Annotated in this window: 52 protein-coding genes; 46 read left to right on the forward strand and 6 right to left on the reverse strand. The window is 46.2% G+C overall.

The annotated features are described in order from the left end of the window. The first annotated feature begins 87 nt into the window (after positions 1-87). The 23 genes from GPL15_RS16435 (at position 88) to GPL15_RS16545 (ending at position 24703) form a co-directional block, all read left to right on the forward strand. Complete coding sequence (locus tag GPL15_RS16435) at positions 88-714, forward strand: DUF624 domain-containing protein (RefSeq protein WP_215699776.1); 627 nt, start codon at positions 88-90, stop codon at positions 712-714. 324 nt (positions 715-1038) lie between these two features. Beyond that, positions 1039-2436: an ABC transporter substrate-binding protein gene (locus tag GPL15_RS16440; RefSeq protein WP_215699777.1), complete on the forward strand. Its 1398-nt coding sequence runs from the start codon at positions 1039-1041 to the stop codon at positions 2434-2436. A gap of 17 nt (positions 2437-2453) precedes the next feature. Beyond that, entirely contained in the window at positions 2454-3362 is a 909-nt protein-coding gene (locus tag GPL15_RS27535; protein ID WP_215699778.1) for a sugar ABC transporter permease, read from the forward strand. Between the two features lie 10 nt (positions 3363-3372). Continuing rightward, positions 3373-4254, forward strand: coding sequence for a carbohydrate ABC transporter permease (locus GPL15_RS16450; protein WP_215699779.1), 882 nt, complete (start codon positions 3373-3375; stop codon positions 4252-4254). A 15-nt stretch (positions 4255-4269) separates the two neighbouring features. Continuing rightward, positions 4270-5403, forward strand: coding sequence for an MBL fold metallo-hydrolase (locus GPL15_RS16455; protein ID WP_215699780.1), 1134 nt, complete (start codon positions 4270-4272; stop codon positions 5401-5403). A gap of 22 nt (positions 5404-5425) precedes the next feature. Continuing rightward, positions 5426-6253 (forward strand): HAD-IIA family hydrolase, encoded by an 828-nt coding sequence (locus GPL15_RS16460; RefSeq protein ID WP_215699781.1) that lies wholly within the window; start codon positions 5426-5428, stop codon positions 6251-6253. Further along, positions 6250-6987: a glycerophosphodiester phosphodiesterase gene (locus GPL15_RS16465; RefSeq protein WP_215699782.1), complete on the forward strand. Its 738-nt coding sequence runs from the start codon at positions 6250-6252 to the stop codon at positions 6985-6987. Before GPL15_RS16460 ends, GPL15_RS16465 begins: the two co-directional genes overlap by 4 nt. Before the next feature lie 50 nt (positions 6988-7037). After that, positions 7038-7613, forward strand: a complete 576-nt coding sequence (locus GPL15_RS16470; RefSeq protein ID WP_252198471.1) for a glycerol-3-phosphate responsive antiterminator — start codon at positions 7038-7040, stop codon at positions 7611-7613. Between the two features lie 335 nt (positions 7614-7948). After that, positions 7949-8647 (forward strand): MgtC/SapB family protein, encoded by a 699-nt coding sequence (locus GPL15_RS16475; RefSeq protein WP_252198472.1) that lies wholly within the window; start codon positions 7949-7951, stop codon positions 8645-8647. Positions 8648-8676: 29 nt separating this feature from the next. Then, positions 8677-10107, forward strand: coding sequence for an NAD(P)/FAD-dependent oxidoreductase (locus tag GPL15_RS16480; protein WP_215699783.1), 1431 nt, complete (start codon positions 8677-8679; stop codon positions 10105-10107). A gap of 35 nt (positions 10108-10142) precedes the next feature. Beyond that, the gene (locus GPL15_RS16485) at positions 10143-11405 is read left to right on the forward strand and encodes an FAD-dependent oxidoreductase (RefSeq protein ID WP_215699884.1); all 1263 of its coding nucleotides are present in this window, start codon (positions 10143-10145) and stop codon (positions 11403-11405) included. A 26-nt stretch (positions 11406-11431) separates the two neighbouring features. After that, on the forward strand, positions 11432-11794 hold the full coding sequence (locus GPL15_RS16490; protein ID WP_215699784.1) for a DUF1667 domain-containing protein: 363 nt from the start codon (positions 11432-11434) through the stop codon (positions 11792-11794). Between the two features lie 670 nt (positions 11795-12464). Then, positions 12465-14093 (forward strand): ABC transporter substrate-binding protein, encoded by a 1629-nt coding sequence (locus GPL15_RS16495; RefSeq protein WP_215699785.1) that lies wholly within the window; start codon positions 12465-12467, stop codon positions 14091-14093. A gap of 25 nt (positions 14094-14118) precedes the next feature. Then, positions 14119-15114: an ABC transporter ATP-binding protein gene (locus GPL15_RS16500; RefSeq protein WP_215699786.1), complete on the forward strand. Its 996-nt coding sequence runs from the start codon at positions 14119-14121 to the stop codon at positions 15112-15114. Beyond that, positions 15101-16090 carry an oligopeptide/dipeptide ABC transporter ATP-binding protein gene (locus tag GPL15_RS16505; protein ID WP_215699787.1) on the forward strand — a complete coding sequence of 330 codons (990 nt, stop codon included), beginning with the start codon at positions 15101-15103 and terminating at the stop codon, positions 16088-16090. Before GPL15_RS16500 ends, GPL15_RS16505 begins: the two co-directional genes overlap by 14 nt. After that, on the forward strand, positions 16087-17019 hold the full coding sequence (locus GPL15_RS16510; RefSeq protein ID WP_215699788.1) for an ABC transporter permease: 933 nt from the start codon (positions 16087-16089) through the stop codon (positions 17017-17019). Before GPL15_RS16505 ends, GPL15_RS16510 begins: the two co-directional genes overlap by 4 nt. 14 nt (positions 17020-17033) lie before the next feature. Continuing rightward, entirely contained in the window at positions 17034-17906 is an 873-nt protein-coding gene (locus GPL15_RS16515; protein WP_215699789.1) for an ABC transporter permease, read from the forward strand. Positions 17907-17931: 25 nt separating this feature from the next. Beyond that, positions 17932-18687, forward strand: coding sequence for a glycerophosphodiester phosphodiesterase family protein (locus GPL15_RS16520; RefSeq protein ID WP_252198478.1), 756 nt, complete (start codon positions 17932-17934; stop codon positions 18685-18687). 2 nt (positions 18688-18689) lie between these two features. Further along, positions 18690-19583 carry a sugar phosphate isomerase/epimerase family protein gene (locus tag GPL15_RS16525; protein ID WP_215699791.1) on the forward strand — a complete coding sequence of 298 codons (894 nt, stop codon included), beginning with the start codon at positions 18690-18692 and terminating at the stop codon, positions 19581-19583. Positions 19584-19603: 20 nt separating this feature from the next. Next, positions 19604-20257, forward strand: a complete 654-nt coding sequence (locus tag GPL15_RS16530) for an HAD family hydrolase (RefSeq protein WP_215699792.1) — start codon at positions 19604-19606, stop codon at positions 20255-20257. A 19-nt stretch (positions 20258-20276) separates the two neighbouring features. Continuing rightward, the gene (locus tag GPL15_RS16535; RefSeq protein WP_215699793.1) at positions 20277-22238 is read left to right on the forward strand and encodes an alkaline phosphatase family protein; all 1962 of its coding nucleotides are present in this window, start codon (positions 20277-20279) and stop codon (positions 22236-22238) included. 48 nt (positions 22239-22286) lie between these two features. Continuing rightward, entirely contained in the window at positions 22287-23654 is a 1368-nt protein-coding gene (locus GPL15_RS16540; RefSeq protein ID WP_215699794.1) for a sn-glycerol-1-phosphate dehydrogenase, read from the forward strand. A 155-nt stretch (positions 23655-23809) separates the two neighbouring features. Continuing rightward, entirely contained in the window at positions 23810-24703 is an 894-nt protein-coding gene (locus GPL15_RS16545; protein WP_215699795.1) for a fumarylacetoacetate hydrolase family protein, read from the forward strand. A 287-nt stretch (positions 24704-24990) separates the two neighbouring features. On the opposite strand, the gene GPL15_RS16550 is transcribed toward GPL15_RS16545, so the two are convergent. Beyond that, the gene (locus tag GPL15_RS16550; protein WP_215699796.1) at positions 24991-25395 is read right to left on the reverse strand and encodes a pyridoxamine 5'-phosphate oxidase family protein; all 405 of its coding nucleotides are present in this window, start codon (positions 25393-25395) and stop codon (positions 24991-24993) included. A 143-nt stretch (positions 25396-25538) separates the two neighbouring features. On the opposite strand from GPL15_RS16550, the gene GPL15_RS16555 reads away from it, so the two are divergent. Continuing rightward, positions 25539-25865, forward strand: coding sequence for a helix-turn-helix domain-containing protein (locus tag GPL15_RS16555; RefSeq protein WP_215699797.1), 327 nt, complete (start codon positions 25539-25541; stop codon positions 25863-25865). Positions 25866-26019: 154 nt separating this feature from the next. Here GPL15_RS16555 and rbr read toward each other — a convergent pair whose 3' ends face one another. The 4 genes from rbr to GPL15_RS16575 all read right to left on the reverse strand — a co-directional run bounded on the left by rbr (position 26020) and on the right by GPL15_RS16575 (position 29682). Further along, positions 26020-26556 (reverse strand): rubrerythrin, encoded by a 537-nt coding sequence (rbr, locus tag GPL15_RS16560; protein ID WP_215699798.1) that lies wholly within the window; start codon positions 26554-26556, stop codon positions 26020-26022. 55 nt (positions 26557-26611) lie between these two features. Further along, a complete protein-coding gene (locus GPL15_RS16565) occupies positions 26612-27154 on the reverse strand; it encodes an NADH peroxidase (RefSeq protein WP_215699799.1) in 543 nt (180 codons plus the stop codon). Between the two features lie 113 nt (positions 27155-27267). Continuing rightward, positions 27268-27663, reverse strand: a complete 396-nt coding sequence (locus GPL15_RS16570; protein WP_215699800.1) for a transcriptional repressor — start codon at positions 27661-27663, stop codon at positions 27268-27270. Positions 27664-28743: 1080 nt separating this feature from the next. Then, positions 28744-29682, reverse strand: a complete 939-nt coding sequence (locus GPL15_RS16575; RefSeq protein WP_215699801.1) for a LysR family transcriptional regulator — start codon at positions 29680-29682, stop codon at positions 28744-28746. 134 nt (positions 29683-29816) lie between these two features. Here GPL15_RS16575 and GPL15_RS16580 point away from each other — a divergent pair, with 134 nt between their 5' ends. The 15 genes from GPL15_RS16580 to GPL15_RS16650 all read left to right on the forward strand — a co-directional run bounded on the left by GPL15_RS16580 (position 29817) and on the right by GPL15_RS16650 (position 49190). After that, complete coding sequence (locus GPL15_RS16580; RefSeq protein ID WP_215699802.1) at positions 29817-30548, forward strand: S1 RNA-binding domain-containing protein; 732 nt, start codon at positions 29817-29819, stop codon at positions 30546-30548. Then, the gene (locus GPL15_RS16585) at positions 30548-31216 is read left to right on the forward strand and encodes a GTP pyrophosphokinase family protein (RefSeq protein ID WP_346344994.1); all 669 of its coding nucleotides are present in this window, start codon (positions 30548-30550) and stop codon (positions 31214-31216) included. The genes GPL15_RS16580 and GPL15_RS16585 overlap by 1 nt, the downstream gene beginning before the upstream one ends. Positions 31217-31369: 153 nt before the next feature. Continuing rightward, positions 31370-33172, forward strand: a complete 1803-nt coding sequence (locus GPL15_RS16590) for a glycerophosphodiester phosphodiesterase (protein ID WP_215699804.1) — start codon at positions 31370-31372, stop codon at positions 33170-33172. A 111-nt stretch (positions 33173-33283) separates the two neighbouring features. After that, positions 33284-33739 carry a D-aminoacyl-tRNA deacylase gene (dtd, locus tag GPL15_RS16595; RefSeq protein WP_215699805.1) on the forward strand — a complete coding sequence of 152 codons (456 nt, stop codon included), beginning with the start codon at positions 33284-33286 and terminating at the stop codon, positions 33737-33739. 56 nt (positions 33740-33795) lie between these two features. Next, a complete protein-coding gene (locus GPL15_RS16600) occupies positions 33796-35193 on the forward strand; it encodes an aminopeptidase (RefSeq protein ID WP_215699885.1) in 1398 nt (465 codons plus the stop codon). Between the two features lie 127 nt (positions 35194-35320). Next, a complete protein-coding gene (gene tig, locus GPL15_RS16605) occupies positions 35321-36550 on the forward strand; it encodes a trigger factor (RefSeq protein WP_215699806.1) in 1230 nt (409 codons plus the stop codon). A gap of 23 nt (positions 36551-36573) precedes the next feature. Further along, complete coding sequence (locus tag GPL15_RS16610) at positions 36574-37164, forward strand: xanthine phosphoribosyltransferase (protein WP_215699807.1); 591 nt, start codon at positions 36574-36576, stop codon at positions 37162-37164. After that, positions 37151-37942: an HAD family hydrolase gene (locus GPL15_RS16615; protein ID WP_215699886.1), complete on the forward strand. Its 792-nt coding sequence runs from the start codon at positions 37151-37153 to the stop codon at positions 37940-37942. Before GPL15_RS16610 ends, GPL15_RS16615 begins: the two co-directional genes overlap by 14 nt. A gap of 350 nt (positions 37943-38292) precedes the next feature. Continuing rightward, entirely contained in the window at positions 38293-41121 is a 2829-nt protein-coding gene (locus GPL15_RS16620; RefSeq protein ID WP_215699808.1) for an EAL domain-containing protein, read from the forward strand. Then, positions 41084-41791, forward strand: a complete 708-nt coding sequence (locus GPL15_RS16625; protein WP_215699809.1) for an L-2-amino-thiazoline-4-carboxylic acid hydrolase — start codon at positions 41084-41086, stop codon at positions 41789-41791. Before GPL15_RS16620 ends, GPL15_RS16625 begins: the two co-directional genes overlap by 38 nt. A 21-nt stretch (positions 41792-41812) precedes the next feature. After that, positions 41813-42562, forward strand: a complete 750-nt coding sequence (locus GPL15_RS16630; RefSeq protein ID WP_215699810.1) for a redox-sensing transcriptional repressor Rex — start codon at positions 41813-41815, stop codon at positions 42560-42562. Continuing rightward, a complete protein-coding gene (locus tag GPL15_RS16635; RefSeq protein ID WP_252198474.1) occupies positions 42543-43529 on the forward strand; it encodes a LysR family transcriptional regulator in 987 nt (328 codons plus the stop codon). Before GPL15_RS16630 ends, GPL15_RS16635 begins: the two co-directional genes overlap by 20 nt. A 458-nt stretch (positions 43530-43987) precedes the next feature. Then, positions 43988-44395 carry a hypothetical protein gene (locus GPL15_RS16640; protein ID WP_215699811.1) on the forward strand — a complete coding sequence of 136 codons (408 nt, stop codon included), beginning with the start codon at positions 43988-43990 and terminating at the stop codon, positions 44393-44395. Between the two features lie 35 nt (positions 44396-44430). Beyond that, positions 44431-47328 carry a DEAD/DEAH box helicase gene (locus GPL15_RS16645; RefSeq protein ID WP_215699812.1) on the forward strand — a complete coding sequence of 966 codons (2898 nt, stop codon included), beginning with the start codon at positions 44431-44433 and terminating at the stop codon, positions 47326-47328. A 1085-nt stretch (positions 47329-48413) separates the two neighbouring features. Beyond that, a complete protein-coding gene (locus GPL15_RS16650) occupies positions 48414-49190 on the forward strand; it encodes a hypothetical protein (RefSeq protein WP_215699813.1) in 777 nt (258 codons plus the stop codon). A gap of 380 nt (positions 49191-49570) precedes the next feature. On the opposite strand, the gene GPL15_RS16660 is transcribed toward GPL15_RS16650, so the two are convergent. Next, positions 49571-49831, reverse strand: a complete 261-nt coding sequence (locus GPL15_RS16660; protein WP_215699814.1) for an AbrB/MazE/SpoVT family DNA-binding domain-containing protein — start codon at positions 49829-49831, stop codon at positions 49571-49573. A 587-nt stretch (positions 49832-50418) separates the two neighbouring features. Here GPL15_RS16660 and GPL15_RS16665 point away from each other — a divergent pair. The 7 genes from GPL15_RS16665 to cmr6 are packed head-to-tail and all read left to right on the forward strand — an operon-like array spanning position 50419 to position 57528. Continuing rightward, complete coding sequence (locus tag GPL15_RS16665) at positions 50419-51402, forward strand: DUF6602 domain-containing protein (RefSeq protein ID WP_215699815.1); 984 nt, start codon at positions 50419-50421, stop codon at positions 51400-51402. An 8-nt stretch (positions 51403-51410) separates the two neighbouring features. Continuing rightward, on the forward strand, positions 51411-52388 hold the full coding sequence (locus GPL15_RS16670) for an RAMP superfamily CRISPR-associated protein (protein ID WP_215699816.1): 978 nt from the start codon (positions 51411-51413) through the stop codon (positions 52386-52388). Next, positions 52385-54076: a type III-B CRISPR-associated protein Cas10/Cmr2 gene (cas10, locus tag GPL15_RS16675; protein WP_215699817.1), complete on the forward strand. Its 1692-nt coding sequence runs from the start codon at positions 52385-52387 to the stop codon at positions 54074-54076. Before GPL15_RS16670 ends, cas10 begins: the two co-directional genes overlap by 4 nt. Further along, a complete protein-coding gene (gene cmr3 / locus GPL15_RS16680; protein WP_215699818.1) occupies positions 54076-55212 on the forward strand; it encodes a type III-B CRISPR module-associated protein Cmr3 in 1137 nt (378 codons plus the stop codon). The genes cas10 and cmr3 overlap by 1 nt, the downstream gene beginning before the upstream one ends. Then, on the forward strand, positions 55205-56122 hold the full coding sequence (cmr4, locus tag GPL15_RS16685) for a type III-B CRISPR module RAMP protein Cmr4 (protein ID WP_215699819.1): 918 nt from the start codon (positions 55205-55207) through the stop codon (positions 56120-56122). The genes cmr3 and cmr4 overlap by 8 nt, the downstream gene beginning before the upstream one ends. After that, the gene (cmr5, locus tag GPL15_RS16690; protein ID WP_215699820.1) at positions 56123-56527 is read left to right on the forward strand and encodes a type III-B CRISPR module-associated protein Cmr5; all 405 of its coding nucleotides are present in this window, start codon (positions 56123-56125) and stop codon (positions 56525-56527) included. 14 nt (positions 56528-56541) lie between these two features. Beyond that, on the forward strand, positions 56542-57528 hold the full coding sequence (gene cmr6, locus GPL15_RS16695; RefSeq protein ID WP_215699821.1) for a type III-B CRISPR module RAMP protein Cmr6: 987 nt from the start codon (positions 56542-56544) through the stop codon (positions 57526-57528). Positions 57529-57671: the final 143 nt, after the last annotated feature.

Genomic DNA, 57671 nt, shown 5'->3' on the forward strand with positions numbered 1-57671 from the left:
TATACAGCTTAAACAATGAGAGGATTAAGTCCCAACTGGCTGTTGGGTACTGAAACCCTACACTTATATATTAGGAGGAGCGCCCCCATGGACAGGCTGTTTAACCCGGAAAATCCGTTTTGGAGTTTTATGAATAAGGTGATGGATGTATTTATGATCAGCATCCTGTGGTTTATTTTCAGCATTCCGATCATCACCATAGGCGCTTCCACGACAGCGCTGTTTCAATTCACACTGAAGCAGACGGCTGATGAAGAAGGGTATGTGTGCAGAAGTTTTATCCGGGCATTTTTTAAAAATTTTGTTCAGGCAACTGCTGTCTGGGCGGCTGTGCTGGTATGCGGCGCATTTTTGGCCTTTGACCTGTATCTTTCCAGAAGGCTGCCGCTGATGCCGGTCATGCAGAATGGGCTGTTTTTTGCTATAATCAGCATCATGATTGTCTTTTTATTAACGGTTTTATATGTATTTCCCCTCTTGTCCTTTTTCCATGTTAAGCTGAAACAATTGATTGTGCATGCGTTTATCATGGCGGTGGGCAATCTGCATGTCAGCATCATCATCATTGCGATTTATGCGGCGGCAGGGGCGGCTGTGCTGTATATGCCCATGGCTTTTCCGGTGCTGTTCGGCATCGCGTGTTTTCTTTCGTCTTATTTTTACCGCATGGTATTCAGGAAATACGCAGAAGATCTCAACGACCGGGAGGAGTGACAAGGGTAAAAAAACAAAAAACAGTATAAAAGTATTGATAAAAAATAAACAAAATATACAATAAAAAATAACTGCCAATAGAGGGCTTTTGGACAATAATTATATGAAAATTAAAAAAATAGTTAAAAAATCATTGAAATTGTACAAAAGTTATAGTATACTAAGAACATGATAATGAATCCCAGCGCAGAGTGAAAGAGAAGGGAATAGACAAGTCAGCTTTGACTGGTCTATGCCCTTTTTTAATTTGCTTTCCTAAAGGGGAACTAAAGTTCAGGCAAAGCCATTCAGGCGGCCTGCAAATTATATTAAAGGAGGAACACTATGAAAAAAACATTAGCAATTGTTCTAACAGCAGCGATGGCGGCAGCCTCACTGGCAGGATGCAGCGGCGGAGGATCAACTGGTTCAGCCCAGGCGACAACCGCGGCGCAGGCAACAACCGCAGCCCCGGCAAAAGATACGGGGGGGGGTATTTCAGAGACAACAGCAGCGCCTCAGGTAGATAAATCTATCTACGAGATTACGGAGCCCATTACCATTAAGTGGTGGCATTCCCTGGAATCCCAGTATGCGGATGTAGTGGATAAAGTAGTTGCAGATTACAATGCGTCTCAGGATCTTGTAACTGTGGAAGCGGAATATATCGGAAGCTATACCCAGATCAACGAGGCTCTGGTAGCGGCTCATGCGGCGGGAACCGACCTTCCGGCCATTACAGTAGCCAATACCCCATATGTGGCTGAGTACGGAGCAGGCGGCCTTACAGAAGACCTGACCCCGTATATTGCGGCAACAGAATATGATGTGGAGGATTTTGGTGATGGTATGCTGTTAGCAGCTCAGTATGAGGGCAAACAGGTAGCTCTTCCATTCTTAATTTCCACTCAGGTTATGTATTATAATAAAGATATGGCTGACGCCAAAGGAATCACCATTCCTGAGAAATTTGATGATATGGACGCGTTCCTGGAATCCGTTTCCGAGGTGAATGCAGATGGAACCACCAATGTTTACGGAACCATTATACCAGGATGGGATCAGTGGTATTTTGAAACCTTCTATCTGAACAAAGGCGTTAAAATTATCAATGACGACGGCGTGACCACCGATCTGGATTCCGAGCAGGCAGTGGCAATTGCCAATAAATTTAAAGAATGGTGTTCAAAAGGATACGCTTATTGGGCAGCAGGAACAGATGCGTCCTCAATTATGCGTCAGAACTACATCGACGGAAAAGCATTTTCAGTTCTTCATACAAGTTCCCTGTATAACAGCTATGTAGATAAGTGCAGCTTTGAAGTTGGCATGGCATGGCTTCCGGGAGCAGAGACTAAGAACCAGGAAATCGGCGGCTGTGTACTTTTAATTCCGTCTAAGAATGATCAGGCAACCAAGAACGCGGCATGGGATTTCCTTCAGTATCTGTGCAGCAAGGATGTTAATATGACATGGGCAACCGGAACCGGTTATATGCCGACCAGAAAGTCCGTTCTGGAAACAGAAGAAGGTATTGAATTCTTAAAAGAAAAACCTGCATTCCAGTGTATCTTTGACAACCTTGACCTGATTCAGCCGAGAATCCAGCACAAAGCATGGAACCAGCTGACAACCGTATGGAAGAACAGCATGTCAGAAGCGCTTCTGGAATCCGATGTGGATATGGATGCTATCATCGAGCAGATGGTTGAAGAGATCAATGATGTATTAGGCGACGCATAATAAAAGGGGGGATAGCCGTGGATAAGAGAAAGGGAATTACCCCAAGGACGGTTTCTGCGTTCAAGGATTTTGCCTGTGTGCTGCCGGCTCTGCTGTTTCTCGTGGTTTTTACATATTATCCGATTGTGGAACTGATCAGGATCAGTTTTACCGACTGGAATCTTCTGAACGCAGAGTATAAATACGTGGGCTTTAAAAACTGGAACTGGCTGTTTTTTGGTACCGGCTTGAAATATTTGTTGAACTCCTTGAAGGTTACTATTTTATACTCCTTGGGAGAGCTGGGTATAACGCTGATCGGAGGAATGATTTTTGCTTTGATATTTAACCGTATGACTAAGTCTTTCTCCATCATGAGGGCAATTGTATTTATGCCTAAGTATATCGCCATGTCATCAGCGGCCGTTGTATTTTTGTGGATTTATAATAAAGACAACGGTATATTGAACTTCGTGCTTCAGGGCATGGGGCTTGCCAAGGTGGATTGGCTGGGTAATAGGAATACCGCGTTAATTTCCGTTCTGATTCTGACGGGCTGGAGGGCGATCGGCTACGGCATGATGATTTATCTGGCGGCTATGATGGGCATTTCGAGAGATTACTATGAGGCGGCGTCTCTGGATGGGGCTAGCGCCTTCCAGAGATTCTGGAAGATCACGCTTCCCATGCTTTCGCCTACCACATTGTTTTTATTCGTTACCACCTTCCTGTCCTCTATGAAGGTATTCCAGTCTGTGGATATCCTTACATCAGGAGGCCCTTACCGTTCAACAGAGGTATTTGTTTATAACATTTACCGGTACGCGATGGAAGATTTCAGGATGGACCGGGCATCGGTTATGGCTTTGTTTTTCTTTGTGATACTGCTCATAGTTACCGTATCTACCATGAAGGTATCTAACGGCAAAGTTACGTATGATTCATAAGGAGGCAGATATGGCAGACGAAGTAAAAACAATGGCAAAAGATAAAAATGAGGCCGCCAAACATAAGAAGAGGGTGGCGGCGGTATTTCAGTATGCATTGGCTATTTTTGTAGTGCTGGTGGTAGTATTCCCGATTTACTGGATGCTCATCTCATCTGTGAAATCCCAGGATGAGATCCTGCTTACCGTACCGACGCTGTGGCCCAAAGAATTTCATTTTGAAAACTACAGCAATGTATTCAACCGGGCGAATTTCAGCAAATACTACTTTAATACGGCAGTCATGACCGCAGGAATATTGGTTTCCCAGATTGTGACGGGCGTATTCGCCGCCTATGGATTTTCCAAAGGTAAATTTAAAGGCAAAAACGCGGCGTTCATATTCGTGCTGGGCGCGCTCATGGTGCCCCACCAGATAACCTTTATACCGATTTATATCATGTGCGCTAACTGGGGATTTTCAGATACCTTTATGGGTCTGATCCTTCCGGAAGCCGTGTCTCCTTATTACATCTTCATGCTGCGCCAGACATTTATGTCCATTGACGACAGCTACGTGGATGCCGCAAAGGTAGACGGACTTGGCAGAATCGGGGTTATCACTAAGATTTTAGCTCCTATGTGTAAATCAACCTTATTCACAGTTACCCTGGTAACATTTACAAATGGATGGAACTCCTATTTCTGGCCTAAGATCATCGCAAAAGGCGAGCATAGACGGGTTCTTACCGTAGGTCTGGCACAGCTTAAAAATACCTTTGCGGGCCAGGCGACAATGAACAACCATGAGATCATGGCCGGAGCCGTTATGGCCGTTGTGCCGGTTATCATCCTGTTTTTCATTTTCCAGAAGTATATGCTGACAGGTTACTCAAAAGCTGCTATGAAATAAAGTGAGGGTGAACATATGAAGGGCGCAAAAAGAATAAAAGCTGTTCTGATCTGTTTGCTTTCGGCGATGCTGCTTTTCGGATGCGGGGGAGGAAAAACAACCTCTCCCGCCCCGGAGACGGCGGCAGTTACGGCCCAGGCGGTAACAGAAGCACAGACGGCGGAAAAAGAGAAGACAGCAGCGGAGAAGGCTGCATCAGAAGAACAGAAAACAATTTCAGAGACGGAAAATCTGACTGAGACAAAGAGTGTGGAGGAAGTTCCCGAAGTCGACCGGTATGAAGAGATTATGGATCGTTCAGGTGACGAATCCAAATTATCTTTTTACTGCTGGGATATACGCGTAGGTGAGGATGCGGATGACAAGGCGGGAGACTCCACTTTATTTATTTCTCCGGACGGCAAGACCATGCTGCTGGACGCGGGCCATCCTGACTGCGCGGATCAGGTGATTGGTTATCTGAAGGATTTGGGCATTACCAGGATCGATTATTTTGTGGCTTCCCATCCTCATATTGACCATATCGGCTCATTTCCCAAGATCGCAGAAACCTTTGAGATCGGGAAAGCTTACCGGTCTGAGGTGGAGTATACGACCCAGACCTATCAAAATTATGTGGACGCGTTAAAAGCGCATGAGATACCAGTGGAATATCTGAAGGCCGGGGATACATTCTCTTTTGGGGACCAGATTACGGTCAAGATATACAATCCGGGGGAAGAGATCGTTTATCCCAAGGATTTTCCTAAAAACAGCACCGCTTTCATGAATAACCAGTCTCTGGCCATGAAGTTCCTGTACGGGGAATCCACAGTCCTTTTCTGCGGGGATCTTTATTCTGCAGCGGAACGGGATCTGGTGGAGCAGTATGGTGAAGAACTTCAGGCGGATGTGGTGAAAGCGAACCATCACGGAAGGGATACTTCCAACACGAAGAAATGGATTGAAACAGTGAAGCCGAAGATTGCGGTTGCGATGCTGGACCAGGCGGTCAATATGCCGGTGAGAAGCAAATACAATAAGGCGGATTCAGAGTTTTATATGACCTTTTATGATGGTATAATTAAAGTGGTTATGGATGACAAGAAAAATTATGAGGTTGTCAGCCAGCATGACAGCTGGCTTCATGAAGAGGAGCAATCAAAGTAGAGAGGGGGAGTTGTGCGGTCTTATGGAACTGAAAAAAAGAAAGCTGCTGGAGGAAACGGATCTGTTTGTACTGGATATGGACGGGACGTTTTATCTGGGCGATAAACTTCTGGATGGGGCGTTGGAATATCTGGAGGCGGTCCGGGCAGCCGGTAAGGAGTTTATATTTTTTACAAACAACTCTTCAAAATCCCCGAGGCTGTATCTGGATAAATTAAAACGGATGAACTGCCATATAACAAGGCGCCAGATTATGACCTCAGGAGATGTTACGATTCAATTTTTAAAAACCTATTATCCGGAAAAAAAGGTTTATTTGGTAGGGACGGATGCGCTGGAAGAATCGTTTGCGGAATCCGGAATCCATTTGACGCAGAGAAGCCCGGATATTGTGGTGGTTGGCTTCGATATAACCCTGACCTATGAAAAACTGGAAAAGGCGTGTACCTTTATCAGAAACGGGGCTATGTTCTTAGCCACGCATCTGGATATCAACTGCCCCGCTGAGGACGGGTTCATTCCGGACTGCGGAAGCCTGTGCGCGGCCATTACGCTGTCAACCAAGGTGGAACCCAGGTATCTGGGAAAACCGTTCCCGGAAACGGTGGAGATGGTGCTGAGGCAGACCGGAGTGCCCAGAGAGCGGATTGCCTTTGTGGGTGACCGCCTGTACACGGATGTGGCCACCGGAGTGAAGAATGGAGCCAAAGGCTATCTGGTTCTGACCGGTGAGACGAAGAGAGAAGATTTGGCGGATGCGGTTATCCAGCCGGATGCGGTATTCGAATCGCTGAAAGAGATGGGAACCTATTTAGAAGAGATGATGACGGAAAAGAGGTTGGCAATATGAAGGTATATGCACATCGGGGAAGCAGCGGTACTTACCCGGAAAATACGATGATTGCGTTTGAAAAGGCGGTGGAAGAAGGCTGCGATGGGATTGAACTGGACGTCCAGCTCACAAAAGACGGCCATGTGGTCGTAATCCATGATGAAGAATTGAAACGGACTACGGGTGAGGATGGCTGTGTCAGGGATTATACCCTGGAAGAACTGAAAAAGTTCGATGCGGGAAAGATCAAAGACGGCGCATACGGGTTCCAGGGGATTCCATCGTTTGATGAATACTGTGAATTCGCGGCGGAAAAAAAGATTATAACCAATATCGAGATCAAAACCGGAGTGTATTATTATGAGAAGATAGAGGAAAAGACGCTGGAAGTGCTGAAACGTCATCATTTGGAAGACAAGGTTTTGTTTTCCTCCTTTAACCACCTTTCCATTCTGGAACTCAAAAAACTGGCCCCGGAGATCCCATGCGGCGCGCTGCTGGGGAAAAAAGGGCTGGGGAATGCCGGTTACTACTGTAATAAGTTTAATTTTGAATATTATCATCCGGATTTCAGCACTTTGACTGAGGAGGCAGTGGAAAACTGCAGGAAGTATGGAATCGGAACCAATGTTTGGACGGTCAACACCACAGAAGAATTTAACAGGCTTTATGACTGGAAATGTGATGGCGCAATCACCAATTATCCGGGACTTTGCAGGAATTGGCTTAAAGCGATAGAAAATGGGAATTAGCTTGACGATCACCGGTTATATGTTAAAGTATTAGTGGGAGGAATGACATCATGGAAAATGCTCGAATGAAGATTATAGACTTACTGGAAACTTCGCCTGTGATTGCAGCCGTGAAGGATGAAAAGGGCCTGAGAAGGTGCTTTGAATCGGAGTGCGGCGTGGTGTTTATATTGTACGGAAACCTGTGCAACATAGCGGGAATTGTGAATCAGGTGAAAAATCAGGGAATGACGGCTATTGTGCACGTGGATTTTATCGCGGGCCTGAGCACCAAGGAAATCGCTGTGGATTTTATTAAGCAGAATACCAGGGCCGACGGAATTATCAGCACCAAACCGATGCTGGTGAAGAGGGCTCAGGATTTAGGCATGTACAGCGGCCAGCGGACCTTCCTGATTGATTCCATTGCCCTTGGGACGCTGAAACGGCAGATTGAAGTTTTCCGCCCCGACTTTATCGAAATTATGCCGGGTATTATGCCTACAATACTTAAACACATGAAGGAATATACGGACATTCCGATCGTGGCAGGCGGTCTTATTTTTGACAAGAAAGATGTTATGGCTGCATTTGACGCAGGAGTGGATGCCGTATCCACCAGCCGGGAAGAACTGTGGTTTATTTAGAATTACATATGGCGTAACAGTTCGGACAAATCTGAACTGTTACGCATCCAGCCCATTAAAGCCGCCTGCGGCGAGGGGCTGGATGCTGCGGCCGCTATGCTTTCGTACGGTCCGCGCAGTAAATGCGCAGACCTATCTGAACAGTTGCCATATGGCGTCAATATTGGGAAAGGCCTGTTAACGGAAGCTTGACAATGTCTGGATGCCTATGGTATCATTATTTCAATAAGTTACCTTTGAGATGAGAGAGTAAGGTTGACGGACAGAAAGCATTTTTCTGTCTGTTAGCGTTACTCTCTTTTTATTTTACAAATATAAAGGGGGGAGCAGTATTTTTGGAACTATGGGATTACGTAGTCGATACCGCCCATGAATGGAGCCTTAGGGGGTGTACGATCAGGATGATGTTTGCTCTGGTCATAGGGACGTTGATTGGTATCGACAGGGGGATGAAGAGGCGCGGCGCGGGGATTAAAACCCATACCCTTGTCTGCCTGGGATCCGCCATGGTCATGATGACCAGCGAATACATGTTTGTCAATTATGACGAGGGTCTGGATCTGTCCAGAATGGGGGCTCAGGTAGTGAGCGGCGTTGGTTTTCTGGGCGTCGGCACCATCATTGTTACGGGCAGAAACCAGGTGAGAGGGCTCACCACCGCGGCCGGCCTGTGGGCCTGTGCCTGTATCGGCCTGGCGGCGGGAATCGGATTCATAGAAGGGGCTATGATCTGTCTCATACTGGTGATGTTCACGTTACAGGTGATGACTAAAGTGGATTACATAGCGCATAAATATGCCAAAGTTTATGATCTTTACCTGGAATTTGAATCCAACCGGTGTATGGCTTCCTTTGTTTCGGAAGTCCGGAACAGCGGCTGCAAGCTGGCCCATTTTGAACTTTCCAAGAACAAGATTAAGGGAGAGGGGCCTACGGCCATTGCCACAATCGAGGTCCGGGATAAGAAGATGCGCCCCGAACTGCTGAACACCATCCGGCAGATGGAGTTCGTGAAATATGTGGAGGAATTGTAGAGAAAAAAATGAACACAAGGAGATAGACTATGAATGGATTTGATTATGACGTAACCATAATAGGCGGCGGAGTGACCGGCTCTGCTGTCGCCAGAGAGCTTTCCCGCTATGACCTCAGGGTCTGCCTGATTGAAAAGGAAGAGGATGTTTGTTCGGGAACGTCAAAAGCCAACAGCGCCATTGTCCATGCGGGATATGACGCCGCAACGGGATCTCTGAAGGCAAAGCTGAATGTGGAAGGCAACCGGATCATGGGAGAACTGTCCGAAGAGCTGGATTTCGATTTTAAGCGCAACGGTTCCATGGTGCTGTGTTTCTCAGAAGAGGACCTTCCGGCTTTGAAGGAACTCCACGCAAGGGGAGTTGCCAACGGAGTTCCGGATATCTGCATCGTTTCCGGAGACGAAGCCCGGGAGATGGAGCCCAACCTGTCCGACGAAGTGGTGGCGGCCATTTACGCGCCCACCGGCGGCATCGTATGTCCTTTCGGCCTGACCATAGCCCTGGCGGAGAACGCCTGTGACAATGGAGTGGAATTTAAGTTCCTCACAGAAGTGGAATCCATTGAAAAGGCAGAGGGAGGATACCGCCTGGTTACCAATAAAGGAGAGATAAAAACCAGATATGTGGTGAATGCGGCCGGCGTTTATGCCGATGTGTTCCATAACATGGTCTGTGAAGATAAGATACATATTGTGCCCAGAAAGGGAGATTACTGCCTGCTTGACAAAGAGGCGGGGAACTTTGTGAGCCGCACCATTTTCCAGCTTCCGGGCAAGTACGGCAAGGGGATTCTGGTTACTCCTACGGTTCATGGAAACCTGCTGGTGGGGCCTACGGCAGCCGATATCGAGGACAAAGAAGGAACGGCTACAACGGCCGCAGAACTGGCTGAAGCCATGTCCAAAGCGTCCAAGAGCGTAAAGAACATTCCCTTCCGCCTGACCATCACTTCATTTTCCGGGTTAAGGGCCCATGAAGACGGGGATGATTTTATCCTGAAAGAATCAGCCGACGGTTTCTTCGACGCGGCCGGAATCGAATCCCCAGGGCTTTCCTGTGCGCCGGCCATCGGAAAATACATCGCTGACATGGTGGTGGAGAAAGCCGGAGCGGAAGAAAAGAAAGAGTTTAAAGCCGGCAGAAAGGGAATCGTGCGTCCGGAACTCCTGAGCAAGGAAGAGCGGGAAGCATTGATCCGTGAAAATCCTGCCTACGGGGTGATCGTCTGCCGCTGTGAAGGCGTCAGCGAAGGCGAAATTGTGGATGCGGTAACGCGGACATTGGGAGCTGTGTCGCTGGATGGAATCAAGCGCAGGGTGAGAGCCGGTATGGGCCGCTGCCAGGCCGGATTCTGCACGCCCAGAACCATGGAGATTCTTTCAAGAGAACGGAACCTGTCAATGGAAGAAATTTGTAAAAATGGACCCGGATCGGAAATGCTGACCGGAAATAAATAAATTTTGCCGGAGAACAGGCGGAAATGGAGGAAATGATGACGGAGTATGATATTGTTATAATCGGAGGCGGACCGGCAGGCCTGGCTGCGGCAGTGGCAGCTCATGATAAGGGAGCAGAGAATATCCTGATCCTGGAAAGGGACAGCAGCCTGGGCGGTATTTTGAACCAGTGCATTCACAATGGTTTCGGCCTTCACACATTTAAGGAAGAACTGACAGGGCCTGAGTATGCCCAGAGATATATAGATATGGCCCGTGACCGTGAAATTCCCTATAAATTGAATTCCATGGTAATTGACATCACGGATAAGAAAGAGATTACATACATCAGCCGCAGCGACGGAATGGTGACCATAAAAGCCAAAGCCATCGTCCTGGCTATGGGCTGCAGAGAACGTCCGAGAGGAGCCCTGAATATTCCGGGTTACCGTCCGGCGGGAATCTATTCCGCGGGAACTGCCCAGCGGCTTATGAATATTGAAGGGCACAGTGTGGGTAAAGAAGTGGTGATCCTGGGGTCCGGAGATATCGGCCTCATCATGGCCCGCAGAATGACCCTGGAAGGGGCCAAGGTAAAAGTGGTTGCGGAACTGATGCCTTATTCCGGCGGCCTGAAACGAAACATCGTACAGTGTCTGGACGATTACGGCATCCCGTTAAAACTCAGCCACACTGTGGTGAATATAGAAGGCAAGAAGAGGGTTACGGGGATCACCCTGGCTCAAGTGGATGAAAACAGAAAGCCGATTCCGGGCACAGAGGAACATTACAGCTGTGATACCCTGCTTTTGTCCGTAGGGCTTCTTCCTGAAAATGAACTCACCCGCCAGATCGGCGCGTCCTTAAACCCTGTTACCGGAGGCCCGGTGGTCAATGACCATCTGGAGACGGGAGCGGAAGGCATATTCGCCTGCGGCAATGTGCTCCATGTCCATGACCTGGTGGATTATGTATCCCAGGAAGCAGCTCTGGCAGGCGAGAACGCGGCTCTTTACGTGAAGGCGGGAGAAGATGCCTCAGAGAACCACGAAGTGGTTTTAAAGGCCCAAAACGGCGTCCGTTACACCGTGCCGCAGATTTTGGATATCAACCACATGCAGGACGCGGTCACGGTCCGTTTCCGTGTGGCAGACGTTTACAAAGACCGGTCGATCTGTGTATATTATGACGGAGTCCAGGTTTCCAAAAGAAAAAAGAAAGTATTGGCGCCTGGAGAGATGGAGCAGGTAGTGCTGAAAAAACAGAGTTTTTCTGATTATCCGGATCTGAAAGAAATCGTGATCTGCACAGAGGAATAGCTGAGACGCTTTTGAATGGAGGAAATATGGAGAAGAGAGAATTGATATGCATTGGCTGCCCTCTGGGCTGCCCTATGACAGTTACCATAGAGGGTGAAGATATAAAGGTAGAGGGCAATACATGCGCCCGCGGAGATGCGTATGCCAGAAAAGAGATCCTGAGCCCTACCCGTATTGTCACATCCAGCATCACGGTGAACGGAGGCAGAATCGCCATGGTTTCCGTGAAAACCAAGAACGATATCCCTAAGGGAAAGATTTTTGACTGCATGGAAGAGATCCGCAGAACCCATGTGGATGCGCCGGTTAAAATCGGAGAGGTGCTGATTCCCAACTGCGCGGGAACCGGCGTTGATATTGTGGCGACCAAAAATGTGGAAAAAGCATAGGGTTTGCCGGCATATATATTAAGATCGTATTTATAAAGAGCGTATTATAAAGATCGTTTTATAAAGAGCCTGGGATCCGGTGGATGTTATCGGATTCCGGGCTGATTGTGTTTGTATTAAAATTGTGCCGATCTATGTATTTAAAGAATTATTTCATTATAAAAGTAATAAAATACTGATAAATAAATAACAATATACAGATAATAAGATGATATATGACAAGATGTTGGGAAGAATAAAAAAGTTAATAAAATTATCAGAAAAAGGTTGAAAAAGTAAATAACTTATAGTATACTATGCTCATGACATTGGATCCCAACAAAGAGATAAAGAGCAGGGAAGCAGACTTTGTATTTAATACTTAGTTTGTTTCCTTTTTTGTTATGTGTTTAAGAGGATCTCGATTTCGCGGCCGACTTGTTTAATGATAAATTGCTCCGGGCATTTATAAAATTTAACAACGATTTAATGTAAACTTAATAAGAAATAATCAAAAAGCCAGTATACTGGTAATGTGATAACTCAGCAAAGAGAAGAAGAGAAGGAATGGAGCTATCGGCATTATTATGCCATAGTCTGTACTTCTTTTTTCTTTGGCCTGAATCAGGCGGCAGAGAGATAAAAAGGTCACTACCGTTTAAGAACGGATGATAAAAGAAGGAGGATTTATATGAAAAAGAAAGCATTGGCACTGGTATTGGCAACGGCAATGGCGGCAATGACGGCATGTTCAGGCGGAGGAAGCGCTCCGGCCACACAGGCACAGGCTCCGGCAGGAACTGAGGAAGTGAAAAAAGGGGAAAGTAAAGAGGCGGCAGAGACGCCAGCTCCTCCGGCGGATGGCGGACAGGATGTGGAAACGGTTAAAATCGGCGTGGGCGCTATGAGCAATAACTTTAACCCATGCAAGGATATGGGAATCCAGGCGCTGAGAATGATTTACAATGTTCATGACCGTCTGATGTATCAGGATAAAGACGGCAATATCCAGCCGCAGCTGGCTGAAAGCTGGGACTGGGTAGACGACACTACCTTTGAACTGAAGCTGAAAGAGGGCGTGAAGTTCCACAATGGAGACGAAATGACGGCCAATGACGTAAAATTCACCTTTGATCTGGCTATTTCCGGCGAGGTCGGAAGCGCAGTAACCAATGTTGTGGATTCTGTGGAATCCGTGGAAGTGGTGGATGACCATACGGTGCGCCTGCATCTGAAATGGCCGGATTCCATCATCACCACCAGGCTTTCCGCCACCCGTACCGCTTATATCCTTCCCCAGAAATACTATGAAGAAGTGGGCGGACTGGAAGGTTACAACGCGGCTCCCATCGGATGCGGCCCTTACAAAGTTGCCAACATCATGCAGGGCGAGAAGATCATACTGGAACGTTTTGAAGACTACCATGGGGACAAGCCTCATGTAAAAAATATCGAATTTATCAAGTTCGGCGAGGACGCCACCAGAATGACGGCTCTTTTAAACGGTGAAGTGGATATCATCAACGACATCAATAACGACCTTCTGGCAAACTTCCAGAATGAACCGAATGTAAAAACACATGTGACTCCGGTTGAACTGTTCCATCTGTATGTTTATAACACCAACGAAGGCCCCACCGCTTCCAAAGAGCTCCGTCAGGCCATGAACATGGCAATTGACAGACAGCTTTTGGTGGAAACTCTCTGGGGAGAGGGCGCTTACGTTCCTAACGGCTGGCAGATTGAAGGGTTCGGAGATTATTACATAGACGATTATGAAGCGGTGCAGTATGATCCGGAACGGGCAAAAGAGCTGGTAGCGGCATCCGGTTATGACGGAAGCACCATTGACCTCCAGGTCGTACCAAACTATTACATGAACGATGTCCAGGCTGCGGAAGCGTGTGTGGATATGTGGAAACAGATCGGCGTAAATGTTCAGGTTGTATTTACGGAAAAACTGGAAAAGCACTTCCCGGGACTTCGTACCTGGTCCTGTGCGGTACGTTATGACGACCCATTAGGCGCCATCTGGCTTCAGTTCCCGGACAGCGACCTGATGGACATCATGTGGCCCAATCCTCCGGAAGAGATCTATACGGAAGCCGGAGACATTTTGAAGAAGAGCACGGATAAAGAAGAGAGAAAACAGGGCGCCAGAAGATTCCTGGAAATTATGGATGACGAAGTTCCTGCATCCTATCTGTATCTGCCGGAAGAAATCTGGGGAATCCGCACAGACCGTAACTTTGAATGGGATCCTTACTGGACATCTTTTCAGATCGTTTCCCTGCGTGCTGAAGATTTCTGGGGAAAATAATAGATTGAGAAATGGGAGCTGATTTATGGACGAAATATTACGGGTTAATAATTTAAAGGTTTACTATTACTCCAAAAAGAAGGTAGTGCCCGCTGTGGACGGCGTCAGCTTTACCCTGAAAAAGGGAGAAATACTGGGGATCGTTGGGGAATCAGGATGTGGAAAGAGTACGGTTGTACGCGGCGTCATCGGTCTGATTGATGAACGGTATACGAGAATAGAAGAGGGAGAGGTTCTTTTGGGCGGTAAGGATCTGGTGGAAATGAGCCAGAAGGAGCTTTGCAAAATCAGAGGCAAAAAGATCTCCATGATTTTCCAGAACCCGCTGTCTTCCCTGAATCCGGTTTATACCATTGGAAGCCAGATCGAAGAGGCCATTTTAACCCATGAAAAACTGCCCAAAGAAAAGGTGCGGGAAAGGGTGATGGACCTTCTGAAACTGGTCCATATTCCGGCTCCTGAATTACGGTATAACGATTATCCCCATCAGATGTCCGGCGGCATGCAGCAGCGTGTGCTGATCGCCATCGCGCTGGCCTGTAACCCGGAGGTGATCATTGCGGACGAGCCCACGACCGCTCTTGATGTTACCATCCAGGCGCAGATTCTGGAACTTCTCCGGGAATTGAACGAAAAAACCGGCGTTGGGGTTATCTTCATCACTCACAACATGGGCGTGGTAGCCGAAATGTGTGAGGAAATGATGGTCATGTATGGAGGTGTCGTGGTGGAAAAGGGCAAATGCGAAGCCATTTTCGCCAGCCCGCGGCACCCCTATACAAGGGGGCTTTTGGCGGCAATCCCCAGCATCAAGGAGGATAAAGAGGAGCTGTTTTCCATAAAGGGACATGTTCCGGTATTCACCCATCCCGTGCAGCAGTGCCGGTTCGCCAGCCGCTGCGATTACTGCGAGGAGAGGTGCAGGCAGCAGGAACCGCCGCTTACCGTCATAGACGGAAGAGAAGTCCGCTGTTTCAGAGTGGAAGAGATCAAAGGAAGGGGGCAGAATGATGGAAAATAGAGAAGTAATACTGTCCGTGGATGGGGTAAAACGATATTTTCCAGTCCGCAAAGGCTTTCTGTTTCCCAAGATACTGGGCCATGTAAAAGCCGTGGACAATATCAGCTTTGAGCTTCATGAAGGAGAGGCCCTGGGGGTTGTGGGGGAATCCGGCTGTGGTAAGACCACATTGGGAAAACTGATCATCGGCCTGGATAACCCTACGGATGGGAAGATATGCTTTTTAGGACAGGAGATCAGCAAACACGTAAAAGGGGACGTGCGCCAGAAGATCCAGATGGTGTTCCAGGACCCCTATTCATCCTTAGACCCCAGGATGAATGTGCGCAGGCTGATCGAAGAACCATTGAGAATTCATACGAATTTAAGCGCCAGGGAAAAACTGGATATCGTGAAGCCTCTGGTTGAGCTGGTGGGGCTTCGGGAAGACGCCCTGGAAAAATATCCCCACGAGTTTTCAGGAGGGCAGAGGCAGAGGATTGGAATTGCAAGAGCCCTTGTGCTGGAGCCCAAACTGCTGGTTTGCGACGAGCCGGTTTCGGCCCTTGACGTTTCCATACAGGCGCAGATATTAAACTTATTCAAACAGCTTCAGAAAAAGAAAAATCTGGCATACGTGTTCATTTCCCACGATATGAGCGTGATCCGGCATGTCAGTGACCGGATCATGGTAATGTATCTGGGGCAGGTGATGGAGGTAGCTCCAAAGAAGGAATTGTTTGACAATACCCTTCACCCCTATTCGGTTGCGCTGATGGATGCCATTCCTGTGCCGGATCCCAAATATAAGAGAAGAAGGAAACTGCTGACGGGAGACATTCCGAGCCCGATTAACGCTCCGGCGGGCTGTCCGTTCCAGACCAGATGCCCCAGAGTGATGGAGTGCTGCAAAGAAAGCCGTCCTCCGCTTGTGGAGGTGGAGCCGGAACATTACGTGGCCTGCCATCTGTTTGACAAGGAGGTGAAGAAAGCATGAAAAAATATGTGATTTCCAGAGCGATTAAGGTGTTTGTTACGATTTGGTTTGTCTGGACCCTGATTTTTGTGCTCACCAGATTTACAGGAGACCCTGTCGAATGGATTTTCGGGGATCAGGATACTTCGGAAGCGGCTATTGCGGCTTTGCGGGAGAGTTTGGGGCTGGATCTGCCCATTTGGAAACAGTACATTGTCTCCATCACAGGCCTGTTTAAAGGGGATGCGGGAACCAGCTTTTATTTCTCCAGGCCGGTAGTGGAACTGTTTGCGGAACGGATCGGATTGACCGCTTCTTTGGGAGCGGGATCTTTGGGGCTGGCTGTGGTGATCGGAGTTCCCATGGGATTATTCGCAGCCATTAACCGGGGGACTGTTTATGACAGGACCTGTATCGGAATTACGGTGATCGGGCATACCATACCTAACTTTGTATTGGGTATTTTATTGATTTATGTATTTTCTCTGAGACTGAGAATGCTGCCCAGCGGCAGTACGGGAACCTGGAAAAACTATATCATGCCGATGATCACGCTGGCGGTAGGGCCTGCCACCACCATCGCCAGGCTTACGAGAACCGCTCTTTTGGACGTCATCGGACAGGATTACCTGGACTGCGCCAGGGCTAAGGGAGTGAATGAACGGATGGTGGTATTTAAACACGCCCTGCGGAATGCGCTGATCCCGGTGGTGACCGTGATGGGAACCCAGCTGAGCATTCTGATCGGCGGCGCTGTAATTGTGGAAAATGTTTTCGCATGGCCGGGGATGGGAACATTGATTATCAAGGCGGCACAAAGAAGGGATTTCCCGGTGGTGCAGTATGGCATTCTGCTGATCGTAATCTTTGTATCCGTTGTTAACTTTGTGGTCGATCTTTCCTATGGCTTTCTGGACCCGCGTATCCGTGACAGCCGGGATAACAGCTAAGGAGGGGGAACGTGATGAGCACAAAGAAGAAAAAGAAAAAAGAAATCAAGATCAAAAGCGGGATTCCGCCCAGCATCCTGTTTTTAATGATAACCTTTGTTTTAATTGTAGGAATCTCTTTACTGGCGCCGGTACTGTTTCCGGTGGACTTAGGCGCTACCAATCTGAGGGCAAGGCTTCAGGCGCCTAGTTTCATAGACCCGTCTTCCACTTATCTGTTCGGAACGGACAGTGTGGGAAGGGATCTGGCAGTCCGCATCCTTTATGCCACCAGAATGACTATTAAAATTGCGTTTACCGGAATGGTGTTCGCTCTGGTGATCGGGACTGTGTTAGGCATACTGGCGGGTATGTGCGGCGGGAAAGTGGATTTGTTCGTAACCTTCCTTTCCGATGCCAGACAATCGATTCCAAACACATTTATCGGTATATTCTGCGCCTGCTTTTTTGGCGGAGGCGAGGGAATGATCATATTGGTAATTGCGCTTACGGGCTGGTCGGCTTATACTAAATTAATGAGAAGCCAGATCCTTCAACTGAAGGAGGCAAAGTACATAGAGTGCAGCCGGGCCATGGGGGCCTCGGGTCTGCGCATCGCCATAGAACATATCCTGCCCAATATGGCGTCCCTTTTGATCGTCAGGGCTACCATGAGTTTAAGCGCTTATATCCTTTTGGAAAGTTCCCTGTCCTATCTGGGACTTGGAATCCAGCCGCCCCAGACTTCATTGGGAGTGTTGATTTCCGAGGGCCGGGATTATCTGACCAACCAGTGGTGGCTGGCTATTATACCCAGCATTGTGATGATCTTTTTAATCATGCAGGTCTCCCTTTTGGGCGACTGGGTCCGCGATAAGCTGGATCCTAAATTGAAGAACCGCTCCTGATGGGAACGGGAGGAAGGTGGTTTTGATGATGACAAACTGCATTGCCCACAGAGGGCTTTCCGGCCTGTACCCGGAAAATACGCTGATTTCTTTCAGGAAGGCGCTGGAATACAATCCTGATTGTCTGGAACTGGATATTCATCTGACGAAGGACAACCAGATCGTAATCTGCCATGATACCACTCTGGACCGGACAACGGACGGAACCGGGAACATTTATGTTTACACCCTGGAGGAGCTGGAAAAATTTGACGCTTCTTATCATTTTAAAGAGAAAACAGGGTTTCAGGAAATCCCCACCCTGGATTCGTATTTTGACCTGATCCGGGGGAGGGATATAGTGACCCTGATCGAATTTAAAGGATTCGGAGCCGCTTATCCGGGGCTGGAGGAGCTTCTGATAGAGAAGATCCGCAGAGAGGACAGGAGCCACCAGGTGGTGATCTCCGGTTTTAACCATCCTCAGATGGTAAAATTCAAGGCCATGGCGCCGGAGATGAACGTGGGAGTTCCCTACCGGTGCAATATGGTGAACCCGGGGAAATACGGCAGGGAGATCGGAATGGACTATCTCCACCCCTATTATGAAACCCTGGACCAGAAGACCGTGGATGAAATCCATGACGCAGGGCTGAAGATCAATGCCTGGGGAATCGGAAACTCCATAGATAACCCGGATGTGATCAGAAAACTGATGTCCTACGGTGTGGACGGAATCATGACCAACCGGGCGGATGTGATGATGGGGATTAAGGAAGAAAACCTGAAAGGGAGGGCTTGAGTATGAAACTATCAACGACAACTGCGATTTACAGGGACCGGCCGGAAGGCAGGGCGGTGATCCCGATTATGGACTGCGTGAAACGTCTCCATAAAATCGGCTATGAAGATGTGGACTTCAACTTCTGCCTGATGAACCAGTATGATCTGGAACTGTCCAATGACAAATGGATGGATTGGGTTAAGGAGATGAAAGAGCTTTTAACCAGTCTCAATATGACAGCCAGCCAGGCCCACACCCCGTTTTATAACGTGCTGGACCCCACAACCGTGGCGGACCGGGATTATACGGAAGAAATGGTGCGCAGATCCATTATTGCGGCCGGGGAACTGGGGGTAAAAGCGACGGTCATTCATGCCGGAACTTATTTCTCCGATAATGATTACAGCAGGATGCTGAGGGATAACGTGGAATACATGAAACCCCATGTGGAGCTGGCTGCGAAATATGGGATGAGCATAGCGGTGGAGAACCTGTTTGACAAGATGGATCACAAACTGGGGATCCGCAAGCCCAGGTATATGGCCAGGACCGTGGATGTGATCGAAATGTGTGATACGTTGAGAGAACAATATGACAATGTGGGCATCTGCTGGGACTTCGGCCATGCCAATGAGATGGGGTTAAACCAGCCTCAGGCTCTTGAAATGATCGGAAGCCGTTTGATTGCCGTTCATGTCCAGGACAATTACGGGGTAAATGACGACCATCTGCTCCCATATCACGGCACCATCGAGTGGGAGCCGATTATGAAAACACTGAAAAAGATCGATTACCAGGGAGTATTTGCCTATGAAACCCATAAGGCTTCCATGAGGGTTCCCGAGCCTGTAATCGATGCTCTGCTGCAGTATTCGCTGCAGCTTGGGAACTATTTAATCTCCTTATGTGACTAAAATGGAAGGGGCCGGGGAATATGCAAAAACGATATAAGGCGGTTGTGTTTGACTTTGATATGACAATAGCCGACAGTTCGCAGGTTATTGTCTGCCTGCTGAACGATACGGCGGAACATTTCGGGTATCCCAGAAAGCGGTATGAGGAAGTTCTCCCCTGTGTGGGAAATACCCATGAAATCATGCTGGGATATGTGACCGGTGAGAAGGATCCGGAAAAGATTCTGGAGATGAGAACTTATTACCGGGCGATCAGCAGGGAGGAAATGCCGAAACGGACCACTTTTTTCCCGGGCGTGGAACGGTGTTTGAAAACATTGAGGTCCAGAGATGTAAAAGTTGGACTGTTGTCGCTTAAACTCAGGGATCTTCTGTTCGCGTCCCTGGACAAATACAATTTGAGCAGATATTTTAACCAGGTATTGGGGAGTGAGGATGTGCCCGCCCATAAACCTGATCCCAGCGGAATGTTTTTAATGATGGAAAAGCTGGGAGTGGGCCGCCGGGAAATTCTGTATGTGGGGGACAGTCTGGTGGATGAAAAAACAGCTAAAAATGCAGGGGTGGATTTCTGTGCCATGCTGCTGGGCGGCACGGCCAAGGACCAGTTCGATCAGGATTTTGTCACCAGATACTGTATTTCTCTGGATGATTTGACGAGAGTATTTAAATAGGAGAGGGAGAACGTAAATCATGGATAAAAAAATATTGTTTTTAGGTTTGGATGCGGCAATGCCGGATTTGATCAAGAAATTTGTTGCGGAAGGGAATATGCCCAACATGAAGCGAATCATGGACCAGGGCGTATTTTCCCGGCTGGAAACCGTATTTCCGCCGCTGACGGCTGCCGGATGGACCGCCATTGTCAGCGGTACGGGAGCGGGAAGTTCAGGTGTGCCCAGTTTGATGGTAAAACATCCCGGTGAGGATTTGGACTATTGGCATACATCCTTTGACCGCAATGAAGTCCTCAGCGAAACGCTCTGGGATGTGGCGGTGAAAGAAGGGAAAAAGGTGGCCATGATTAACTGGCCGGTTACATTTCCACTGGGCGGTATCGAGGAAAAGGACGGGGTACAGCTGGCGGGAGCCTTAAACCCGCCGTTCCGGTATTTTTATATGCCATTGTGGGATGCGGCGTCCAGCGCGGTCTTCTCGGACCAGCTCTTAAACTGCAACCAGATTCCGGGGCGTGCGGTGCGGCTGCAGCCTGAGGAGGCAAAAGGATGGGAGAATCTGCCGGAAAGCTATAAAACACCGCTGGAATTTGAAATGACGGTTCCTCCCACTTATATAGAGGGCTATAAAATGTACGCCCTGATTTACGCGTCGACGGAAGAAGGGTATGACAGAATCCTGGTTTCGGAATGCAAAGACGGGGCGAAGGCCCATACGGATATCGGATTAGGGGATTACGGCCCCTGGATTGTGAAGAATTTTAAAGCCAATGATTACCAGAGGGACGGAAGGTTCCGGTTCCAGATTCTGGAACTGACAAAAGACGGGAAACATTTCAAACTCTATCAGTCGGCCATCAATACGGCGGAAACCTATTCGGTTCCGGCAGAACTCACCGGCGAGGTGGAGAAAGTGGCCGGGCCGTTTATGGAAGTGGATGATCCATGGGCATTTATGGACGGATGGCTGCCTGCGGACCTCTATCTGGAACAGTTAAAGCTTCATGCGGACTGGTGGGGCAAGGCGTCTTCTTATGTCCTGTCAAACCGGGAATGGGATATGGGCTTTACCTGGGTAGGCACCATTGACCACATTGAACACGTGCTCTACGGCGGCCTGGAGCCGAAATCGAGGGTATATGACCCGGACAAGGCGGACTGGTGCTGGGATATGGTGCGCAAAGTACATATGCAGGTGGATGAGAACATCGGCCGCATCCTGGAAAACGTCGACTTAAATGAAACCTATGTGGTTGTTATCTCGGATCACGGCTTCACCCATCTGGACTGGAATCCTTATGTGAAGGAACATTTGTCACGCCACGGACTTCTGGATTATAATCTGGATCTGACCACCGATGATCCCAGCAATTTGACCATTAACTGGGAAAAGACCAAATGCCATCCGCTGGAGCCGTGCCACGCCCACATTTTCATCAATTTGAAGGGAAGAGATCCCCAGGGAATTGTGGAGCCGGAGGACTATGAGAAGGTGCAGACGGAAATCATCCGGGCCCTCTACGACATCCGCAATCCGGAAACAGGGGAACCTGCGGTGGCTCTGGCTGTAACGAAGGAAGAGGCGGCCACTCTGGGAATCGTGGACGGTCTGGGTTACGACCGGGTAGGAGACGTGGTATACGCGTGGAAGCCGGGATATATGTCCCATCCGTTCATTTACCGTACCGCTATAAAATACAGGGACGGATCGGAACGGATGATCCGCAACCCGGAATTATTCGAACCGGCCGGACTGTGCCGGAACTTCACCGGCGTTCATCTGGCCCTGCCGTCGCTCCATGACATGCATGCCATGATGGTGCTGGCGGGCCCTGGAATCGGTGAGACCTATGACAGAAAACTGGTGGCGAGAATTATAGACGTGGCGCCCACCCTGTCCAAGCTGCTGGGAATCCCGGTGCCGAAAGACGCGGAAGGCGCGGTTTTATATGACGTGCTGGATCAGGTTAAAAAATAGCACACGGTTTTGAATCTTTTGAAACCCGGAGAATGGAGGGAATGGATTTTGAATATACTTGAGGGAAAAACCCTGTCTGAAATAGCTCAAATGGATTTTCAATGCGAATGCGGGATGCGCCATTATACGGGGATCAAGGATATCGTGATTGAAAAAGGCGCAAAAAGCAAACTGGTGCCTATCGTGGAAAAGCACTTGGAAAGGCCGGGGCATATCCTGGTATCCATGGATGAAAATACAAAAAAAGCGGCGGGAGACGAGGCGGTTTCCATGCTGGAAGCCGCGGGATATCAGGTTAAGGTCCACTGCTTTGCAGGAGAACCGGAGCTGGTATGCTGCAAAGAGGGCTTTGAGGAACTGCTGGCCGAAGTGGAAGAGGACACCAGACTTTTGATTGCCATTGGAAGCGGAACCCTGAATGACACCACCAAATATGTGGCATTTAAGAAGGAACTGCCGTTTTTCATATTCGCCACGGCCCCGTCCATGGACGGATATGCGTCCACCGTGGCCCCGATGATCTGGGAAGGGCTGAAATACGCATTTCCCGCCATCGGCCCGACGGCCATCATTGCGGATATCGACATCATTAAAACAGCTCCCATGAGGATGAGGGCCGCCGGATTCGGGGACATCGTGGGGAAATGCATCAGCATTCTGGACTGGAAGCTGTCCAGCCTCATTTTAGGGGAAGAATACTGCCAGATGGTGGCGGACAACGTGCTGATCGCCATGAAGAAATGTTCGGAAAATGTGGACGGCCTGGTAAAAGGGGAAGATGAAGCGCTGCAGAACGTGATGGAGGCCCTGGTGCTCTGCGGCCTCATGATGAATTATGTGAAAACCTCCCGCCCTGCCTCCGGTTCAGAGCATAATTTCTCCCACGCTGTGGAATTGATGCAGCTCTATCACGGACAGCCCATGTCCATGCACGGGGAATCGGTAGGCGTTGGGTCTGTGGTATCCAGCGTACTGTACAGGAAATTCAGAAAAGAAGTGATTGATTTTGAGGAAAGCGCGGCCAGGGTCAACGCCAGATTAAGGAGCGAATGGGATGAGAAGATAAAGGCTCTTCCTGTAGCGGGAACTTCCGATATGCTGAAAATGGAAGACGAACTGGGGAAAAATAAGCCGGAAAACTGCCTGAAGCATTTGCAGGCGGCTATGGAGAACCTGGATCAGATCATGGAGGCCGTGGATGCTTATGCGCCGGAACCGGAAGTGATTGCCGGGGAACTGAAAGCCTGCCTGGCCATGTCAACGCCCCAGGAACTGGGCATCAGCAAAGAGGATTTCCAGAATGCGGTATTATATGCCAAAGATATGCGTTACCGGTATTCTCTGCTCCAGCTCATCTGGGATATGGGGAAAGAAGAGGAATATTTGAAAGAAGTGACGGAATTTTTCTACGGGTGACGTTTAAGTGTGTTGAAATTTCTTCCTGCCTGAGGTAGTATAGTAGCAGATAGAACATTGTAACAGTTCAGACGGCACATGTTTTGGCGGCATTTTCGGTCAGGGAGCGCCGGGTGGACTGATGCAGAATATTATGGCAGGCAGGAGGATCATGGATGAAGTTAGTTACATACGAGGTAGAGAATAAGGTAAGGCTCGGTGTGGTGAGCAAGGACGGGGCGTGGGTGTATCCGCTGAAAGCCTGCGGAATGGATTATGATGAGATGCAGGAGCTGATCGAAGGGATCAGCGAATCGGAGCTGCAGTTGATTGAACATATTTCGAAAAGCGATCCTTATGAGATACGGGGGGCGGCAAATCTGGATGAAGTGAAGATCCTGGCTCCTATCCTGTCGCCGAAACAGGACATTATCTGTCTGGGCATTAATTATATGGCCCATGCGGAAGAATCCGCCAGATATAAAAAAGAGGAATTTTCAGGGGAACGGCCATATGCCGTATATTTTTCCAAGAGGGTGAACCGGACCGTCAGCAATGGCGAGGGAATCCCCAGCTATCCCGGATTGGTGGACAGCCTGGATTATGAGGCGGAATTTGCGGTCATCATTGGCAGGGACGCAAAAAATGTCAAACCGGAGGACGTAAAGGACTACATATTCGGCTATACGATTATGAACGATGTCAGCGCCAGGACGATTCAGAACCGGCATAAACAGTGGTATTTTGGGAAAAGCCTGGATGGTTTTGCCCCTCTCGGCCCGTGTATTCTGACGGCGGATTCCATTCCTTATCCGCCCAAGGTGCAGGTGCAGTCCAGGGTGAACGGGGAACTGCGGCAGGACAGCAATACCAGCCTGCTGATTTTCGGAATCGACCATATCGTCAGTGAACTTTCCCAGGGAATGACGCTGAAGGCGGGAACGATCATATCCACAGGCACGCCCTCAGGAGTTGGCATGGGATTTGATCCGCCTAAGTTTTTGAAACCGGGAGACGTGGTGGAATGTATTGTGGAAGAGATCGGGAGCATTAAGAATCCGGTTGTCTGAGAAGGGTATAAAAGGCTGGGGAAGAAGCGGGGGCTTCTTCCCCAGCTTTTTCTATTCAATAGGAAAGTGCTCCTATTGAATAAAAAAAACTCCTATGCCAGCTTTGCTGGCTATGGGATCGCACTGTGGCGGTAAGGATTCATGTCGCTGAAGCGACCCGCCACAGGCGGAGAATCCCGCGGGCGGGATTCTCCGCCTGTTTCGCGGATTCCGCCTGTTTCACGGTAAAGAAGGGGAACGAAAACTGCTGTTATTATTACTGTTATTGTTGCGGTAGAAAAACGGTTTTATGGAATATGATACTCCTTGGGGGGATTGCCGGAAAAATCGGAGATGACCGCATGGGCATTTTTGAGATAAAACACTTCAAAAATGGGATTTTTAGCGTCATCGTACTGGCTCTTGACAATCGGATTCTGCATACACATTTCTTTTGCACCCATGTTATTTTCAAATACAGCCTCACCGCTGAGGCGGATCCACGCATAAGAAGGGCTGGAAACAGAAAGTTCTATGTATGGGTTGGCCTGCATATCTTTGTAGACTTCCTTGGTGTTGTTGGTGCAGAACCACAGTCTGCCTTCCAGTTCTCCGGCGAACATGAAAGGACGGCATTTGGCCTTTCCGTCGCGGCCGATGGTCCCAAGGTACTGTACGGGATTTTCCTGTAAAAAGCTTATAACTTCGTTCATAATAATGACCTCCTGTTTAAAAATATTTTTGGAATTGCAAAATATATCCTGCATGTTTATAATAATTCTATAAGTATCATTTGTAAAGTAAGCACCTTTTTGTGCTGTAGTAACCAAAAAGAAACTATTGGAGGAGTGAGAAAATGCAGGAAACAAAAGACTTGCCGGCTTGTCCGGTGGAAACAACACTCATGCTGATCGGGGATAAATGGAAAGTCCTCATTCTGCGTGATTTAATGCCCGGGACAAAGCGGTTTGGGGAATTGAAAAAGTCCATTGGCAGCGTGTCACAGAAAGTGTTGACTGCCCAGCTCAGGGATATGGAGGAAAAGAGGCTTGTCGACCGGAAGGTCTATGCCGAAGTGCCGCCGCGGGTGGAATATAGCCTGACAGAGTTGGGACGGAGCCTGAAGCCGGTTTTGGACGCTATGTGGAATTGGGGGGAGGAGTATAAATCTCAAAACAACTAAACTCAGGATCATAAAAAAATCGGGACAGATTTTTATTATCTGTCCCGATTAACGTTATCTGCTTTTGAATGCTGAAGGAAACGGAATCATTTCCAAAAGATAACTTTATGTTGTTTTGCTGGTCCGCCGCCGGGACGGACCGTTTCATATGTTATTAATAATTTTCAGCTTTTCTCTCAAAATAAGCCTTTGGATGAGCGCATACCGGGCAAACTTCAGGAGCGTCAGCCTCTTCATGAATATAACCACAGTTCCGGCATTTCCAGCCTAAAGGAGCATCGCCTTTGAAGGTTCCATCTTTTCTGAGGCTGTCAAGCAGTTTCAGATAGCGTTTTTCATGAGCTGCCTCAACTTTTGCTACCATACGGAACTTAGCAGCTAATTCATGAAAGCCTTCTTCATCGGCTTCGTTAGCCATGCGGACATACATATCTGTCCATTCGTCATTCTCACCTGCAGCAGCGTCTACCAGATTCTCTTCAACAGTGCCAAGTCCGTGATATTCTTTGAACCACATCTTCGCATGTTCTTTTTCCTGATCCGCTGTTTCCAGATATAAAGCAGCCATCTGCTCGTAACCGGCTTTTTTAGCTACGGATGCGTAATAAGTATATTTATTTCTTGCCATGGACTCGCCGGCAAATGCGTCTAATAAATTCTTTTCTGTTTTTGTTCCCGCATATTTAGACATATAAATTCTCCTTTTCTTCTGTAGACCGTCATCGATACATTATATATCCGGAGTATTAGCCAAAATATCTCTTTAATAAACCGTCAAATGCTTTTCCGTGGCGTGCTTCATCTCTGGCCATCTCGTGTACGGTATCATGGATTGCATCTAAGTTAGCAGCTTTAGCACGTTTAGCCAGGTCAAACTTTCCTGCTGTAGCGCCGTTTTCAGCAGCTACTCTTAATTCCAGGTTTTTCTTTGTGCTGGTTGTAACGCATTCGCCCAGTAATTCGGCAAATTTAGCAGCGTGCTCTGCCTCTTCGTAAGCGGCTTTCTCGTAATATAAACCGATCTCAGGATATCCTTCTCTGTGAGCAACTCTAGCCATAGCTAAATACATACCAACTTCAGAACATTTTCCTTCGAAGTTTGCTCTTAAATCCATGATGATATCTTCGCTGACACCCTGTGCTACGCCTACAACATGTTCTGCTGCCCATGTTAATTCACCCTTCTGCTCTTCAAACTTGGAAGCAGGAACCTTACATACTGGACAAAACTCTGGAGGAGTATCTCCTTCATGAACATAACCGCATACTGTACAAACCCATTTCTTCATAATTCGTGTTCTCCTTTTCTTTTTATTATTGGTTTAATATTCTATACAATTGATAAATAATAGTAATTATTACTGATATTACAATAACATAATTTTCCAGCAGTGTCAAGCATTTAATGTAACTTTTTTGCTGAACAATCTTTACAGGTGCCATAGAAAAAGATGGTATGGTTTTTAACCTGTCCTTCGATGTGTTCTTCAGCTACCCGGTTTAAATCTTCTCTGGTCTGCATAGGCAGATCGATCACCTGACCGCAATCGCTGCATACAAAATGATAATGAGGGGAGGTATCTGCATCAAAGTGATCCGCGCCGTCACCGCAGGTCAGCTTCACCACTTCACCCAATTCAACCAGGAGATTCAAATTACGGTAGACTGTGCCTAAACTGATATTAGGATATTCCTCGCGGATTGACATATAAACGGCATCCGCAGTAGGGTGGTCCTTGCGTTCCATCAAACAGGATTTGATGGATTCACGTTGACGACTGTACTTTAGCGTCTTCATAAATTCTCCTTTCTTCATTCTTCTGAATCATACTGCAAACAATAACAATAATGATTACTAATATAGTAACAAGAAACCAGCGGGATGTCAAGGGATTTTAAAATCTTTGTAAATCTTTATTTAATGAATTGGCGTGGGTAACGCCTGTAAGAAGGGGAACCTGGGGCGGAGGGCAAGGACGGGCGGCCTAAGGGGCGGACCAAAGGCCGCGGGGATCTGATTCCGGCCGTTAAGTGGAACTAAGGCTTTCAGGATGGAAAAAGGCGGTGCGATGCCCATTCACGGTAAATTCCTGATGACTTTACCGTTCAGGGGCATCTCAGAAGCTGATTCGGAATTCAGCTTCTGCCCGCCTTTTTCCACCCTGAAACCCTAAGTTCCACTAAACGGTCTCCACAGGATCCCCACCGCCTTTGGTCCGCCCCTTAGGCCGCCCGTCCTTGCCCTCCGCCCCAGGTTCCCCTTCTTACAGGCTGTGTATTGGGCGCGCTATGGATCATAAAGATTTGGAGAAGGGAAGTAGAAAAAAGAAGAGAAGCGTTTGATTGAGATGATGTTTGATATTTCATGCAGATCATGGCATAGGCTTTTAATGTGACTGACATGGGGATTAACAGTAAAACGTCAAGGCTTTTTCGAAAATGCCTTGACGTTTTACTGGTGAATTTTCTTACAATTTACAAAATTGTTTTTAACTTCCAGCTCCAGAGAAAACCAGCAGGGAAGCGGGGAGGGGGGATGGCGGGACAGAAGACCGGGGAGCGGTACCGGGGAAACCAACGATACAGGGGGCATGTGGAAACCGTTTAGTGGAACTTAGGTTTTCAGCAGGAAAGAAGGCGGGCAGAAACTGAATTCCGAATCAGTTTCTGAGATGCCCTTGAACGGTAAAGTCATCAGGAGTTTACCGTGAATGGGCATCGCACCGCCTTCTTTCCTGATGAAAGCCTTAGTTCCACTTAACGGTTGGAACCAGCCCCCTGTATCGTTGGTTTCCCCGGTACCGCTCCCCGGTCTTCTGTCCTGCCATCCGTCCGCCCCGCTTCCCTGCGTATCTTTCTCACCTAAATCCCAATCCCCTCAAATCGTCTCCTTTGCAATCCGTATGAATTCCTTAGTAGCCTGAGAAAGATAATGCCCCTTATGATATCCGATTGCCAGCACCCCATGGGCTTTCGGATAGTTCAGGGAATAGAAGTTTAATGGTCCGCGTTCCCGGAGAACCGCCTCTAAGGCGCCGCGGCTGGCGATGAACATCTTGGGATAGAACGTGATTCCCATGCCTTTTCCGGCCAGGGCCATGACGGTTTCTATGTTCTCCGTTTCCAGAATGATGTTCGGGGAGATTTGGGATTCCTCGAAAATCTCGTCGGCGATGGTGCGCACCCGGTTGCCTTTGTTGAGCAGCAGGAATGGGCAGTCGTTGAGGATGGACAGGTCATTTCCATGCTCCAGAAATGCTTTGGTTTCCTCTACCTTGCCGGGAAATGATTTTTCCAGGACGGAATCGGAGACTGCTAAAAGGATTTCTTCTTCACAGAGGGGAACGGTTTCGATGTTGTCAACCTTAAATGGCAGCATTCCGATGATCAGGTCCACTTTGCCGTGGAGCAGGTCATTGTCCAGTTCTGTGGAATTGCCTTCCACCAGATGGAGTTCAATGTTGGGAAAACGTTCTTTATATAAAGGAAGGATTTCGGGAAGGATTTTGCGGCCTCTGGTGTGGGAAACGCCGATGGAGAGGCGTCCGGTTGAAAAATCCTTGATGTCGGCGATTTCTTTGTATGTTTCATCCCTGAGATCCAAAAACTGGCGCGCCCTCATTTTCAGCGCCTTTCCTGCATAGGTCAGGGTGAGGGGAGTGGTGCGGTTAAATAATATTACGTCAAATTCTTTTTCCAGATTGGAAATATGGTTGCTCAGAGACTGCTGGGAGATGTACAGGCGTTTGGCTGCCTTTGTAAAATTTAACTCTTCAGCGGCTGCGAGGAAGTATTCCAGGTTCAAAAAATTAATCATAATTAGGGATCCTCCATGTTTATGGTCTGATAATCAGAATATAGCATATTTTTTCGCATAAAACTATAGAAATATTAGGCAGGATATGATAAATTAATATATTAGAAAGTTTTGTGAAAAGTGAGGAGAAAAACATGAGTGACGAGATGAGAAAAGATATGGAAAGCATGGATGATTACGCTGCAGAACTGGAAGCGTCTTATAAGGAATATGATGAGAGACGCAGCAATCAGGTATATGTGGCAGAAGAGGATCCTCAGGCAGAAGCTTGGCAGAATTTAGGGCAGATGAAAGAGGACAGAACGGTTGTTAAGGTTAAGATTAAGGAGATTGTAAAAGGCGGAGCGATCGCATACGTGGATGAGATGAAAGCATTTATCCCTGCATCCCAGCTTTCATTGGAATATATTGAAAAATTGGATGAATGGGTTGGCAGATATGTGGAAGCGCTTGTCATTACGGTTGATCCTGAGAACAAGAGACTGGTTCTTTCCGCTAAAGAACTGCTGAAGGAAAGGGCGGAAGCTGAGAAACAGGAAAAACTGGCACAGATTCAGGCAGGCCAGGTGGTAGAAGGCGTGGTGGACAGCTTAAAGCCTTATGGGGCATTTGTCAATCTGGATAATGGATTGTCAGGCCTGCTTCACATTTCCCAGATCAGCAGCCAGAGAATTAAACATCCGGGCGCTGTTTTGAAGGAAGGCCAGAGCATAAAAGTAAAGATTTTAAGTGTTGCGGACGGAAAGATCAGTCTGAGCATGAAAGCTTTGGAGCCGGAAGATGAACCGGAAGAGAAGTTTGACTATAAAGAGAACGGAAGCGCCTTTACCGGCTTAGGCGATTTGTTAAAGGGCATCAAATTATGATGAACATCCCTAAAACATACAACCAGATTGACCAATGGAAATCGGTTATGTTTTTGTATAACTCTGCTTTAAAAGAGATAAATACCAAGATTGAAATCCTGAATAATGAGTTCGTTCATATTTATGATTACAATCCCATCGAGCATATTAAATCGCGCCTCAAGACGCCGGAAAGCATCGTCCAGAAGCTGAAACGGTACGGCTGGGAAGTCACGATTGAGAATATGACCGATAAGCTCAATGATATTGCGGGAATCAGGATTATCTGTTCATTTACATCGGACATTTATATGATTGCCGACATGATATCCAGGCAGAGTGATGTTACGGTTTTATTTGTAAAAGATTATATCAAAAATCCAAAACCAAATGGATATAAAAGTTACCACATGGTGGTGACGATTCCGATTTATCTGACTGACGGGCCGGTAGAAACGAAGGTGGAGATACAGATTCGGACAGTAGCCATGGATTTCTGGGCCAGCCTGGAACATAAAATCTATTATAAGTTTGAAGGGAATGCGCCCGCATATCTTCAGCAGGAGCTGAAAGCCTGCGCCGACATGGTGGATATGCTGGATGCGAAGATGTATTCTCTCAACGAAGCAATTCTTGCACTCAGCCAGAATCAACAGGAAGAAACCGCCGATGAGGGTAACAAGGGGTAGGGGCTGCCGCAAGAAGGACTTTTAACGTAATGGATGAAGGGATTTCTGAAAAAGCCTTAGCGATTTGGTTTAAAACCAAACCCTAAGGCTTTTTCTAAAATCCCTTCATCCTTCATGTTAAATGCAGTTACACGAAGAGAAACGAGGGAAAATATGAGGAGATTTGTCAGGGAAACGGGGCAGATTATAAAATTTAATATGAAGAATCTGATTCTGTTTGAGGTGATTTACCGCCTTGTCACCGCTCCCATTTACCTGCGTTTGATGGATTTAGGGATTAAGGCTGTGCTGAAGATGAACGGCTACAGCTTTATTACTTTGGGGAACCTGGGCAGGGTTTTGCTTCATCCGGGAACCATACTGATCCTTTTGGGGCTCAGCCTCATCGGAGTGGTCATTATTACGGTTGAAATAGGGAGCCTGATCACCACATTTTCCGGGGCGGCCTATTATCTGCGGCTTCCGTGGACGGAGATTTTGTCGGGGGGAGTGCATAAGCTGATCGATGAGATACGGCGGAAGAATTTTATGATTCTGCTGATCGCCCTGGCCAATTATCTGCTGATTAATTTATATCTGATATACCGGGTTTTTACCCATGTAAAGCCGCTTAATTTTATGATGCAGTCGATTTTGGAAGAGCCGGTGACAAGGATGTTTCTGGTGATTCTGCTGGTGCTCTGCGTGACCGGGTGCGCGCCTGTTATGTTTGTATGGTATGGATGTATGGTGGAGCAGAAATCCCTGCGGGACAGTTGTGCCAGAAGCAGGGAGCTATTAAAAGGCCATATGATACCGTCCGTCCTTTTGATGGGCGGAGGAAATATTGTGACACTGCTGGTGATGGTGGCCATGTATTTGATTTGTGTGCTGGCGGCTGCGCTGTTTGTGGTTCTGGTGGTGGATAAAAAACTGGAATTTGCATTTCTTCTGGCGGCCTGTGACCGGATTGAGCTCGTCCTCCTCTTCCTGTTCAGCGGGATTGTGGGGATTGTCAGTTTCGCGTCGCTGACGGTGTTGTATTACCAATACAGCAGCCGTTTGAAACGGGTTCCGAGATGGGATTTTGATTTTACAGGCCAGAAAGTGCTGAAGAAAAAATACGCGCTTGTGTCCGGCGCTTTCATGTGTGTGGTCAGTCTGGTCTGTATGATCGATGTGGCCTGGAACGGCTCTGCCATCACTCAGGCGGTGATTACGGATATCGGCATCACCGCCCACCGGGGAAGCTCTAAATCAGCGCCGGAAAACACCATGGCGGCCATTGTGGCGGCGGTGGAAGAACTGGCGGATTATGTGGAAATAGACGTTCAGGAATCCAATGATGGATATCTGGTGCTCTGCCATGATACCAGCTTAAAACGGGTGGCGGGCATAAAGAAAAATGTATCGGATTTGACCTACAGCCAGTTGATGGACCTGGATGTGGGGAGCTGGTTCTCTCCAGGATTTAAGGGGGAGAAGATCCCGGGGCTGGAAGACGTGATGGAGTATGCCAAGGGAAAGATCAACCTGAATATTGAAATTAAGAATGTGGGCAGTTCCAGTCAGATGCCGGAAAAGGTGCTGAAACTGATTGAAGATTACGGCATGGAAGCGCAGTGTGTGGTTACGTCCACCTCCCTCAGATATTTAAGGAGAATTAAGGAGTTAAATCCTGATATCAAGACGGGATATATTATTTCTGCGGCTTATGGCCGCTATTATGAGGAAGACAGCGTTGATTTCATCAGCCTGCGTTCCAGTTTCGCGACAGAACGTCTGGTGACCCTGGCTCATGAGGCGGGAAAAGAAATTCATGCCTGGACCGTCAACAGCAAAAGTGAGATGGAACGGTTAAAGGCCTTGGGAGTGGATAATATTATAACGGATTATCCGGTCCGTGCCAGGGAAGTTATCTATGGGGAAGAGGCGGCGGAAACGCTGTTAGGGTATCTGCGGCTGATTCTGAGGTGATATTTGGCAGCGTGGAATGGGAGGAATGAAGCCGCTGCAAGAAAGCGGTAAGCGTGAAGCCGTTAAAAGGAATCATTAAGGATAAAACAGAATGAGGAGTAAGTAATAATTATGCGAATGGTAATACAAAGAGTGGCCCATGCCGGAGTAACCGTGTCCGGCCAGGTGATCGGATCCATCAATAAGGGATTTTTGATCCTTTTGGGGGTGGAAGACAAGGATACGGAAGGCATTGCGGATAAAATGGTGGATAAAATGGGCAAGCTGCGCATTTTTGAGGATGAACAGGGGAAAACAAACCTGTCGCTTGCCGATGTGGATGGGGAGATTCTGGTGGTCAGCCAGTTCACCCTGTATGCGGACTGCAAAAAGGGCAACCGGCCCAGCTTTATCCGGGCGGGAGCGCCTGCCCTGGCTGAACAGCTCTATGAATACGTGGTTTCTAAATGTGGCGGCTATGCGAAAAAGGTGGCTCATGGAAGCTTTGGCGCCGATATGAAAGTGGAGCTTTTAAATGACGGGCCATTTACAATCGTGCTGGACAGTGACGAATTGATGAAAAAGTAACATTACAGACAGGTCTGAACTGCTACATGAAAAACTCATAAGAGAAAGGAAGAAAAATAATGGAAAAGACAGGGAAAGAACTTCAGGAAGAACTCACATGGAAGTTTCCGCACATTGCCAAGGCAGCGCCGGAACAGGTGGAGCAGGCGGCGGCATTTTGTGAAGGATATAAAAGATTCCTGGATGCAGGAAAAACTGAGAGGGAATGCGTAAAAGAGGCGGAACAGATGCTGGTGAACGCCGGATATCAGGAATTCGATGTGGACGGGACTTATGAAGCGGGGGATAAAGTTTATCTGATCCAGCGCAATAAGGCGCTGATTGCCACCACATTTGGTAAGAAAAAAGTGGATGCGGGGCTCATGATCAACGGGGCCCATATCGATTCTCCGCGGCTGGATTTAAAGCCCAATCCCATGTACGAGAAGAATGACCTGGCTTATTTTAAGACCCACTATTACGGGGGGATCAGGAAATACCAGTGGGGGACGGTTCCCCTGTCCATGCATGGGGTTATTATAAAGAAAAATGGGGAAAAGGTGGAGATTTCCATTGGAGAAAATGAAAATGAGCCCGTGTTCTGCGTTACGGACCTGCTTCCTCATCTTAGCGCGGAGCAGAATGAGCGCCATTTAAAGGACGGGCTCAAGGGAGAGGAATTGAATATCATTATCGGTTCCATACCCTATGCGGACGATGAGATCAAAGAACCGGTAAAACTGCTGGCCCTTCAGATTTTGAATGAAAGATACGGGATTACGGAAGCGGACTTCCTCAGGGCTGAGATTGAGATGGTTCCTGCCCATAAGGCCAGGGATGTGGGATTTGACAGAAGCATGATCGGCGCATATGGACAGGATGACCGGGTCTGCGCCTATACAGCCCTGATGGCGGAAATTGAAACGAAGGAACCTGAGTATACGACGGTAACGGTACTGACGGATAAAGAGGAGATCGGTTCAGAGGGAAATACGGGGCTGAATTCGAATTATGTTGCCCATTACATCGAATATCTGGCCGAGCAGCAGGGAGTTAATCCCAAGGAAGTATTTAAAAATTCCATCTGCCTTTCTTCTGATGTAAATGCGGCCTATGACCCTACGTTTTCCAGCGTATTTGAGGCGAATAACTCCTGCTATGTGAATAAGGGCTGTGTGCTGACCAAATATACGGGAGCCAGAGGAAAATCAGGTTCCAATGATGCCAGTGCGGAGCTGATGGCTCAGGTCATCGATATCATGGACCGGGGAGGCGTTTACTGGCAGACCGGTGAGCTGGGAGCGGTGGATGCCGGTGGCGGCGGAACCATTGCCAAATATGTGGCCCAGATGAATATCGATGTGGTGGATTTAGGTGTGCCGATTCTTTCCATGCATTCTCCGTTTGAACTGGCGTCTAAATTGGACGTTTATCATACATATAGGGCGTTTTATGCATTTTATAACAGAGTGTAAAATTTTTGTGAATTTGGTTGAAATGCTTTTTTTTCCCGCTCTTATGTGGTATAACTTAGATTATCTGTATCCCTATGGGGAGCCCCTTTAAGTTTTTCCATCCGCAGAGGCGGAGGGAGGGGAAAAGATGCTAATAAATAGAAAATATGAGGATGTATTGATTATGAGAAAAATTACGAAAGTATGTATTTGCGGCATGGCGGCGGCTGTGCTGTTGACGGGATGTTCCAAGAAGGCGGCGGTTGATCCGACCAGCGCTGAGGGGACGAAGACGGAAACAACTGCTAAAGGGACAACGGAGGCTGGTTCTACGGAGGCTGGTTCTACGGAAGCGGGATCGACAGAAGCTGGAACCACAGCGGCAGGCTCTGCGGAAGCGGCGGAATCGGAGAAAATCGAAGGGCTGACTTTGGGAGCTGATGAGGATAAAGTTGTTTTAGGAAAATATAAAGGAATTGAAGTGGATGCTATACCGGTAGAAGATGTGACGGATGAGGAACTGGATCAGAGAGTACAGTATATTTTATCCTCTAACACGATTACGGATGTTCCGGCGGATCATGTCGCTAAGAATGGGGATACGGTTAACATCGACTACGTTGGCAAGAAAGACGGAGTGGCTTTTGACGGAGGCACTGCCCAGGGACATGACTTAAAACTGGGTTCCGGCAGCTTTATTCCGGGATTTGAAGAAGGTTTGGTAGGGGCAAAGGCAGGAGATAAAAAGAATCTGCACATTACTTTCCCTGAGAACTACGGACAGGCTGATCTGGCTGGCAAAGATGTTGTGTTTGAAGTTACGGTGAACAGCTTTACCTCAATTGTGCCTGAATTAAATGATGAATTTGTTGCCGCGCATTCTGAAACTTCCAAGAATGTGGACGAATATGAAGAAGAACTGAGAGAACAGATTAAAAAAGAAAAAGAAGCGGGCGCGTTGCTTCAGAAGAAACAGAATGTTTTCGTAGAAGTGGTGAAGAATAGTGAAGTTTTCGTGACGGATAAGACGGTAGAGGAAGAGTATAACAGACAGCTTCTTTCCCAGACCAACCAGGCTCAGACCTATGGCCTGACCATAGAAAATCTGGCATCCATGTATGGTATGGATATGGCTACATTCCAGTCTCAGTTAAGACAGATGTCGGCCCAGATGGTGAGACAGGATTTAGTTATCGATGCCATTGCTGAGGCAGAGGGAATTACCCTTACTGATGCGGAAAAGGAAGAAATCGCCGAGGAAATCGGTTTTGGCACTGTTGCAAACATGCAGAGCATGTATGGTGAGGTAGCGACGGAGAATTTCTTGATGACAGAGAAGGTAGCAGCATTTCTTGCTGATAATGCAGTGGAAAAATAGTTCAGATCATAGGGGGATCTTGTATGCAGCTGTTAAAGGACAGAATCAGAAAAGACGGCAAAATTAAAGCCGGTAATGTACTAAAGGTAGATAGCTTTTTAAATCACCAGATGGATATTCATCTGTTTGAAGAGATTGGAAAAGAGTTTAAAAAACGGTTTACTGGTGTGGAAGTTAACAAGATTCTTACCATCGAAGCATCCGGCATAGGAATTGCCTGTGTGGTTGCCCAGTATTTTGACGTACCGGTGGTATTTGCAAAAAAGACGAAGACCAAAAACATCGCAGGGGATGTATATACCAGCAAGGTGGAATCCTTCACCCATGGAAGGGTGTATGACATTATCGTTTCCAAGGAATTTCTTGGGGAGGGCGATAAAGTGCTTTTAATCGATGATTTCCTGGCCAATGGAAAAGCTCTGGAAGGTCTGGCTTCCCTGGTTCAGGATTCAGGCGCTGAACTGGTAGGGGCCGGAATCGTGATTGAAAAAGGGTTCCAGGTTGGCGGAGAAGCCATCCGGTCCAGAGGAATCCGGCTGGAATCCCTGGCGATTGTGGAATCTATGGACGAGGAGACTGGAACGATTGTGTTCCGCGGAGATGACTGTGAGTAAAAAAGTATTATTTTTTGATGTTGACGGAACTTTATTAAGTGAGACAACGCGTACTGTGCCGGAGAGCGCAGTACGCGCTTTGTCTGAGGCCAGAAGAAAAGGACATCTGGTTTTTATTAATTCAGGACGGACTTACTGCCAGTTGGGGCAGATTAAAGAGCTGGTGGAGGCGGATGGGTATCTCTGTGGCTGCGGTACATTTGCCAAAGCTGACGGCAGGGTTCTCTATTCGTATCAGATTCCCCATGAAAGGGGAGTTCAGATTAAAAAAGACATGCTCAATTATAATCTGGATGGGATATTGGAAGGGGCCGGAGGCTGCTATATCCAGAATAAGGAATCCAGATTTGCTGAGATCCGGCGGATCAGCAAAGCTTTGGAATTCACCATCCGTTCCTGTGACTGGAACGATGAATGGTATGAATTCGATAAATTCTGTGTTTTGGCCGACGAAGAAAGCGACCGGGAGGGATTTTTCAAAACCCTGGAAGCGGATATTGACGTGATTGACCGGGGGGATAACTTTTATGAATGTGTTCCCAAAGGCCATTCCAAGGCGACCATCATGGATGTTGTGCTGAAACAGTACGGGCTGCCCCTGGAGGCCGCTTATGTGTTCGGCGACAGCATGAATGATCTGGCAATGTTCCAGTTTTCACCCAATGCGGTGCTGATGGGGCGTCATGATAAAGGCCTGGAGCCTTATGCCAGCTTTGTGACCAAGACGGTGGAAGAGGACGGGATTGAATTTGCAATGAAGGAATTGGGAATTATATAAGGTGTGAAATCTGTATATGGGGATGGGATCACCCGCATCTGCGGAGGGCGACAGGCCCGGACAGCCGTTACTTTACGGCGGTCCGGCATGGCGCTCTCTTTTTTTCCCTTTATTCCTATCACCTTATGGTCTAAGAATTGCCGATGGCCTGCAAAAATCGTTCAAACAGCGGAAAGCGGAGCCCCGCAAAGCGGCACAGCCGACAGGCCGGGTCCGCCTGAGGGGCTGAGAACAGTAACGGTTTATCGATATAGTATGGCCTATGTGAGGCTAAGGGGAAGACAATTATGAAAATAGATGCTATAATAGTCTGAGAATTGTAGACAAAAGCATACTTGTGGGTGAATGGGATGAAACGTGTTTTGGGTACAAAGTTTAAGATTGTACTGTATTTTATAACAACCGTGCTTGCCGTTTGTATAGGAATGAACCATCCTGCTTTTGCAGGAGCCGAGACGGAACTGTATGACAGTTCCGATTTGCGGTCTTCGGCTGGAATCCCGGCATTTACGGAAGAGGAACAGGAATTTATTCATCGTGCGGATATCATTTCCGTGGGATTATCGGACGGCAGGAATGCGCTTTCCGATTTTAATGAGCAGACACAGAGTTTTACGGGAATGGCCATTGATATCATGTCCCTGATTTCAGAAAAGAGCGGACTGAAATTTTCTTATAGTATACGCCCGGGCCAGTTGAAGGCTGTGGAGTATTTACAAAACAGTGATGTGCGGATTGCCGCCCCGCTGATGATCTCAGAGGCAGTGGCCGCATCGGACCAGTTAGTGTTCATTCCGGCGAGGATGGACAGTTCGCTAGTGCTGGTGGGGCGTCAGGAGGAGGAATTTGATCCCTCAGGTGCGTTCACAATCGCCCTTCCCAAAGAGATGGCAAATACGGAAACGTATATGAGGGATAAATATCCGAACGCGGACATTATCTTTGAAGAGAATGATTTGACCTGTCTGAAGATGATTTTGGATAAGAAAGCGGACATCACATTAGAGAATATTTATACGGCTCATTCAAATCTTCAAAGGCCTGTTTATGAGGGGCTGTACATATTTACCGCGTATTATCTGAAGGAAGAGTTTGCGATTGCGGTTTTGAAATCGGATGATATCCTGCTGAGGTCCATTCTGCAAAAGACCATGGATTCCCTGACAAAGCAGGAACTTGATCATATCATAATGAAATACACCATGGCGAAGAATTATAAAATGACCATGGGGGATATAGTTTATAAGTTTAAGCCGTTTGTGTATGCCGTGTCCGTTTTGCTGGTCATGATTGTTTCGCTGCTGGCGGCTATGATGGTTTTAAGGCAGCGGAATTACAGGAAACTGGAAGCCACCAATGAGCGGCTGAAGCAGGCGCTGGAGGAAAAGGAAAGCGCCGATGATGCCAGGAATAAACTGGAAGCCCAGAAAATAGCCGATGAGAGGTATCAGGCGGAGCTGAGGCACATGATCGAGTATGACGACATGAGCGGGCTGTACAGCAGGAGGGCATTTTATATTCATGTGCGCGAGCGGCTGGACGGGGATCCTGAAGGCAGCTATGCGGTGGTCAGGTGTGATCTTGACCGGTTTAAGGCATTTAACGATATTTTCGGCACGCTGACGGGAGATAAACTGTTAAATGACCTGGGGCAGTTTTTTAAGGAACTGGATCAGGACGGCATAATAAGCTGCAGGCTGCAGTCGGATCACTACGCGTCCCTTTGGCCCATGGAGTTATTCGATGCGGAGCGTTTTTCGCAGAAACTGCAGAAGTGGTTTGAAGCTTATCCGCTGGACTTTAACTTCGCTTTCTGCCTGGGCATCTATGTGATTGACGACACTTCACTGGATGTGGCGCTGATGTGCGACAGGGCGCTTTTGGCCCTCAGGACGATCAAAGAGCGGTATAATGAGCGGTATGCATTTTACGATGAAGCACTCAGGGATAAGCTGATGCTGGAACAGGGGATTGTAAATGAAATGGCCCAGGCGCTGGAGGCGGGGCAGTTCGTGGTTTATTTCCAGCCCCAATTCCGGTATTCCAACGGGAAAATGGTGGGGGCGGAGGCTTTGGTGCGGTGGCAGCATCCTGAGAAGGGGCTTGTCAGCCCTGCTGTTTTTATCCCCATATTTGAAAAAAATGGCTTCATCGCCACTCTGGATCAATTTGTCTGGGAACAGGTCTGCATTAAGATGAGGGAATGGCTGGATAAGGGCATGGAGATTCCGGTGTCCGTCAACATTTCCAGAACGGATGTTGAGGATCCTGATTTGTGCCGCTTTTTGGAACAATTGGTGAAAAAATATGGAATCCCGCCCAGGCTGTTAAAGCTGGAGATAACGGAAAGCGTTTATATGCGGAATCCGGCAAAACTGATTGAAGTGGTGAAAAAACTCCAGAACAGGCGGTTTACGGTTGAGATGGACGACTTTGGAAGCGGATATTCGTCCCTCAACATATTAAAGGATGTTCCGGTGGACGTTTTGAAACTGGATTTAAAATTCCTTGGAGGCAGCGATAAGGCCAGGGGAGGCAAGATTCTCAGCTCTGTTGTGCGCATGGCCAGGTGGCTGGATCTGCCCATCATCGCGGAAGGGGTGGAGACAAAGCAGCAGGCGGACTTCCTGTTGAGCATCGGCTGTGATTATATGCAGGGATATTATTTCGCCAGGCCCATGTCCGCCGACGAATTTGAGAGATTGATGTCCCGTGAACCCGGCGGAGAAGTGATGCGCAGAGAGACGGAATATATTACCGGTTTTGTGGAGGAGTTATGGAATCCGGAGTCGGAGCTGTCCTTTATATTCAATAATTTTGCGGGCGGGTCGGCTCTGGTTGAATACAACGGCAGGCGGGCGGAAGTGATCATGGCCAATGACAGCTACCTCCGTATCCTGGGCATAAATTGGAAAGGATACGAACCTTATAGAAAAGACGTATTTGACCGGCTTTTCGAGGAGGACCGGATCTATTTCAGGAAAATGATGGAAGACGCCGTAAATGGCAAAAAAGGACAGTGTGAAGTCCACACGAAGCCATTTGGTAAAATGAACACGGGCGGATTTTATAAGGTGAAGGCGTGGCTGATTGCCAGCACCAGAGGAAGCCATATTTTTTATATCGCAGTGGAGAAGGTAGATGAAAGGAGAGGAATCAATGGGAATTACAGGCAGTGATTTTACGGTAGAGCATCACGCGGCGCTCTATGCCCTGATGGCGAAGCAGATTATGCTGGCTGATCCGGATCAGGGCGAGGGGCGTATATTGGAGGCCACCGGAAGATATGGAGAAGAGCGGGGAAAGAGAATGGCGCAGGCGGCGCAAAAGGACGGATGTCCCCTGACCCCTTTGGGATACATGGTGTACGGGGAACTGCCGGCGGCCACAGGGAATTCCAAATCTTCTTCCTCTTTTGACAATGGCCGCTGCCTCACCTCGGTGAGCAGGTGCGGATGGCTGGATGCGTGGGAAAAGTATGGCCTGGCGGAATACGGCACTTTTTACTGCCGGGTGATCGATGAAAGCGTGTACAGGGGATTTAACCCGGAACTGGAATTAAAAGTCACCTCCTGTTTGAGTAAGGGGGATGCTGCCTGCGGATTTGACTGGGGAGAGGCCGTTTCCGGGGAAGAGGCCGTCCGGTACGGGGAAGCCGCCAAGAAGCTGGGGTCCAGTTTCAGAAAGGATTTCCTGTTTCATACATCCAGGATTCTGGCGGTGATGAAGGAATATCTGGAAGAGGTTTACGGTGGGAAGGGAAATGAAATCGTTAAACAAGCCATGGATGAATTTTCCGGGATTTTCGGCAGGGAATACGGGGAATTGTTGGAGAAAAGCATACAGTAAAAGCACTTGAGCGGGGGAGATATGGAAGACAAGAAGACGATGGTGGCCGGGATCTCGAAAAAGACGCTGGAGAGGCTGCCGGGATATTATCATTATTTACAGATGAAAAAGGAAGAGGAGCAGGTATATATCTCAGCGCCTGCGATTGCGGCAGATTTGAATTTGAATGAGGTGCAGGTGAGGAAGGAGCTGGCCCTGGTGAGCAAGAGGGCGGGCAAACCGAAAGCCGGTTTTGCAGTGGAAGAGCTGCTGACGGATATTGAGGATTTTTTAGGTTACAACAATGTGAACCAGGCGGTTCTTGTCGGGGCAGGGGCATTGGGCAAAGCCCTTTTGTCCTGCAGGGATTTTGAGCAGTACGGGATTGAAATCGTGGCGGCATTTGATAATGATCCGGAAGTGGTGGGTACTAAAGTGGCGGGAAAGATGGTTCTTTTGAGCGATAAACTGGTGAATATGTGTGCGAGAATGAACGTTCACATTGGAATTATCACAGCGCCCGCCTCCTGTGCCCAGGAAATCTGTGACAGGATGGTTTTGGGAGGCGTCAGGGCAGTTTGGAATTTTGCGCCTGTCCATTTAAACGTGCCGGATCACGTCATGGTACAGAATGAGGATATGGCGGCTTCATTAGGAATGTTGTCCAAGTATCTGCTGGAGCATGAAATGCCGTTAGGTGAAATGCTGGATGGTGAGATGGCATCAGATGAAAGCTATGTGAAAAAGCTGCCGGAGCGCGGCAAGCTGGTGAATGGAGAAGGAAAGGGATGACAGGAAGGGGGATGCCGGCTTGAATACGGTACTTTTACGATATGCGCTGGAAGTGGGCAGAACGGGTTCCATAACCCAGGCGGCCAACAATCTTTACATGGAGCAGCCGAATCTCAGCAAGGCGATCAAGTCGCTGGAAGAAATGATGGGCGCGCCTATTTTTAAGCGGACTTCCAAAGGGGTGGTGCCCACCCCAAAGGGAAAGATTTTTTTAGAATACGCGCAGAACATACTGGCGCAGTTAGAGGAAATGGAGGCTGTGTATAAGGGGCAGAATGTGGGTCGGGAGGAATTCCGCCTGTCAATTCCCAGGGCCACTTATATCAGTGAGGCATTTTCCCGTTTTGTAAGCCATTTGGACAGGTCGAAGGAGATCGTTCTCAGCCTGAAGGAGACCAATTCCATGGAAACTGTGTCCGATGTGGCGGATGAAAAGTGCCGCATGGGCATAATCCGGTATTCGGAGGAATTTGAAAAATATTACGCCCAGCTTTTAAAGGATAATGAGCTGGAGAGCCGTGTCATCTGGAAATATGAACCGGTGATCCTGATGTCGGGAAACCATCCGCTGGCTCATGAAGAGGTAATTAACTGTGAAGATTTGAACGGATATATGGAAATCCTTCATGGAGATATTAAGCTCTCTTCTTCTTTGATGGGGAAACACCCATCTGCCGGCCAGAACGGGGAGAAGAGGAAACGGATCTATGTTTATGAAAGAGGCAGCCAGTTTAATTTGCTCCAGATGAATGAAGACAGTTATATGTGGGTTTCACCACTTCCGGAACGGTGTCTGGATGGCTACGGCCTGATACAGAGAAGCTGTTTTGATCTTCACAGGAAATACCGGGATGTGCTGATCTACCACCCTCACTACAAGCTCAGTTCTTATGATGAGATGTTTTTAAAGGAAGTGCAATTGGTCAAAAAAGAGATTATGAGCGCGCTGGGGATCATTCATGAATGATATATCAGTATTTATATACTGATATATTCTGCTTCATATTACCCAAATGAGGAAAATGAGGTTACAATAGGAATATAGAACTTTCCTATGATTCATTGTGCAATGTAAATGTAAAAAAAGCTGTTACCTTTGGGTAGCGGCTTTTTTTATTCCATAAGAACGTATTAGCCTGTAATAAAATGCTCTCCTGTGCCTGTCCGGCTGGATATGGAAATCGTTTTGATTTCATAAGAAGAATCTGCAATGCTTTTTCGTCAGAATGTGATAAAATGATATAGGTAACAGTTCAAACGGGTCTTAACTGTTACACATCCAGCCCATTAAATTCGCCTGCGGCGAGGGGATGGATACCTGCAGCCACCATGTTTTGGTATGATCTGCGCAGTAAATGCGCAGACCTATCTGAAATATTACTGAAATAATACAATACAGGCTTAAAATCAACAGGAGAAACGATCATGATCAGATTAGGGGACATTAGGAAGATAACGGAAGTAACCATATATGAAGAAGGGGAACAGATTTACAAAACGGGAAGTGTGTCGGATTTGAAGGCATTGCTGAAAGACGATACGGAGTATCACATTTCATCCGTTGTGAAAGAGGCTGAGGGGAAGGGGTACAGGACGGAAATCAGTTATAATGCAAAGAACCGGGAAATCAGCAGTTATCATTGTGAATGCCAGGCTTATGGAAGTTCCAACGGTATGTGCAGGCATTGCGCTGCATCAGCCCTTGCATTTAAAAAATGGTGGGAGGAGAACGTGGACAGAGCCCATGAAGATGTGGATATGGAGGAAATCAGCAGGGTAATTACAAGATATAAAGCCCGAAAAGGGAGACGGACAGGCCGCTGCGGTCGGTGATCTATGATGGGGCACTGCGGAAAAAAGGACATTTTATGCAGTCCGGTGAAAGAGGGAACATTGAACTGGAACCGAGCCTGTATTCCAGCAGCGAATCCCTGGGCGACAGCGGGAAAAGGGAATGGAAAGCCGGTTTTATGGTTGGAGCCGGAAGAAAATACGCGGTTAAAAAGATAGCGGAATTTGTGGATGCCGTTATGAATAATAAGTATATTGGCTATGGAAGGAATTTTGGGTTCAACCATGACCGGGGCGCGTTTACGGAGAACAGCCGGAAGCTGGTTGATTTTTTAGTGGAATGTGTAAGCTGGACCCAGGGATTTTCAAAACACTGGTCTTCTTATTCCAGAAACTATGGGGACACTTATGGTGTTTCAGAACGTGAACTTACATTTACGGATGAGAGAATGGTTGCATTTGCACAGGCCATGCTGGGGCGGGAATGCCTGGTTGGGATGTCAACGTTTGAGAATACATGGGAGGAACGGATGAAGTTTGTAGAGCAGGATCCGGTTCTCACCATAAAACTGGATACGGACAACCAGGGAGGATGCCGGATGACGGTTCCCCCGGCGGAATGCTTTCTGGGGGTACGGAAGATGTGCATCCGGTATGGAAATTGCTTTTATCTCTGCAGCGACGAGTATTACAGCCATATGAAGGGACTGGCAAGGATTCTGCATCCCCTGGAAAGTAAAAGCTATTATATCGGGGCCGAGGACATGAAGGCATTTTGTTCTGTGGTTCTTCCGGATTTGAGAATGTATACGGTAGTCAGGGAACTGGGAGATTTAAAGGCGTACCAGCCTCAGCCGTGCAGGATTGTCACCTGTCTGGACAACCGTGAAGGCCTTTTGACGGCTGAGTTATTCGGCGTATACGGGGAGGAAAGATATAATCTGTACAGGGCTGTGGAATTAAAGGACATGTACCGGGAATTGGAGAAAGAGGCCGAGGCGGTCCGGGCCGTACAAGAATATTTCGTTCACAGTGATTCGGAAAATGAGAGATTTTATATCAATGTATCGGAAGAGGAATTGGTTTTCCGAGGTGTGGATGAGGGCATTGCCCGGCTGCAGCAGATTGGGCAGGTCTTCATATCCGATGGCCTGAAAAAGATTAAAGTCAGATATAAACCGAAAGTTTATGTGGGAATATCCATGACCGGCGGCCTTTTGGACATTACTCTTCAGACGGACCGTTTTTCTGTGGAGGAACTGGAAGCGCTTTTGGAGTGTTACCGGCAGAAAAAGAAGTATTATTGTCTCAAAAATGGGGAGTTCATTAAGCTGGGATATGATGCGGGGCTGGAAGCTTTGGCTGAGCTGTCAAACGGGCTGGAGGCGGATCCGGAGCAATGGGAAAAGGGGCATATCCAGGTGCCGGAATACCGTTCTTTCTATCTGGATCAGGTTCTGGAGGAAAGCGGAATGGAAGTGAAACGGGATCCTGTTTTCCAGGTCTTTATCCGGAATATGAAGGAAGTGGATAAAAATGATTATAGTCTGCCGGAGGGGCTTCACGCAGAGCTCCGACCTTATCAGGAACATGGTTACCGCTGGCTGATGACTTTGGATCAACTGGGATTCGGCGGAATCCTGGCGGATGATATGGGGCTTGGAAAGACGGTGCAGACCATAGCATTTCTGCTGGCAAGGAAGCAGAGGGGCAGCAGGAAAAGCCTGGTGGTGTGTCCGGCTTCTCTGGTTTATAACTGGGAAAGTGAGATCAGGAGATTTTCGGAAGGCCTGGCTGTGGACGTGATCTCGGGGAGCGTAAAAGAACGGGAGGAGAAGATTAAACATGGGTCAGGGGATGTATTTTTGACTTCTTATGACCTGTTAAAAAAGGATTTAGATAAATATAAGGATTTATTTTTCGATTATATGATCCTGGATGAAGCCCAGAACATCAAAAATTATACGACACAGGCGGCGAAGGCGGTGAAGAGCATTTCCTCGGGAAGAAGGTTTGCTCTGACGGGAACGCCCATTGAAAATTCCCTGGGGGAATTGTGGAGTATTTTTGACTTTTTAATGCCGGGAATCCTGGGAAACTACAAGCAGTTTAAAGTCCGCTATGAAACGCCCATTGTCAGCAGAAATGATGAAGCTGCGGCAGGCAGGCTGCAAAAAATGATCAGGCCATTTATATTGAGGCGTCTGAAACGGGATGTTTTAAAGGAACTGCCTGATAAGATTGAGAAGGTTATATATTCCGGGATGGAAGGGGAGCAGTTAAAGCTTTATCTCGCCAATGCCCAAAATGCCAGGGATATTCTGGCAAGAATCGATCCGAATGACTTCGCCTCGAAAAAGTTCCAGATTTTTGCCGAGCTCACAAAACTCCGCCAGTTATGCTGTGATCCGTCTCTGGTTTATGAAAATTATAAGGGAGAGGCGGCCAAACTGGACACCTGTATGGAATTGGTGCAGAACGCGGTGGCTTCGGGGAATAAGCTGCTCTTATTCTCCCAGTTTACGTCCATGCTGGAACGGATTGAAGGGAGGCTGAACGATGCAGAAATCGGGTATTATAAGCTGACCGGTTCCACGCCCAAGGAAAAGCGGGTGGAAATGGTTCAGGAATTCAATGAGGGGGATAGGCCTGTGTTTTTAATTTCTCTAAAAGCGGGCGGAACCGGGTTAAACCTGACGGCGGCCGGGGTGGTGATCCACTATGATCCGTGGTGGAATATGGCCGCCCAGAACCAGGCCACGGACCGTGCCCACAGGATCGGGCAGAAACAGGTGGTTACCGTTTATAAGCTGATCATGAAAGGGACATTGGAAGAGAAGATATTGGAGATGCAGGAGAGAAAGGCTGGGCTTTCTGAGGATATTATGGCGGAAGGGAGTATTGGCGGCGGAATGGCTGGGAAGGAGGAACTTATGGAGTTGTTGGGAGGTGTGACGGGAGGAATGGGGGAATAGATTGGAGAGAGGAATTAGGGGGAGTGGATTTTGAGGAAGGGGCGGGATTTTGGTGCGAATTGTAAGTGCACATGAAAAGCCTGGGGGATTCGCATCTGGAAAGTATGGGGAGATGTGGTGGTAAGAGGGGGGAAGATTGACTTTGGGGAGAGAGATTGTATAATATATATAATAGTGGAGGTGGGATGAGGGGGGAATTGGGTATAATTGTTGTCACAGCCTGTGAGGGTTGTGTGGGTTGAAATTTTTTATCAGATTCTCTTTTCGCCTTTTCTCTACGTCACAGCCTGTGAGGGTTGTGTGGGTTGAAATAGCAAATGAAAGCACCTGCCCATGTGTTATATTGTCACAGCCTGTGAGGGCTGTGTGGGTTGAAATCCAAATACTGGATAATAACTGTACTACCTCGTTTTGTCACAGCCTGCGAGGGCTGTGAGGGTTGAAATATATCCTCTATAAGAATTTGCCCCACCTCTTGGAGTCATAGCCTTCTAAGGCTATGGATATTAAAACTGTAATATGTATTTGGTGTAGATTATGATGTTAAGATTTGTTAAATAACGGCATACTTTTAACGGATATATAAAATAAAAGCACCAAAGATTGTATAAAAAAGGTAATCCATTATGCTAAAATCATGATATTGTAAAATTACAGGCACCTTATGGAAGTTAAAAGAGAAATTATTGATGCAAATAGTCAAATAAAAGTTATACAATTTCCAAATTAATTAATGGATAGAAAATTAGTGACTAGTGTATTGTAAGCTAATAATAATCAGGAGGAGATGATTCCCCAAAAGAATATCTGATTCGGGTCATTCAGAGATTACTCAATCTTCAATTGGAAGTAATTTAAAGATCGGTTTTCGTTTAGCTTTTCATAAATAATATTTATTAAAGAGGAGACCAATTACGGAAAGTCAGTAGGAAAAGCAGGAGATATGGAAGGAAAAGAATGTATAAAAACCCTCAAACTATAAGGCACATTAGCAGTTGACAGTCGTCTATTTCTACTATAACAAAAAATTTGAAGGAGAGTATGGGGACGCGCGTCTTTGCTATGTGTATTTATACAAGGATAATATGGATAATATAGAATTAATTGAACCAGTTTTATATAAAAATTTTAAGGATATTATTAAGCAAATAGATTTATCGAAAGAAAAAGAACAGATTTTAGATCCGAGATTGATTTTGGATAAAAAAGATGATATTACAATTTATTATTCTGCGCATAATGAAGTAATCAACACGAATGCAAGCCTTGCCATTGTGGGTATTTGTCCAGGGTATCGTCAAATGTTAAAATCGTTTCAAACCGTTCAAGAATCTAAATATAATGATCTGAAGACGCTTGAAATTTGTAAGGAAGATTCAAGATTATTTGGAGCGACAAAAAAGAATTTAATAAATATGATGATAGAACTAGGTTTTGAATACACAATATCATCAAATGGCGATATTGATATATTTGAGATTTACAAAAGCCATTTACATACGACTTCGCTAATTAGATATCCAGTTATGAAAAACGGTAAAAATTATGATGGTCGTAATCCAGATTTATATAAAAATGATTTTTTATATAACATAGCGAAAAAGTCAATAGAGTTTGAATTATCTAAATTGCATAATCTTCAGTTAATAATACCTCTTGGTAGTAAAGTTGAAGAATTTATTTTAAAATTATTTAACCAAGATAATAGAATAAAGGCCAAAGTGCTAAGAGGTTTTCCGCATCCTTCTGGACTTAATGCTCATAGAAATATAATTTTTGAAAAAAATAAAGAATCGATGCAGTTACAAGTTAGTAAGTATTTGGAAGATAAAACCCCATCTTTAACACCTGTAAGGACATAAGCGTGCCACAAACTCTTGAAACTAAAGGACTTGTGGCACTTTGGGTTCCATATGTGCAGTATAGCAATGTTGATAATAGAAGCGGTACCTGTTTTCTAGTGTGCCGTTTCTGCGATCAGAATTGTTTTAAGATATCATGATGCCCCACATCTACCAGAAGGATCATTTTATCGCTTTCATAGTACCAGATGAATCGGATACCCATCTTGACGCTGCATTAAAAAGATCTGTAGTGCCTTGGATTCGTTTGGTGCGCAGCGATGGATGAAATGGATTTTAAGCCAGAAGTTCCAGCTTGTTTTTAAGCTGCCTTTTCTCCTGTGAGGTCAATTCTTTAACATGTTTTTGAAAGCGAGGAGTAAAGGTAAATTCATATGCCATCAATTTTCCTCCAATTTGTTAAACAGAGTGTCAACGCTGTCAAAAACGGGCTGTTCTCCAGAATCAATTTTGATCTTTACGTCGTCAATTTCTGCTCGGAGTTCATTCAAGTAATTTTTGAGATAGACAACTATTGGCATAATGCAGTTAGTACCATCTTTTTCAAAAATATCCAGTTTATCACCCTCTGATAAACCAAGCTTAACGATGATTTCTTTTGGGATTGTAATCTGTGATTTCTGACGTAATTCGGCCAGCATAATCTCATCTCCTTTGCTTTGAGGTGGAAAGTGAGAAAATCTTATTTTATTAATTCTAGTATGTTCTTTTATGGAAGATTATGCAATGGTTTCATACTAATTTTTTGTTGTGGGTTTGATATATGGGCCTAATAACGTGAAAATTGTTATAACTTACGTACTGTAAGGATTGCCATATGTCCGATCGGATACAAAAAATCTATATGAACCACGTATCTGTCTCCCATTTTATGCCCGTTCATTTTATTGTTTATTAAACATTTTTATACTCTCTTAATAGGCGTATAAACGTCCTCCTTCTTTATACAACAAACCTTAAATAGTATGAGAGGGATTACCTTATCTATAATTTCTGTTTTAGTCTTAACTAACCACAAGAATGTTTTTAATTACAGTGTTTCATTTTCCACGTCTAAATTACCATAAATTTCGCAATTCAGTTTAGTAGCTGAATTTGATATCTACAAACTATTTCCTGTTATAAAGTTATAAAAAGTTATGACAAATAATGGATAAAATTGGAAATTATCTGTCGAATTTTTGCGAATGATGATATAATTACAATAATAACGAAAAGGGAGGTACATATGGGCGAACAAAAAAATACAAAAGAGAAGGGAAGTAAAAGAGAGAAAGATTTTGTAAAAAATATAATTGATAATTATTGTGAGTTGGAGAAGTCCATCGTTTATCAGTTAAAGCTTTACAATGAATACCATTCGACGACAACCGGCTCGCTAAGAGAGGATATATGGATGCAGCTTTTTGAGCGGATTATACCAAAAAAGTTTGTAATTGAACATTCTGTTTTTGTGATTGATTCTAATCAGAGGATTTCAAAAGAGGTGGATCTGGCTATTATCGATAATACTTATACGCCATATATATTTCAGTATGGAAGATTGAAGTACGTGCCAATAGAGGCTGTGGCTGCAGTCATAGAATGTAAAAGCACACGGGTGAAATTTGTTGAATTCGATAAAAATGGAAATGAAATAGAAGCTGGACTATCCGTTTGGTGTGATAGTATTAAGGAACTGCGCACTTCCAGGAAATCAATTGTCAGAATGGCAAATGGAACAGTTGTTGAAGGAAAAAGTTATGGAAGTGATATTAATAAAAATAAATTTTCGTCAACCCAAACATCTACCAGACCGATTCGGATTTTCTGCGGATATGAAACTAGTTTGACAAAAGAAAATGAGGAAGAAATTAAAAATCTTTTCGATTTCGTGATTTTGGCATCCGCAGTACAAGGACAGGAGAAAATTACGATTACAGTGAGAGAGGATATGGATTCCTTATGGAAGTGGTATAGGGAATTAGACCATTATTCTCTTGATGGTAAGACGAAAATTGAGGTGGAGAATAAAGACGTTATTAATATCATGGAGAATGAGAAATTGGAAGGATATAAGCTGAGAGATCTAGAAGTTAAACGCAACGGTGAAAAAATATCCCTTCTGACCTTCAATTTACAGTTAAATCAGCTTCTCATGCTGATCAACAACCCAATCCTATTTCCTCATCTCGCTTATGCAAATTTGTTTGACGATACAAAAAAGGAGTGATAGATGTAATGGAAGAAAAAAATATTGTATGCAGTCTGATAACACCATTATTCAGTTGCGGAGCTTATAAAACTATACCTGAGCTAAGAACGTCAGAGTTAAAAGGCGTCATGCGGTATGTTTACCGGATATCCAGTCCATCTGAGCTCAATACATTGGCAAAAGATGAGGCGGAATTGTTTGGGGGAGCGGCTGGTTCCGGTAATAATACGGGACATGCTTCTCCGATACGCCTGTTGATCCGAAGTGAAATGGTAAAGGATTCAAAGCCTTTACTGCTTCATAAAACAGAGAAAAAATTCCCTGTTTCCTGCTTCTTTGACGGCAAGTTTGAAATAACAGCCCGTTTTAACCAAGGGATTCTCAGCAATAGATCTGGTTTTCAACAGACTGTTGATATCAATTGGTATGTAGATTTAATAAAAGTAAGCCTTATTATGTGTGGGATGGGAAAACGGTGCAGAAAAGGAAGAGGCTGTTTCAACATAGAAGGTGCGTCTTTTAAAACACAAAAGGATTTTTTGGAATGGCTTTGTAAGGCTTTAAATCGAATAGGGGCCGTTTCCTCCCAAAATAATGGCGGTGCGTTCATGATTGATAGAGAAGGAATCAGATTTAAGGGCGACCTTAGTAAATACAAACGACCGATTATACATAAGATCAGACTTGGAAACAAGATGGAGAAGAATCAGATTGATAATTACCTATGGGCTGTGGATGAGATGAGCCATAAACTAAAAGAGCGTAAATTGGAGAATGATGATAAGAAGACACTTCCAATAGGGATTACCGGATTTGCAGGCTCTAAGGGTAAACTTGCCTCTCCGCTTCTCATTCGAATTGTACAATTAGAAGGCGGCTTCTACCCGCTCTACATTTTTTTAAAGAATGTTTCTGAAGAAAACTGGTTTGACAGGGGCTGTTTTATGAGGGAAAAGTTTATTTATTATGTAGAGAATCCGAAGAGCAAGGGGGTGCGGCAGTGAGTTACCTGTTTTTATTCACCATTGGACCAGTAAAGGGATTTATTGATAATTCCAGGAAATCCATGGATTTGTACGCCGGCAGCAGGTTTTTGTCGGAACTTATGGCGGAAGCAGTGGGCTGGACCGCCGACAAGAAAAATATACAGGTTTTATTTCCCAGTATTTCCAGGGAAAATAAAGAAAAGCCGGCTAATATTCCCAACCGCCTGATTGCTGAAGTGAAATCCGATTCCGAAACAGAGATGCGTAATACAGCAGAGGCACTTTCAAGATTCATCAAAGATACATTCCATAAAAGATGTAATGATTTGTTGATGGAGGCGGGCATAGACCAGAGGGGATTAGAGATGGCGGCCCGCCAGTGGAACGATTTTCTGGAAGTCTACTGGGTGTTTGAAAAATACGATCCTGAGAATTATTCGGAATCATATGAAAAAATATTCACAAGGATTCAGGAGGTTAAAGGAATCAGGCCCTTTAGCCAGTCAAAAGAACCTTGGGGAAGAAAATGTATGCTTTTCCCGGAATACAATGCCATATTTGCAAAAAAGTACAAACACAACGGAAAAGCGGTTTACCCTTACAATACGAATCCCAATTATGTTTGTGATATTTCGGGGAACTCTTATTTGAAGTATGTGGTTAAGCCGAAAGAAGCATTGTCTGCCATAGCGCTTGTGAAGCGGATATACGGAAAAAAAGAAACGAATTTCTATTCTATCCGTCAAATGATGCTGCTTAACCGTGTTAGTCCAGTAAAAGATATTTTTTCAGAATCCGGCATCTGTACGAAAAATGGGGAATTAATGGATATGGTGGCAAATGCGGTCTATGATTTGGAAAATGGACAGGTTTTGGATGAGGGGGAATATAGCCAGGAAGTGATTCAAAAATCACAGATTTTATATAAAAAAATTCAGGAAAAGAGTGTGAAACTGAGTTCCTATTATGCCATTATTAAGTTTGATGGGGACAGTATGGGAGACGCTTTCCGGGCATTAAAAACGCCGTACGAACAACAGGCGTTAAGTGAAAAGATCAGTAGCTTTGCACATGAAGCTCCCGGGATCATTTCTTCCTATCAAGGTCTGCCTGTTTTTGCAGGAGGGGAAGATTTTCTGGGATTCCTGCCTTTGGACGGGCTTTTTGATTGCATTGCAGAACTGCACGATAGGTTTTTGGAAGTAATTGGACTGAGTTTTTCAATGGGAATTTCAATCGGACATTTGATGCAGCCTTTGAAAGAGGTAATGGAATATGTGGACGCAGCCGAGGCGGCGGCAAAACGGATGCCTGGAAAAAATGCGGCGGCGGTCAATATTATGAAACGGAGCGGGGACATTGTGAAGGTGCCGCCCTATAAATTGTCCGGTGACGATGCATTGATACAGTGGAAACACATAGGGGAAATGGTACAGATGCTGAAGAATACCCAGTGTTCCAAATCATTGTTTTTCAACATCACGAATTTAATGAAACATTTTTTAGAGGAAAATGTCAAACCGGAGGAATCTATGGCAGAGGCATTGCTGAAGGACTGTGTGGCCCGTTCTGTAATGGAGGATAAACAGATTAATAAGGAACAGCTGTTGGAAAAATTAATGCTTTTCTATAGACATGCTGGCAGCATGAGCGAATTTTTAAATACTCTGGATGGCATTGTATTTCTTTCAAGGGAGGTGATCTGATGATATATCAAATAGAGCCTTTAGATGATCTTTTTTTCCGAAGTTCCGTACCATTTGATGCAGGTGGGGAAACTACTGTGCTTCACAGCGTATTTCCGCCGCTCCCGTCAACTTATGCAGGGGCATTTCGTCCATTGTTAAAGGATCAGCTCAATAGTTCCCGAAGTTTAAAGATAGGTTTCAATGGTTTGATGTGGGACAGCGCTTTCTGTTATCCCCTGCCCGCTGACCTCTATATAGCAGAAGAGGGAGAAGGACAGGTTTGGAGTGTTAGAAATAAGAAACTAATAAAAACTCCCATATCCAGCTATCCGCTGAGCTATATGATGGGCATACAGGAGACAAAGGCCAAGAAGCTGAAAGAACATATAGTCCCCTATATGAAAGAAGATGCAATGCGCGCTTATCTGCATGGGGATTCTGAAGATCTTACATGCATCAATTTGAATGATAAAATGGTGAGGGAGACCAAACTTGGAATTGCGATTGATCCCAAAAGCGGAGTTTCCAAAGACCAGCAAATGTATACGATTTTACGAATCCGCCCCGATGAAAAATTAAAAATGACTGTGGATGTACAGGCGGAGCTGATAAAAGACCAGGGTGTGATAAAACTTGGCGGAGAAGGCAGAATTTCAAATTTCGTAAAAATGGATATGGAACCCGATGTGGGGCAGAGTTCAGGAGACAGCCGGTATTTTAAACTTTACCTGGCAACTCCGGCTGTATTTCGCAATGGCTGGATTCCGGGATGGATTGATCCTGAAAGCTTTGAGGGATATTTCAGCCATCGGAATAAATTGGTAAGACTAAAGCTGATCAGTGCCTGTGTGGGCCGGCCGGTTCCCTGGGGCGGATTTGGAAAGAGACAGCCGGAGAGAGAAGGAGAACCGGAATACCGTCCCAGAGAGATGAGATATGCGGTTCCGGCGGGAAGTGTATATTATTTTGAGATAACTGAGGGGTCCTTCGAGGCAGCCGTCAAGTTATTTCACAAGAAATGTATCAGTGATTACAGGGAAAAACTCGGTTTTGACTATCGGGTGTTTAACAAAAGCAGATACTGCGATCGTGGGTTTGGATACTCAATGATCGGCAGATTAACAAAGGAGCAGGAGGATATTTTAAATGTATAATGATTCAGCTATGATTATGATGTTTAATACCATCACGTCTACCCATCCGGGCAGCGGAACGGAACTCAGTTATGTGGATATGCCGATCCAGCGGGAAGGGCATACCGGCTATCCAAAGATTGAATCGTCTACGTTAAAGGGCTGTATACGAAATCATGTGAGCCTGCAGGAATGTGGCTCGGATAAAAGCGCTCTGATTGACAGGATTTTCGGTAAAATGGGCAGCGGGGACTTTGCGTCTGCCGTATCCATTACAGATGCGAGGATTTTATTTTTCCCGGTAAAGTCGGCCAAGGGTATTATGGCATGGATCACCTGTCCGATGGTGTTGAATCGGTTTTTTAAAGATTATCAACTGGCATATGGAGAAAAATTTCCTGATTTGTGGGAGGTAAAAGAGGGCAGCATTTGCGAAAATGGGTGTAAAATAAATCAGCAAGTGGGTGGCAAGGATGTTATTATGCTGGAAGATTATACGTTTACTGTGAAAAAAGATGTTCAGTTTGAAAATTTTTTGCAGGAGATGATAAAACAGCTGCCTGAAAATGCAATTACCAAAGATATGATTTTGGAGCGGGCGGTCATTTTAAGCGATGATGATTTTTCCGGTTTTGTAAAGTATTCTACAGAAGTGAACACCAGAATCAGGATGGATATAAAAACGGGAACAGTAGCGGAAAATGGCCTGTTTACAGAGGAATATCTGCCTCCGGAATCGATTTTGTACAGCCTGGCATTTTTCACTGATACCCACCAGGCCCAGGGAGAGGAGAAAAATACAGTGGAACTGGATAAAAACCAGGTAAAAAAAGAATTTCTAAAACTGTTTCCAGGAGGAACGATTCAGGTCGGTGCGGACAGCACATTGGGAAAAGGGCTGATTGAAGTGAAAATGTGGGGGGAATCGTAAATGAGCAGAGACATTCACAATAGCATGGCGCAGTTTGCTTTTTCAAAGGTGTCTGAAATATGTAAAAAGAATAAAGAGGATAAAGAAAATAAAGAGTTCCGTAGTCTGGCACGTTCACTGCCCTCCTGGATACAAATCAATGGGTTAGCAACGGCAGCAGTCTTTCTCTTTTCAAAAAAAGCTAATGGAAATGCATATGAGAAAATGTACAATATTTTGAATGAGTGGTTTAAAAAAGAGTGGTTTAAAAATGAAGACTGTCGGATTTTACCTGGTGATAAGGATCTGGTAGAACAAATCGTCAATCTGGACAGCGTAACCTACAGGCTCTGTGTAAATGAAGCGATGAATTTATGTCAATGGATTAAACGTTTTGCAGAGGGAATGATTGAAAGCGGTGATTGATTTGGAGGAAACGGATGAACAGAGGATTGAAAAAGAATAGAGATCAAAGCGCAACTGAGGATTTTCCAAATTTAGAAGGCGTAAAATATGAGAAACTAATATTACCCAACAGTTCCATTGAATTTTTGGTAAAAATGGGTAGGATTTCGGACATGAACCTATATTTGGCACAAAATCGTTTTGGATGTGAAATAAAGCTGGAGAGGAAAAAAGATGCAGGGAAAGGAGCTGATAAGAAAGAGGATTCTAAGAGAGAAAATTCTAAGAAAGAAGAATCTAAGAAAGAAGAATCTAAGAAGGAAGAACCTAAGAAAAATTATAGTTCCCTGCTTGCTGAGTTTGTCAGAAATGACAGTAAGAAAGATACATACTTTTGTGGCGGAAAGCTGACTAAGCTGATGGAATTGTTAAACCGGCGCAATAAGGGGATTATGGATAGTTTTCCATTCCATGAAGAATACCCGTTTCATCCATATGATAAATTGATTTTGGGTGTTGGAACAGGCGCTTATCTGGGAACACAGCCATTAAGACTTCATCCTTTATATGGCATACCATTTATACCTGCCAGTGTGATAAAAGGAACGCTGCGCAGCGCCTGGATTTCAGAGCGGTACGACGGAGATGAGAAAAAGGCGGAAAAAGCTGAGGATTTTATTGACTTGTTTGGGGGAAATGGAAAAGAGGTCGATGCAAGAGAAGGAAAATTGAGATTTTTCGATATATTTCCAAATAGGTTCGAAATAGGGCTGGATGTCCAGGCGGTTCACTATAAGGATTATTATGGTAATTCCACTATTCCGCCTACGGATGATCAGATAACAATGCCTGTATTCTTTATGTGTTTGAGAAAGGCAGAGTTTAATATCTTTATTTGCTGCCGTGACGAGAAGGTGTGGAATGGGTGTAAGGGAGAACTTGGCTGTATGATGGATAAAGTGTATAAAATATATGGAATTGGGGCGAAAACTGCATTGGGGTATGGGATTGTAAAGGGATAGGAGGTTGAAAGCTGGGTCTTTAAAAATGGATACAGCAATTTTGGTGCGAATCGTAAGTGCACATGAAAAGCCTGGGGGATTCGCACCTGGAAAACATGGGGGAGAGAGGGGAAAAGAGGGAATGGAGATTGACTTGGGGAGGT

The sequence above is a fragment of the Clostridium sp. MCC353 genome (assembly GCF_018785315.1).
Taxonomy (GTDB): Bacteria; Bacillota; Clostridia; order Lachnospirales; family Lachnospiraceae; genus CHH4-2.

Bases quoted from the DNA above. Each gene is read 5' to 3' on its own strand.
- GPL15_RS16435 (WP_215699776.1), top strand. From the start codon at position 88: ATGGACAGGCTGTTTAACCCGGAAAATCCGTTTTGGAGTTTTATGAAT.
- GPL15_RS16440 (WP_215699777.1), top strand. From the start codon at position 1,039: ATGAAAAAAACATTAGCAATTGTTCTAACAGCAGCGATGGCGGCAGCC.
- GPL15_RS16450 (WP_215699779.1), top strand. From the start codon at position 3,373: ATGGCAGACGAAGTAAAAACAATGGCAAAAGATAAAAATGAGGCCGCC.
- GPL15_RS16455 (WP_215699780.1), top strand. From the start codon at position 4,270: ATGAAGGGCGCAAAAAGAATAAAAGCTGTTCTGATCTGTTTGCTTTCG.
- GPL15_RS16460 (WP_215699781.1), top strand. From the start codon at position 5,426: ATGGAACTGAAAAAAAGAAAGCTGCTGGAGGAAACGGATCTGTTTGTA.
- GPL15_RS16465 (WP_215699782.1), top strand. From the start codon at position 6,250: ATGAAGGTATATGCACATCGGGGAAGCAGCGGTACTTACCCGGAAAAT.
- GPL15_RS16470 (WP_252198471.1), top strand. From the start codon at position 7,038: ATGGAAAATGCTCGAATGAAGATTATAGACTTACTGGAAACTTCGCCT.
- GPL15_RS16480 (WP_215699783.1), top strand. From the start codon at position 8,677: ATGAATGGATTTGATTATGACGTAACCATAATAGGCGGCGGAGTGACC.
- GPL15_RS16485 (WP_215699884.1), top strand. From the start codon at position 10,143: ATGACGGAGTATGATATTGTTATAATCGGAGGCGGACCGGCAGGCCTG.
- GPL15_RS16490 (WP_215699784.1), top strand. From the start codon at position 11,432: ATGGAGAAGAGAGAATTGATATGCATTGGCTGCCCTCTGGGCTGCCCT.
- GPL15_RS16495 (WP_215699785.1), top strand. From the start codon at position 12,465: ATGAAAAAGAAAGCATTGGCACTGGTATTGGCAACGGCAATGGCGGCA.
- GPL15_RS16500 (WP_215699786.1), top strand. From the start codon at position 14,119: ATGGACGAAATATTACGGGTTAATAATTTAAAGGTTTACTATTACTCC.
- GPL15_RS16505 (WP_215699787.1), top strand. From the start codon at position 15,101: ATGATGGAAAATAGAGAAGTAATACTGTCCGTGGATGGGGTAAAACGA.
- GPL15_RS16510 (WP_215699788.1), top strand. From the start codon at position 16,087: ATGAAAAAATATGTGATTTCCAGAGCGATTAAGGTGTTTGTTACGATT.
- GPL15_RS16515 (WP_215699789.1), top strand. From the start codon at position 17,034: ATGAGCACAAAGAAGAAAAAGAAAAAAGAAATCAAGATCAAAAGCGGG.
- GPL15_RS16520 (WP_252198478.1), top strand. From the start codon at position 17,932: ATGATGACAAACTGCATTGCCCACAGAGGGCTTTCCGGCCTGTACCCG.
- GPL15_RS16525 (WP_215699791.1), top strand. From the start codon at position 18,690: ATGAAACTATCAACGACAACTGCGATTTACAGGGACCGGCCGGAAGGC.
- GPL15_RS16530 (WP_215699792.1), top strand. From the start codon at position 19,604: ATGCAAAAACGATATAAGGCGGTTGTGTTTGACTTTGATATGACAATA.
- GPL15_RS16535 (WP_215699793.1), top strand. From the start codon at position 20,277: ATGGATAAAAAAATATTGTTTTTAGGTTTGGATGCGGCAATGCCGGAT.
- GPL15_RS16545 (WP_215699795.1), top strand. From the start codon at position 23,810: ATGAAGTTAGTTACATACGAGGTAGAGAATAAGGTAAGGCTCGGTGTG.
- GPL15_RS16550 (WP_215699796.1), bottom strand. From the start codon at position 25,395: ATGAACGAAGTTATAAGCTTTTTACAGGAAAATCCCGTACAGTACCTT.
- GPL15_RS16555 (WP_215699797.1), top strand. From the start codon at position 25,539: ATGCAGGAAACAAAAGACTTGCCGGCTTGTCCGGTGGAAACAACACTC.
- rbr (WP_215699798.1), bottom strand. From the start codon at position 26,556: ATGTCTAAATATGCGGGAACAAAAACAGAAAAGAATTTATTAGACGCA.
- GPL15_RS16565 (WP_215699799.1), bottom strand. From the start codon at position 27,154: ATGAAGAAATGGGTTTGTACAGTATGCGGTTATGTTCATGAAGGAGAT.
- GPL15_RS16570 (WP_215699800.1), bottom strand. From the start codon at position 27,663: ATGAAGACGCTAAAGTACAGTCGTCAACGTGAATCCATCAAATCCTGT.
- GPL15_RS16575 (WP_215699801.1), bottom strand. From the start codon at position 29,682: ATGATTAATTTTTTGAACCTGGAATACTTCCTCGCAGCCGCTGAAGAG.
- GPL15_RS16580 (WP_215699802.1), top strand. From the start codon at position 29,817: ATGAGTGACGAGATGAGAAAAGATATGGAAAGCATGGATGATTACGCT.
- GPL15_RS16585 (WP_346344994.1), top strand. From the start codon at position 30,548: ATGAACATCCCTAAAACATACAACCAGATTGACCAATGGAAATCGGTT.
- GPL15_RS16590 (WP_215699804.1), top strand. From the start codon at position 31,370: ATGAGGAGATTTGTCAGGGAAACGGGGCAGATTATAAAATTTAATATG.
- dtd (WP_215699805.1), top strand. From the start codon at position 33,284: ATGCGAATGGTAATACAAAGAGTGGCCCATGCCGGAGTAACCGTGTCC.
- tig (WP_215699806.1), top strand. From the start codon at position 35,321: ATGCTAATAAATAGAAAATATGAGGATGTATTGATTATGAGAAAAATT.
- GPL15_RS16610 (WP_215699807.1), top strand. From the start codon at position 36,574: ATGCAGCTGTTAAAGGACAGAATCAGAAAAGACGGCAAAATTAAAGCC.
- GPL15_RS16615 (WP_215699886.1), top strand. From the start codon at position 37,151: ATGACTGTGAGTAAAAAAGTATTATTTTTTGATGTTGACGGAACTTTA.
- GPL15_RS16620 (WP_215699808.1), top strand. From the start codon at position 38,293: ATGAAACGTGTTTTGGGTACAAAGTTTAAGATTGTACTGTATTTTATA.
- GPL15_RS16625 (WP_215699809.1), top strand. From the start codon at position 41,084: ATGAAAGGAGAGGAATCAATGGGAATTACAGGCAGTGATTTTACGGTA.
- GPL15_RS16630 (WP_215699810.1), top strand. From the start codon at position 41,813: ATGGAAGACAAGAAGACGATGGTGGCCGGGATCTCGAAAAAGACGCTG.
- GPL15_RS16635 (WP_252198474.1), top strand. From the start codon at position 42,543: ATGGAGAAGGAAAGGGATGACAGGAAGGGGGATGCCGGCTTGAATACG.
- GPL15_RS16640 (WP_215699811.1), top strand. From the start codon at position 43,988: ATGATCAGATTAGGGGACATTAGGAAGATAACGGAAGTAACCATATAT.
- GPL15_RS16645 (WP_215699812.1), top strand. From the start codon at position 44,431: ATGCAGTCCGGTGAAAGAGGGAACATTGAACTGGAACCGAGCCTGTAT.
- GPL15_RS16650 (WP_215699813.1), top strand. From the start codon at position 48,414: ATGGATAATATAGAATTAATTGAACCAGTTTTATATAAAAATTTTAAG.
- GPL15_RS16660 (WP_215699814.1), bottom strand. From the start codon at position 49,831: ATGCTGGCCGAATTACGTCAGAAATCACAGATTACAATCCCAAAAGAA.
- GPL15_RS16665 (WP_215699815.1), top strand. From the start codon at position 50,419: ATGGGCGAACAAAAAAATACAAAAGAGAAGGGAAGTAAAAGAGAGAAA.
- GPL15_RS16670 (WP_215699816.1), top strand. From the start codon at position 51,411: ATGGAAGAAAAAAATATTGTATGCAGTCTGATAACACCATTATTCAGT.
- cmr3 (WP_215699818.1), top strand. From the start codon at position 54,076: ATGATATATCAAATAGAGCCTTTAGATGATCTTTTTTTCCGAAGTTCC.
- cmr4 (WP_215699819.1), top strand. From the start codon at position 55,205: ATGTATAATGATTCAGCTATGATTATGATGTTTAATACCATCACGTCT.
- cmr5 (WP_215699820.1), top strand. From the start codon at position 56,123: ATGAGCAGAGACATTCACAATAGCATGGCGCAGTTTGCTTTTTCAAAG.
- cmr6 (WP_215699821.1), top strand. From the start codon at position 56,542: ATGAACAGAGGATTGAAAAAGAATAGAGATCAAAGCGCAACTGAGGAT.